Origin of the sequence: Paraburkholderia denitrificans (assembly GCF_042655705.1) — a bacterium.
Taxonomy (GTDB): domain Bacteria; phylum Pseudomonadota; class Gammaproteobacteria; order Burkholderiales; family Burkholderiaceae; genus Paraburkholderia; species Paraburkholderia denitrificans.
The window spans coordinates 1-44,028 of the sequence record NZ_JBHSMP010000027.1 but is presented as its reverse complement, the minus strand read 5'-3'; the positions used below and the strand labels follow the sequence as shown (position 1 = coordinate 44,028).

Genomic DNA, 44,028 nt, shown 5'->3' with positions numbered 1-44,028 from the left:
ACCGGCCCCTCCCTGACCTCCTGCGTCGGACCGGAGCCCCCTACCGCGCGAGCGGTTTCGTTCGTCGACCCGTAGCGGCCGGTCGGCACTCTACAAAGCAGCCATTCGGACGCGGGTCTGGTGACCACCTCGGTGAGAAAGCGTCATACGCGCATGCGGAAACCCTCTCAGGGTGTTGCATCACAAGTTACTGCCTCGAAAAGCGTGTTGTCACGGGTGACTAAAAACACGCCGGGTGTGCCTGACCCGAGCACGTGCAGAGGCTCCAACTTGGCGACCTGCCTCCAGAATTCATCCGTGTACGTGTCATCGACGTTGAGCGGACTAAACCCTAGCCGATTCACGAAATTTGCATGGGGCTCAAATTTTATAAACCTATCGTACACGTACCACTCGTCAAACCCTGGCATCGGAAGCTGAGATACCACCTTGACTAACGGACTGACCGCGAGTGTGCCGATCTTTGACCATCCCGCCGTGAATTCCTCATCGGTCGGCGTATATGGGCCGCTGTCACAACTTGCAATTGCAACATATCGCCCTAGCACTAATTCCGGACAGCGTAGAACTAAGTCCTCGATAGCCCCGTCAGTCCCGTCGCTCCATTCGACTATCCGATAGCCGGCACGTTCGCCTGTTCGCGTTACTCTCTCCCCGCTCTCGTCCGTCAGATTATCGATCATCTTTTCTAGAAATGCCCGCACATGTGCTTCCGCTTCTTCGCGCGTACCCTCGAAGTTCAACCTAATAGCGCCATTTCCGAATTGACAATCAGTTGCCTCCTGCACTACTTCGTAGCCGAATATGAATGTTCCGTCGTCGCGCTGGTATACGTGAAACCCAACGTCGTACGCTAAGCCGTGCGCATTTTGTCGCACATACCGAAACGTCTGATCATATCCGGCCCGGAATTTCATCTGGTTGCCTCCATTCGACAGCAATTGAGACTTACGATCTGGATTTCTGTGCGGTTCCTGCAGACGAGTCAGGAAGCGACGAGGGGCTTAGGCCAGTCACCGTTTCAAGACGCAGGCATCGAACGCCTTTGGTAGCTCACTCAGGGGGATGGCATTTGTATTGGGTGTCAACGGCGCCTGAACGTCAATACCTCCAACGCGAGTTTCGACGTCGACCTCTCCAAGGGCTTGATCGAGGAAGAGGTAAGCGATGGCGCGAAATGTCTTGCGCTCCACAGCGGAATAACCTGCTATGAATACCGTGAGGTCCGCCTTCTCGCCATCAGGATAAATGTCTACAGAAACAGAATTCGCCTTTACCGTGATGCCGTTATATTGAATGTCGGCTGGTTCTCTGCGAGGGCGGAACTTGATCACTTTCCACCTTGGCAATTCGGGGGCCGAGGAAGCAAGGCTTTCGACCTTCGGAAAGGCTGCGCGAATTCCATCGGCGCTAATGACGAACTCACGCTGGCGGTTCTGCTTTGGCCCGAACTCGAATGTGAGGCTGGAATCCACTTTGTGCATTTCAGCGGTCAACCGATCGAAGGTTACTTCCTGGTCGCGCTCAAAATCATAGAGACTCGCTTCGTTCGTTTGAAACCATTTCCAGAAATCGGTTTCAGGCGAGGCATGCGCGCGACCAGCAAGGAAGGCGAATATTGCTGAGACCACGATAAGGAGTGAGCGCACGGAAATCATGAAGGACGGAACCAAGTATTGGGGAGCATTTTTCCTGCATCACTCCGACGCCCGCTCCCTCGTTTGGCATTCATCGTCGCGTTGCGGCTAATTTCTGTGCTTGCACGGAGGAAGTTTTTTCAGTGGCCGCTCCTATAGTACGCCGCACTGAAGGATTGCTTTCTGTGCGAAACCCCACCACCTGCCATACATTGGGACGATGCGGGGCGAGAATACTGTAAACGTCTGCCTGCGGCCGACCGGTGTCTCCGATTGGCCTCTCAACCGAAGGTGTCGCTCCCCGATTGTCGACCGTCTTGGCATAGAACTCGAATGACCCAAAGTGGCCGATATCTCGCATTAGAGCGCGCATGTCCGCACGTTCGCTGAAGTCCTTGTCGAACGTCCGCGCTTCGCTTCCCAGGCAAACACCCACCGCCCGCCTGGGGGTATCTCAGGCGATGACCTTCTACGCTGCGGCAGCCTGCTCGCGCATGCGACGGGCTTCGTCGCGCAGGAACTGCTGGTAATCATCCAGATCGCCGTCGAAGGGCTCTACGCCGCCCTTGGTGACCAGCCAGAACTCGTCACATACGGCGCGCAGCAGGGCCCGGTCGTGACTGACCAGCATCACCGTGCCTTCGAATTCGTTGAGCGCCATGGCCAGCGCTTCACGTGTGGCCAGGTCGAGGTGGTTGGTCGGCTCGTCGAGCAGCAGCAGGTTGGGGCGCTGCCACACGATCATGCACAACACGAGCCGCGCCTTTTCGCCGCCGCTCATCGTGCTAACCGCCTGATGGACCATGTCGCCACTGAAGTTGAAACTGCCAAGGAACGTGCGAAGCGACTGTTCGGTACCGCTCTGGCCAGGCGCGCGCATGTGCGGCGGCGTGTCCCTGGCAAGGCGGATCATGTGTTCCATCGGCGTGTCGAGCGGACGCAGCACGTCGAGTTCCTGCTGGGCGAAGTAGCCGATGTTCAGGCCCTTGCCTTCGCTGATTTCGCCAGCAATCGGCGCCAGCGCATGCGCCACCGTCTTCACCAGCGTGGACTTACCCTGACCGTTGGCACCGAGTATGCCGATGCGCTGCCCGGCCAGCACGGAACGGTTGATGCCCCGCACGATGACCGTGGGCGGCGTGCCCGGCAGTGCGCCGGCCGGCGCGGGGTAGCCGAAGCTCGCGTCCAGCATCGACAACAGCGGGTTCGGGACGTTGAGGGGCTCCCTGAACTCGAAGTTGAACTCTGCATCCGCAAGCACTGGTGCGATCTTCTCCATGCGTTCGAGCGCCTTGACCCGGCTCTGCGCCTGTTTGGCCTTCGAGGCCTTGGCCTTGAAACGGTCGATGAATTTCTGCAGGTGGGCGATCTTGTCCGCTTGCCTCGCCATCGCAGCCTGCTGCAACACGAGCTGCTCAGCGCGCATGTCTTCGAACTTGCTGTAGTTGCCGCCATAACGTACGAGCTTGGCGTTGTCGACGTGCACCGTCACCTGCGTCACCGCGTCGAGGAATTCGCGATCGTGGCTGATCACGACCAGGGTTCCTTGATAGCGCTTGAGCCAGGTTTCCAGCCAGACCAGCGCGTCGAGGTCGAGGTGATTGGTCGGCTCGTCGAGCAGCAGCAGGTCGGATGGGCACATCAGCGCGCGCGCCAGCTGCAGTCGCATGCGCCAGCCGCCGGAGAAACTGTTGACCGGCTGGTCAAGCTGCGCGGCCGTAAAACCAAGTCCCAGGATCAGCGCCTGGGCACGTGCGGGGGCATCGTGTGCACCGGCGTCGTGCAGGGCCATGTAGGCGTGCGCCATGCGCATGCCGTCGTCGCTGGCCTCGGCGGCGGCGACTTCGGCCTGCGCGGCGAGCAGCACGGTGTCACCCTCGACTACGAAGTCGGTCGCGCCCTGCTCGGTCTCCGGCATCTCCTGAGCGACCTGGCCCATCTTCCATGCAGGGGGAATCGAGAATTCGCCGCTATCTTCGTGCAGCTTGCCGTTGAGAAGGCCGAAGAAGGACGACTTGCCGGCGCCATTGCGGCCGACAAGACCAATCTTTTCGCCGGGGGTGAAGGTGACGGACGCGCGGTCGAGCACGACATTGACGCCGCGGCGCAGCGTGACATTACGGACAGAAATCATAAGGAGCTACTTCGGAGAGGTTTGGCATGATAGCCGACCGGAAGCACAGGGCTGTCTCTTTTCTGAGCCGCTTGCGCTTTGCGGCGCCCACCGGCCACAAAGCAAGGCAGGCCCTGGCGCACCGGGTGTACCGGCTGCGGGGCCAGCGAACATAGCAGTGAATGACGGCTCCTGCCCGCTGCCGCCCCACCAGAACACGGCGCTCTCCTTCCGGGCGACCAATGCGGCTTCGACATTCAGCGGGAGACTATCGGAAAACCCGTCCCCAAACCGCCCTGATTCTTCGAGCGCGGTCTTCAAAGAGATATGAGGCGGCCAGAGCGAGCAGACCCGAAACGATACCCGTCGCGACGTGCTCGACAAAGGGAATGCGGTAGTGGCTCGCATGCGAATAAGCGTCGCCTAACGTTGTCAGACAGCCGACGACCAGCGCATTGCCATATCGATGCGTGTAGAGTTTCGCCGCCGGCGTGAACGTCAGAAGTACCGCCAGGATTCCGGTGAGCAGCCCTGTCCGGAATGCAATCGTCCAGTGTGCAAGACTCATCACGTTGCCCCAGCTCCCCGGCATGCAGGTCATGCACGCGCTGGCAGGCTGCCAGAAACGCTGAGCAAACAGCCTGACCCGGCGTTTCCACTCGCTTGACATGATGTATCCCCATCGATGCGTCACGTACGACGCCGCTCTCAGTTTCGCTGGGACGGCCTCCATGCTCTTTCTCTTGGCCAGTTTGAACCAGGATGTCGGCCCCGTCATGGATGCGGAGAGCGTGCGCGGCCTCAAGCTCAAAGAGTGGCGTATCCACGGTGGAATACTACTCCGCGACCGGAGCCCCGCCGTTTCGACAGGAGCCGGAGTTCGGCCCCGGCACCAGTCGGCGCGGCCCCGTTTCCGCTGGGTGCGAATGTCGTGCCGCACGTCCATTGCATCACTTGCTCCGTGCGTGGCCACTGGCAAGCGGGCTAACGGACGCTTGGGGCGATCTGCACGAAGCGCTACGAGCACTGCGAGCCGACTGTCGGACAGAGATTTCCGAAGCGGAGCACGTAAAGGTTGATGACCTGATTCGCGCCATCGCAGTCATCGTTTTTAGGCGATGACCGGCAGCTAACGGCCGACCCCGGCCCGTATTGCCCATCCTCCACAGAAATCCACGAAGACCGCCCCAAAAAAAAAGCACGCCCGCAGGCGTGCTTCTGTGACTGCAAAAACGCAGCGCGTCAGCGCACCCGCATCCCCGGTTTCGCGCCGCTGTGCGGCTCGAGAATATAGAGGCCGGGTTCGGCCTTCTCGTTGGCCGACGATGCCGCGAGCACCATCCCTTCGGACATGCCGAACTTCATCTTGCGCGGCGCGAGGTTCGCGACCATCACCGTGAACTTGCCCTTGAGGTCCTCCGGCTTGTAGGCCGAGCGGATGCCCGAGAACACGTTGCGCGTGTGCTCTTCGCCCACGTCGAGCGTCAGTTGCAGGAGCTTGTCCGAGCCTTCGACAAACGCGCAATCGACGATCAGCGCGATGCGCAGGTCGATCTTCGCGAAGTCGTCGATCGAGATGACTTCGGGCGTTTCCGGTTCGGCCTTGGTCTTGGCGCTGTCCTTGGTGGCGTCCTTCGAAGCCTTCGACTTCTGCTTGGCATCGGCAGAGGCAGCGGCGGTCGCGGCGGGTGCCTCGGCGGCCTGCAGCGAATCGCGGTTCGCGGCGAGCAATGCTTCGATCTGCTTCGGATCGACGCGCGTCATGAGGTGCTTGTACGCGTTGATCGGCTTGGCCGACGAGAGCGGCCGCGTAGCATCCGCCCACACGAGCGGCGCGATCGACAGGAAGCTTTCCACGCCCGCGGCGAGCGTCGGCAGCACCGGCTTGAGCGCGAGCGAGAGCAGACGGAACGCTTCGAGGCTCACGCTGCAGGTTTCGTGCAGCGCGGCCGAGTTGGCCGGATCCTTCGCCTGCTCCCACGGTTTCGCGGTATCGACATAGGCGTTGACGGCGTCGGCGAGTTCCATCGTGTGGCGCAGCGCGCGGCCGTAGTCGCGCGACTCGTAGTGCGCGGCGATCTGCCGGATCGCATCGCGCAGTTGCGCCACCAGCGGATGCTGCATCGCGCTGTCCAGCACGCGGCCGTCGAAACGCTTGATGAGAAAGCCCGCCGCGCGGCTCGCGATGTTGATGTACTTGCCGACGAGGTCGCTGTTCACGCGCGCGAGGAAGTCTTCGAGGTTCAGGTCGAGGTCTTCCATCGTGCCGTTGAGCTTGGCCGCGAAGTAGTAGCGTAGCCACTCGGGATTCAGGCCCGTCGTGACGTAGCTTTCGGCCGTGATGAACGTGCCGCGCGACTTCGACATCTTCGCGCCGTCCACCGTGAGAAAGCCGTGCGCGAACACGTTGGTCGGCGTGCGATGGCCCGAGAATTCGAGCATCGCCGGCCAGAACAGCGTGTGGAAGTACAGGATGTCCTTGCCGATGAAGTGATACTGCTCGGTCTTCGCGCCGGGCTTCACCCACGCATCGAAGTCGAGGCCGCGCTGCTCGCACAGGTTCCTGAAGCTCGCGTAGTAGCCGATCGGCGCGTCGAGCCACACGTAGAAGTACTTGCCCGGCGCGCCCGGAATCTCGAAGCCGAAGTACGGCGCGTCGCGCGAGATGTCCCAGTCGGCAAGCTTCGATTCGCCCGCTTCGCCCAGCCACTCGCGCATCTTGTTCGTGGCTTCGGGCTGCGCGAGGCCGCTCACCCAGCCGCGCAGGAATTGCTCGCAGCGCGGGTCGGAGAGGCGGAAGAAGTGATGTGTCGAGGTCTTGCGCACAGGCGTCGCGCCCGAGACGACCGAGTACGGATTCTTCAGATCGGTCGGCGCGTAGGTGGAGCCGCACACTTCGCAGCTGTCGCCGTACTGGTCCTTGGCGCCGCATTTCGGGCATTCGCCCTTGATGAAGCGATCCGGCAGGAACATGTTCTTGACCGGGTCGTAGGCCTGCTCGATGTCGCGCGTGTCGATCAGCCCCGCTTCCTTGAGCGCCAGATACACCGACTCGGAGAGCGCGCGATTTTCTTCGGAGTCCGTCGAGTAGTAGTTATCGAACGAAATGCCGAAGCTGTCGAAGTCGCGCTTGTGCTCCTGCCAGACGCGCGCGATCAGTTGCTGCGGCGTGAGGCCTTCCTTCTCGGCGCGCAGCATGACGGGCGTGCCGTGCGTGTCGTCGGCACCGACGTAGTAGACCTCGTGGCCATGCATTCGCAGCGCGCGAACCCAGATGTCCGTCTGGATGTACTCGACCAGGTGGCCGATGTGGATTTGCCCGTTGGCGTAGGGCAGGGCGGACGTGACGAGAATCTGGCGGCGGGCCTGCTGAGCTTGGTGTGTGCCGGCGGCACTGAGGTCGGTGGCGGGTGCTGACATAGGGAGGGAGTCCGGTGATGCGGGAGGTCGAAACTGCGATTTTAGCAGGGCTGTCGGAGTGCGCATTCCGGGCCGGGAGCGATGTGCGCAGCGTGTGGGCAACCCGCGGACAGACCGCGGACAAAATCGGCGGGCAAAAAAAACCGGGGCACGATAGCCCCGGAGCAACAACGACAAGAGGAGAATGGTGACGCGGCGGCTTCGCCAGCCACGTACCGTCAATACAGACCGCCGTTGGGCGAGAGAGTTCGAAGTTTTTTCGATTCTGTCGCCGCTGCAGCCAGGCCTGGCCTGGGCCGGTCCAGCCCGGCGGTCGTCCTGCCGTCAGCCTTGATGCTGCGCCGTCGCGCGCAGATAGATCTCCACGCGCCGGTTGGCTGCACGGCCTGCCTCGGTGTTGTTGTTCGCGATCGGCTGGGTGTCGCCGCGGCCCTCAGCCGCGAGGCGTTGCATCGGGATGCCGCGCGACGTCAGGTAATTCACGACGCTCTGCGCACGGTTGACCGACAGCGTCTGGTTGAACGCGGGCTGGCCCGTGCTGTCGGTATGGCCGACGACCTGGGCGACGACTTCCGGATTCTGCTGCAGCGTCTGCGCGACCTGGTCGAGCACGGGAGCGAACGTCGGCCTGATCGCGTAGCTGTTGGTGTCGAACGTCACGTTACTCGGGATGTTGAGCTTGAGCGAGCCGTCCGGCTGCTCGGTGATCTGCGTGCCCGTGCCCTTGGTCGCGCCGGAGAGCCGGTTGCGGATGGCCGACCAGTTGTAGCCGGTGATGCCGCCGACCAGCGCGCCGGCGCCGGCGCCGATCGCCGCACCCTTGCCGCCGCCGAAGATGGCGCCAAGCGCCGCGCCGGTGCCGGCGCCGACGCCCGTGCCGACAGCCGTGTTCGTGCCCTGCTGGGTTGCGCAGCCGGCGACGAGTGCTCCGGCGACGACGAATACGGACAGGCGAGTCATGATTCTTGTGTTCATTTTGATTCCTCTCTTGAGTGGGACAAGACTGCCGCCGACGTCCGGCGGACGGCTCGCAGGCCCCGGCTGGAGTCAGGGTCTTCGGGCGGCGCGAGTCGGCAGCTACTACAATGGCGGCTTGAAGGCCTGTATCGCGAGCTTCGCGGTTTCGAATCCGACGCCGCGAAGCGTGCCTTGCCAGCAGAAATATCGCAATCCAGCTTAACAATTTCTTTCGAATTTTGGTGCCAGCGCGGCAAGGCGGTCCACGCGCGCGGCCTGCGTTATCACGGAGTATCAATGAGCATAGATCGGGCTTTGGTCGACGCCGCGCTCGCGGCCCTCACGGATCCGAACACCGGCCACCCGTATGCGACGGGCAAGGGCGTGCGTAATGTCACCGTCGAGGGCGAGGGTGTCGGCGTGGAAATCGTGCTCGGCTATCCGGCGAAGAGCCAGGTCGACGCGATCCGCGCGCAGGTCGAGGCGGCGCTCGCCGCCGTGCCGGGCGTCAAGTCGAGCCGCGTCGCGGTGCGCACCGAGATCGCCGCGCACGCTGTTCAGCGCGGCGTGAAGCTGCTGCCGAACGTGAAGAACATCGTGGCGGTCGCCTCGGGCAAGGGCGGTGTCGGCAAGAGCACGACGGCCGTGAACCTCGCGCTCGCGCTCGCCGCCGAAGGCGCCTCGGTGGGCGTGCTCGACGCCGATATCTACGGTCCGTCGCTGCCGATGATGCTCGGCATCCACGGCCGCCCCGAGTCGCCGGACGGCCAGTCGATGAACCCGCTCGAAGGCCACGGCGTGCAGGCGAACTCGATCGGCTTCCTGATCGAGGAAGACAACCCGATGGTGTGGCGCGGCCCGATGGCCACGTCGGCCCTCGACCAGCTGCTGCGCCAGACCAACTGGCGCGATCTCGACTATCTCGTCGTCGACATGCCGCCGGGCACCGGCGACATCCAGCTCACGCTCTCGCAGCGCGTGCCCGTGACGGGCGCCGTGATCGTCACGACGCCGCAGGACATCGCGCTGCTCGATGCGAAAAAGGGCCTCAAGATGTTCGAAAAGGTCGGCATTCCGATTCTCGGCATCGTCGAGAATATGGCCGTGCACGTCTGCTCGAACTGCGGGCACGCCGAGCATGTTTTCGGCGCGGGCGGCGGCGAGCGCATGGCGCAGCAATACGGCGTCGAAGTGCTCGGCAGCCTGCCGCTCGACATCTCGATCCGCGAGCAGGCCGACTCGGGCAATCCCACCGTCGTCGCCGATCCGAACGGCCGCATTGGCGAAACGTATCGCGCCATCGCGCGGCGCGTCGCCATCCAGATCGCCGAGCGCGCACGTGACATGACGTCGAAGTTTCCGAGTATCGTCGTGCAGAACACGTAAGCCGGACGCCCTTGCTGCTTGGGGCTGAGCGCGCCTTTTCGGTGCGCGTGCGGGTATCATGTGGCCCATCGGGTCCGGTACGATGACCGCAGGGGCGGCTCCCGGTTGCCAAGAGGATTGCATGGGAAAAGGAAACGACTGGCCAGCAGGGTTGGCCGCCGGGTTCGCCTCGCGGCTTGCCTCGCGGTTTGCATCGCAGTTTGCATATGCAGTGCCGGTAGTCGCCGGCTGCGTGCTGCTGAGCGGCTGCGCCGGTTTCATGGGACAGCAGGACAAGCGCGCGACCGCGCAGCTGCTGCCCACGATGGGTAGCCAGGTGCGCGGCACGGTATCGTTCGTCGAACGTTCGGACGGCGTGCAGGTGAATTACAACCTCGCCGGTCTGCCGCGCGACAGCGATCACGCCCTGCAGGTTCACGAACGCGGCGACTGCAATGCCGCCGATGCATCGAGCGCGGGCCCCGTCTTCGCGCCCGCCGCCGACCGCCTGAAGCCCGGCGTACGCGTGGAGGGCGATCTCGGCAACATTCACGCCGATTCGAACGGCGTTGCCTCCGGCTTCATCGTCGCGCCCGACGTTTCGCTCGACGGCGTGCGCTCGGTGCTCCAGCGCGCCGTGCTGGTCCACCGCGAACCGATCGACCCCTACGCATACCCGCAACGCGGCACCGGCACGGCGCTCGCATGCGGCGTGATCCGCGCCCAGTGAGCGCGCCCTTTTGTCGCGCTGCGCCCCGCGGCGCGGCGGCAGGGCGGGCTTGCAGCCGGTTCGGCATGGTTGTGCGGATCGCCGCGCGCCCGGGGTGCAGGGGCTGAACGTGTTGCGCGGATGCACGGCTGCCACGCGTTGCCGACGCGCATTCCGGCAGGCCAATCCACATCGCGTAAAATAAGCGCCTTTCGTCTTTTAACTGGCACGCAGCGACCCAATATGGCAATCAAATCCGACAAGTGGATCCGGCGCATGGCCGCAGAGCACAAGATGATCGAGCCGTTCGTGCCCGACCAGATCCGCACGTCCGAGGACGGCCGCAAGATCGTGAGCTACGGTACGTCGAGCTACGGCTACGACATTCGCTGCGCCGACGAATTCAAGATCTTCACGAACATCAATTCGACGATCGTCGACCCGAAGAACTTCGACGAAAAGTCGTTCGTCGATTTCCGCGGCGACGTGTGCATCATCCCGCCGAATTCGTTCGCGCTCGCGCGCACGGTCGAGTATTTCCGCATCCCGCGCAACGTGTTGACCGTGTGCCTCGGCAAGTCCACGTACGCGCGCTGCGGGATCATCGTGAACGTCACGCCGTTCGAACCGGAATGGGAAGGCTACGTGACGCTCGAATTCTCAAATACGACACCTTTGCCTGCGAAAATCTACGCGAACGAGGGCGTCGCGCAGGTGCTCTTCTTCGAGAGCGACGAGATCTGCGACGTGTCTTACGCGGATCGCGGCGGCAAGTACCAGGGGCAGCACGGGGTCACGCTGCCGAAAACCTGATCCGGCCTGGACTCACCACTCATACGAGATACGGGGACCGCTGTGCAACACATGCAGCGGTCGTTTCTTTTGGAGAATCGCCCATGAAGTTTCGTTTTCCCGTCGTCATCATCGACGAAGATTTCCGCTCCGAGAACATCTCGGGTTCCGGCATCCGTGCACTCGCCGAAGCGATCGAGAAAGAGGGCGCGGAAGTCCTCGGGCTGACGAGCTATGGCGACCTGACGTCGTTCGCGCAGCAGTCGAGCCGCGCATCGTGCTTCATCCTGTCGATCGACGACGACGAATTGCTGCCGTACGTCGAGGGCGGCGACGAGGAAGCCCCCGAGCACGCGCCCGCGATCATCGCGTTGCGCGCGTTCATGGAGGCCGTGCGCCGCCGCAACGCGGACATCCCGATCTTCCTGTACGGCGAGACGCGCACCTCGCGCCATCTGCCCAACGACATCCTGCGCGAGCTGCACGGCTTCATCCACATGTTCGAGGACACGCCGGAGTTCGTTGCGCGCCACATCATCCGCGAGGCGAGGGTCTATCTCGACGCGCTCGCGCCGCCGTTCTTCAAGGAACTCGTCAAGTACGCGGACGAAGGCTCGTACTCGTGGCACTGCCCGGGCCACTCGGGCGGCGTGGCGTTCCTGAAGAACCCGCTCGGCCAGATGTTCCACCAGTTCTTCGGCGAGAACATGCTGCGCGCCGACGTCTGCAACGCCGTCGACGAACTCGGCCAGCTGCTCGACCACACGGGCCCGGTCGCGGCCTCGGAGCGCAACGCGGCGCGCATCTTCAGCGCGGACCACGTGTTCTTCGTGACCAACGGCACGTCCACCTCGAACAAGATCGTCTGGCACGCAACGGTCGCGCCGGGCGACGTCGTGCTCGTGGACCGCAACTGCCACAAGTCGATCCTGCATTCGATCACGATGACGGGCGCGATCCCCGTGTTCCTCACGCCGACGCGCAACAACTTCGGCATCATCGGTCCGATTCCGCGCGACGAATTCAAGCCGGAGAACATCCGCCGGAAGATCGAGGCGAATCCGTTCGCACGCGAGGCGCTCGCGAAGAATCCGAATCTCAAGCCGCGCATCCTCACGATCACGCAGAGCACCTACGACGGCGTGATCTACAACGTCGAGATGATCAAGGATCTGCTCGGCGACATGCTCGACACGCTGCACTTCGACGAAGCGTGGCTGCCGCACGCCGAATTCCACGACTTCTACCAGGACATGCACGCCATCGGCGCGGGCCGTCCGCGCACCGGCTCGCTCGTGTTCGCGACGCACTCCACGCACAAGCTGCTCGCGGGCATTTCGCAGGCTTCGCAGATCGTCGTGCAGGACTCGGAAAACAGCGTGTTCGACCGTCACCGCTTCAACGAAGCGTATCTGATGCATACGTCGACGAGCCCGCAGTACGCGATCATCGCGTCGTGCGACGTGGCTGCCGCGATGATGGAGCCGCCGGGCGGCCCGGCGCTCGTGGAGGAGTCGATTGCCGAGGCGCTCGACTTCCGCCGCGCGATGCGCAAGGTGGACGCCGAATACGGCGACGACTGGTTCTTCCAGGTCTGGGGCCCGGACGAGCTGGCCGAGGAGGGCATCGGCTCGCGCGAGGACTGGATGCTGCGCCCGAACGATCACTGGCATGGCTTCGGCGCGCTCGCCGAAGGCTTCAACATGCTCGACCCGATCAAGGCGACGATCGTCACGCCGGGCCTCGACGTGGACGGCGAATTCGGCGAGACCGGCATTCCGGCCGCGATCGTGACGAAGTATCTGGCCGAGCACGGCATCATCGTGGAGAAGACGGGCCTGTACTCGTTCTTCATCATGTTCACGATCGGCATCACGAAGGGCCGTTGGAATTCGATGGTCACCGAACTCCAGCAGTTCAAGGACGACTACGACAACAACCAGCCGCTGTGGCGCGTGCTGCCCGAGTTCGTCGCGCAGCATCCGGCGTACGAGCGCATCGGCCTGCGCGACCTGTGCCAGCAGATCCACAGCGTCTATCGCGCCAACGACATCGCGCGCCTCACGACCGAGATGTACCTCTCGGACATGGAGCCCGCGATGAAGCCGTCCGACGCGTTCGCGAAGCTCGCGCACCGCGAAGTGGAACGCGTGGCCATCGACGAACTCGAAGGCCGCGTCACCTCGATCCTGCTCACGCCGTATCCGCCGGGCATTCCGCTCCTGATTCCGGGCGAGCGCTTCAACAGGACGATCGTGAACTACCTGAAGTTCGCGCGCGAATTCAACGAACGATTCCCGGGATTCCACACGGACATCCACGGTCTGGTCGGCGAGATGATCAACGGGCGCATCGAGTATTTCGTCGATTGCGTGCGCGACTGATTGCGATGATGAAAGGCAAGACGATGCGCGTCGCGCGGCTGGCCGCCGGTTTGCGCGCTGCATCGCTGACGATGGCGGCGTGGCTGCTCTTCGCGGGCCACGCGCACGCCGAAGTAGGCGCCGCCGATCCGATCGATACGGCCATGCGCACGTGTCTTGCGCGCGCGGACCGCTCGTCGGCGGCGGGGCAGGTGCAGTGCATGGACGACTCGCGCACCGCGTGGCGCAGCGCCGCCGACAGCGCGTTCATGCAACTGCTCGCGAAGCTGCCGGTCGCGCGGCGCTTGCGCTGGCAACTGAGCGAAACGCGCTGGGTGGCGTGGCGCGATGCCGAGGACATCATGCTGGCCGCGGCGTTCGATACGTCGAGCGGCTCGTCCTATAAGCTCTACGAAGCGGATATGCGGCTGCAGCCGGTGCGCGACCGCGCGCTCACGCTGCGCGCCGAAGCGCGCGCGCTTGCGGACCAGCCGACGCCGCGCGCGCGCGTGTGTTCGGCGGACGCGCGCTGCGAGCACGTGAGCTACGATCTGAACCGCTATTACCGCAAGCTCTACGCGCGCATGCCCGCGCACGGACGGCCTGCCGTCGCGCGCGCGCAGGCCGCATGGCGCGCCTATAGCGACGCGACCACGCCGCTCCTCGACGAACACGCGCGGCTCGATTTGCTGGGTGCGCGGCTCGCGACGCTCAAGCGGCTCTCGGAGACCGTGGGCAATCGCTAGCTGGTGGTGAGACTGGCCGCGCCGATGCGGCGCTCAGTCGATGAGGAATTCTTCGGACGTGCGCACCGGCACGGTCGTGGGATCGCCGAGGAGGTCGTGCAACGCGACCCCGATCTGCTTCGACATCGTCGTGAGCGCGAGATCGTTGTCTTCGGTGCCGAACGGGTCTTCGATCTGCGCGGCAATCGTTTCGTGCGCCATGAACGCGTAGGCGACGAACACCGCGAAAATCGGCGTCGCCGCGCCGATGCTGTCCACGAGACCGAACGGCAGCATCGCGCAGAAGAAGTACACGGTGCGGTGGATCATCACGGTGTACGCGAACGGCAGCGGCGTCGAGGCGATGCGCTCGCAACCGCCGATCACATCCGAAAGGGCATTCAGATTGCGCTCGAAGGCGAGCACGGCCCAGCCGTCGAGGCCGCCTTCGCGCGCTTCCCGGCGCATCCATTCCGATGCGCACATCAAGAGCGTGACCGGACGAAAGCGCGAAGCCATCACGCGCTCGAACAGCGCGGGCGGCAGATGGGCCTTGAGATCGTCGTGCGGGTCGGTGTTGCGCAATTGATGGCGCAACGCGTGCGGCAGCGCGCAGAGCAGTGTGACGAGCTCGCGCGTGCGCGGGCGAGGGTCTTCGTCGTTGGCGAGCGTCAGCGCCTGGCGCGTGAGCGAGCGCGACTCGTTGAGGAGCAAACCCCAGAGCTTGCGGCCTTCCCAGTAGCGGTCGTAGCTCGCGTTGTTGCGAAAGCCGAGGAACACCGCGAGCGCGATGCCCATCAGCGAGAAGGGCACCGTGCTCAGATTGACGGTGACTTTGATGATGTGATCGTGCGAAGCCACCGCGACGATCGAGATACACAGCACGAGGAAGAGCCGTGGCAGCAGCTCGGGCAGCACGGAGCCGCGCCACGCGAGCAGCATCCTGAACCAGTTCAGGTGGGGACGGACGATCATTGGAACACGAATAACAGAGGAACAAGGCCGGCGGCGCCGGCCGGGACGCACCGGGCGCGGCACAGGCTGCCGCGCCGTGCGTCATGCGCGCAGGCCTTGGTCGACCCGTTACCTGACGCGTTACTTGACGAGCGCGGCGCGCGCCGCTGCGATGGCCGCGCGGACCTGCTCCGGCGCGGTGCCGCCCGGATGGTTGCGCGCCGCGACCGAGCCGTCGAGCGTCAGCACGGCGAACACGTCGTCGCCGAGCAGATGCGACACGGCGGGCAGCTCGCGGCGCATTTCGTCGAGCGTGAGGTCCGCGAGATCGCAGTTGCGGTCCACGCAGATGCGCACCGCGTGCGCGACTGCCTCGTGCGCGTCGCGGAACGGCAGGCCGCGCTTGACCAGGTAGTCGGCGAGGTCGGTGGCCGTCGAGAAGCCTTGCAGCGCCGCCGCGCGCATCGACTGTGCCTTCACGGCGATGCCCGCCACCATTTCGGCGAAGATACGCAGCGTGTCCGCGACCGTATCGACGGTGTCGAACAGCGGCTCCTTATCTTCCTGGTTGTCCTTGTTGTAGGCGAGCGGCTGGCCCTTCATCAGCGTGAGGAGCGCCATCAGATGGCCGTTCACGCGGCCCGTCTTGCCGCGCGCGAGTTCGGGCACATCGGGGTTCTTCTTCTGCGGCATGATCGACGAGCCGGTGCAGAAGCGGTCGGCCAGATCGATGAAGCCGACGCGCGGGCTCATCCACAGCACGAGTTCTTCCGAGAAGCGCGAGACGTGCGTCATGACGAGCGCCGCGGCAGCCGTGAATTCGATCGCGAAGTCGCGGTCCGAAACGGCGTCGAGCGAGTTCGCGCAGATGCCGTCGAAGCCGAGCGTCTTCGCCACCGCAAAGCGGTCGATCGGGTAGCTCGTGCCCGCGAGCGCCGCCGCGCCGAGCGGCAGGCGGTTCACGCGCTTGCGGCAATCGATCATGCGCTCGCTGTCGCGCGTGAACATCTCCACATAGGCGAGCAGGTGATGGCCGAACGTGACCGGCTGCGCGACCTGGAGGTGCGTGAAGCCGGGCATGATCGTGTCCGCGTGCTGTTCCGCGAGGTCGAGGAGGGCGGTGCGCAAGTCGCCGAGCAGGCCGCCGATGCGGTCGATCTCGCCGCGCAGCCACAGGCGGATGTCGGTGGCGACCTGGTCGTTGCGCGAGCGGCCCGTGTGCAGGCGCTTGCCCGCATCGCCGATCAGCGCGGTCAGGCGCGCTTCGATGTTCAGGTGGACGTCTTCGAGGTCCAGTTGCCACTCGAACTCGCCGCGCTCGATTTCGCCCTTGATCTGCGCCATGCCGCGCTGGATCGCGGCGAGGTCGTCGGCGGCGATGATCTTCTGCGCGGCCAGCATCGACGCGTGCGCGAGCGAGCCCTCGATATCGACGATCGCGAGGCGCTTGTCGAAGAAGACCGACGACGTGTAGCGCTTGACCAGCTCCGACATGGGTTCGGAGAAGCGAGCCGACCAGGCTTCGCCTTTTTTGTGCAGTTGGGACGTCATGGTGTTGAGCGATGAGCGGTGGGATGGCGAGCCCCGCGGCGTGGCCGCTTGTCGCGTGCCGGCGGCGCGCGGCGGGGAAAAACGGCAATTTTACCATCGGCGGCTGACGGACTGGCGCCGCTGGCGCTTCTGGTGACGCGGGTGACGCTGGCTGGCGGCGCTCAGAGCCGGACGAGTACCACGAGCTTCAGATCTTCCCGGTGCGCGGGCTTGAACGTGATCTGGTCGTAGGCGACGCGGCCGTGGCGCGGGTGATTGAACTCGCGCCGCCCGCCCTCGCGCTCGAACACGTCCTGCGAGGCCCAGAAGCGCGTGAACTCGTCGCTGGCGGCGATCAGCGACTCGATCAGCGCGTGCGTGGGCGCGTCGTTCAGGTGCCGGATCGAATCGGCGCGGAATTCGGCGGCGAGCCGCCGGGCGCGCGTGGCCCAGTCGGCGATCAGTTCGCGCGCGAGCGGCTCGGTGAACGTGAAGCGCAGCAGGTTGCGGTCGTGCTCGCCGTCGAGCCAGCCCGTGAAGAGGTCCGCCGCGTGGGCGTTCCAGGCGAGCGCCGTCCACTGGCGGTCGAGCACGTAGGCGGGCGCGTTCACGAGTTGAACGGTCTGCAGGAGCGTCGCGGGCGCGTCGGCGGCGTTGGCCGGATCGGGCTCGGCGGGGTCGCGCTGCGCGGCGAGTTCGAACAGATACGCGCGTTCGGCGCGCGAGAGCTGCAGCGCAACGGCGATGCGCGCGAGCGCGTCCGCCGATGCCGACACGGGCCTGCCTTGCTCGATCCACGTGTACCAGGTGGGGCTCACACCGCACAGCTGGGCGACTTCCTCGCGGCGCAGGCCCGGCGTGCGGCGGCGCGGGCCGGGCGGCAGCCCCACGGCCTGCGGCGACAGGCGTTCGCGATGGGCGCGGATGAACTCGCCGAGCGCTTGCGCGGGCGTGGCGTCGAGGGTTCGGCTGCTGGTGGCTTCGGGGGCGTCGAGACTCATGATGCGGGACGGGTGGTGGCGATACCAGAATATCCGCTTAACTTGTACTGGTACAAACGGGCCTCTATTGTAGCGTCTGACGTGATGAAAGGCCCGCCGCGTCGGACGCCCGGCGAAATGCCGCCGTGCGTCCCTGCGCTTGCTGACGCGCGATGGCGCCCCACAATACAGCCGCAAGCCATGAGGAACATTCGATGAAGCATCACGACCAGGTCGCCGACGCGTTCGGCACGAGCGCCGCCGCTTATCTCACGAGCCAGGTCCACGCGACCGGGGCCGATCTGGAGAATCTCGCCGCCACGTTTGCGACGACCAGTGGCCACGCGACGGTGCTGGACATGGGCTGCGGCGCGGGCCATGCGAGCTTCGCCGTGGCGCCGCACGTGCGCGAGGTGGTGGCCTACGACATCGCGCAGCCGATGCTCGACACGGTCGCCGCCGCCGCCCGCGAGCGCGGGCTCGCCACGATCCGCACGCAGCAGGGCGCCGCGGAAACGCTGCCGTTTCCCGACGGCTCGTTCGACTGGGCAATCAGCCGCATGAGCGCGCATCACTGGCGCGACGTTCCGCGCGCGCTGGCGGAGGTGCATCGTGTGCTCAAGCCGGGCGGGCGGCTGAAGTTCATCGATATCGCGGGCATCGACGACCCGCTTTACGACACGCATATCCAGGCGATCGAGGTGCTGCGCGACGCATCGCATATCCGCGACTATCGCGCCGACGAGTGGATCGCCATGCTCGAACGCGCGGGTTTTACTGCCAGCGTGACGCAGCGCTGGCGTATCGCGCTGGAATTCGATTCATGGGTCGCGCGCATGCGCACGCCGCCCGAGCGCGTCGCCGCGATCCGCTCGATGTGGGACCGGGCGCCCGATGAGGTGCGTCACTATTTCGATGTGCGCGACGATGGCTCTTTCAAACTCGACGCGGTAATGATCGAGGCGACGCGGCGGGACTGAAGCATCGCTGCGCTCGATACGAACAAAAACGGCGTCGTGCCCGCGAGAGGCACGACGCCGTTTTTCATGACGCAGAGCGCCGCGTGTGGAAGGCTCAGCCCGTATTGCGCAGGCCCGCCGCGATCCCGTTGATGGTCAGGTGAATGCCGCGGCGCACGCGCGGGCTCGGGTCGCCCGCGCGATAGCGCTTGATCAGTTCCACCTGGAGGTGATTGAGCGGATCGAGATACGGGAAGCGGTTCTTGATCGAACGTGCGAGCAGCGGGTTATCGGCGAGACGACCGCTTGCCCCCGTGATCTCGTTGAGCACGCGCGTCGTGCGTTCCCATTCCGCGACGATGCGCTCGAACACATGCTTGCGCAGCTTCTTGTCGGTCACGAGCTGCGCGTAGCGCGACGCCACCGCGAGGTCCGTCTTCGCGAGCGTCATGTCCATGTTCGACAGCAGGTTCGAGAAGAACGGCCAGTCCTTGTACATCTTCTTGAACATCGCGAGCCGGCGCGTGCGCTCGGCCTGGCTGCCCGCAGCGTCGAGATACGACGTCACGGCGCTGCCGAAGCCGTACCAGCCCGTGAGCAGCAGGCGGCACTGGCCCCACGAGAAGCCCCAGGGAATCGCGCGCAGGTCGTCGATCTTGCGGTTCGCCGGGTCCTGGAGCTTGCGCGACGCGGGCCGGCTGCCGATGTTCAGCTCGGCGATTTCGGTGATCGGCGTGGATGAGAAGAAGTAGTCGGTGAAGCCGGGCGTCTCGTACACGAGCGAGCGGTACGCGGCCATCGCCGCATCCGAGAGCGTCTGCATGATCTCTTCGAACGCCGGCAGTTGCTCCGGTGCGTTGCCCGCCGTGTTGCCCGCTGTATTGCCCATCGGCAGCAGCGTTGCTTCGAGCGTCGCGGCAATCACGGTTTCCAGATTGCGGCGGCCGATCTCCGGGTTGCCGAACTTGCTCGCGATGACTTCGCCCTGCTCGGTCAGGCGGATCTGGCCTTCGACCGTGCCCGGCGGCTGCGAGAGGATCGCGTTGTAGGTCGGGCCACCGCCGCGGCCTACCGTGCCCCCGCGGCCATGGAACAGGCGCAGCCGGATGCCGCGCTCGCGATGCAGCGCGACGAGCGCGAGTTCGGCGCGATACAGCTCCCAGTTCGACGTGAGGAAGCCGCCGTCCTTGTTGCTGTCCGAGTAGCCGAGCATGATTTCCTGCTCCTTGCCCTGGTGCTCGACGATGCTGTCGATGCCCGGCAGCGCAAGCAGATCGCGCATGATGTTCGGGGCGTGGCGCAAGTCGGGGATCGTCTCGAAGAGCGGAATCACCATGAGCGCGGCGCGCGCGGGGTCGTCCGCGTGGCCGAGGCGCCCGCTCAGGAGGCCCGTTTCCTTCTGCAGCAGCATCACTTCGAGCAGGTCGGAGACGGTTTCGGTGTGCGAGATGATGTAGTTGCGCACCGCGCGCGCACCGAATTTCTCGCGCGTCACGCGCGTCATCTCCAGCACGCCGAGTTCGCTTTTCACGCGGTCCGAATAGTCGAGATACGGCGAGCGCAGCGTGCGCGGGTCGGCAAGCTGCCTGAGCAGCACGGTCTGCTTGTCCTCTTCGGACAGCCCGGCATAGTCGGTTTCGAGGCCCGCACGCGCGAGCAGTTCGGCGATCACGGCTTCGTGGACGTCCGAGCTTTGGCGCAGGTCGATCGACGCGAGATGGAAGCCGAACACTTCGACGGCGCGCAGCAGCGGCGCGAGGCGCGGCGTGGCGAGCGAAGCGCCGTGATGCTCGGCGAGAGAGTCCATGAGGATGCGCAGGTCGCGCGAGAACTCGGCTGCGTCGGCGTAGGGCTGCGCGCGCACGGGTGCTGCGCCGCGGCCCGCGCTGCGCACCGCAACCACGCCTTCGCCCAGCCGCACACGCGCGCTCGCGGCAAGCCGCGTATAGACGCCGATCAGCGCGCGGCGATACGGCTCGTCGACGCGATGCGGCGACTGGTCGGGCGAGGCATCTGCCAGCGCCTTGAGTTCGGCGCTCGCGCCCGCGAGCAGGTTCGACACGGAAAGCTCCGCGCCGAGCCGGTGCACTTCATCGAGGTAGTGCTGCAGGATCACGTGCGCCTGGCGCTCGCTCGCTTCTTCGAGCGTGGCGGCCGTGACGTTCGGATTGCCGTCGCGGTCGCCGCCGATCCAGCTGCCCATCTGGAAGAACGCGGGCAGGCGCGCGCTCACGCCGTGCTCCTTCAGCGAGGTTTCGATCTCGCCGTACAGCGCGGGGATCTCGGTGAGGAAGGTCGTGTGGTAGTACGAGAGCGCGTTTTCGATCTCGTCGCCGACGGTCAGGCGCGACGCGCGCAGCATGCGCGTCTGCCAGAGCGACGTCACGCGCGCGCGCAGCAGCGATTCATTCAACGCGCGTTCGCGATGCGTGAGCTGCTGGTCGCGCTCGGCGAGCAGGCGCGCGATGTCGTGCTGCGAATCGAGCGTGCTTTTGCGCTGTACTTCCGTGGGGTGCGCGGTGAGCACGGGCACGATCAGCGCGTCGTTGAAGAATTGCTGGAGCACCGGCGTCGCGGCGGCGCCCGCCTCGGCGAGGCGTTCGAGCGAATGCGAGATGGTGCCTGGTTGCGGCGCCGAACCCGCGAGATCGTGGATGCGGTGACGGCGGTTGCGATGGCGGTCCTCGGCGATGTTGGCCAGATGCGAGAAGTAGCTGAACGCGCGCACGACGCTCACGGTCTGCTCGGGCGAGAGCGCGCGCAGCTGCTTGTCGAGCGTGAGCGCTGCGGCGTTGTCGTCTTCGCGGCGAAAGCGCACGGCGGTCTGGCGGATCGTCTCGACGACGTCGTACACCGCGTCGCCTTCCTGCTCGCGCACGACTTCGCCCAGCAGGCGCCCGAGGAAGCGGATGTCCTCGAAGAGCGGCTGGTCCTTGTCGTCGCGGGTGCGGCCATTGCGCGCGGGCTGCGGCGTTTTGGCGTTGGCTGCAGGGGGGATCTTCGTTTCCGGAACGGCGGATTTCGATTTCGCAGTGGCCGCTTTGCCGGCTTTTTTCGTGGTGGACGCGATGGCCGCATTCGCCGCCGCCGTTGCCGCTGCGGTTGCCGCTTTCATGGCTTTGGATTTTTTGTCGGCATGCTTCTTCGAGGTGGTGTCGGCCGTCGAAGAATCGTTCTGCGATGCGTTATTGCGGCGCTCTGCGCGCGCCGATCCGGAAGACTTCACGATGATTTCCTTGATGCTTGCAGGGGGTGAGTCGGTTAATCGGGGGAGACTGCCAACTGCGCGAGCCCCGGCCTGAGCCGGGTTCGGTACTGCGGGTGCAACCTGGAGCGGGCGGGGGTGTTACCCGGCGCAACTGCGGCGAACAGCGTCGATGCGGCGCGATGGATGCCAAGAGCGGATTCAGCGGAAAGAGTGGAAATAGCGGCACAAAGCGCGGCAAAAAGCAGGCGGCTTGTGCGCCGTCGTCGGAAATCCCCGTGGGGACTGCCCTGAGCGGGGCGCGTGCTAACATTGCCTGTTATCCGAATCTGTTCTTCGAACCCGTCATTCGACTCCTTGGCCATGAACTCCGAGATGTTATCCACGCCCACGCCCCGTACGCTTGTGATCGTTTCACGGGAGAGCCGCCTTGCGATGTGGCAGGCCGAGCATGTGCAAGCTACGCTGCGCAAATTATATCCATCCTGTGACGTGAAAATCGTCGGAATGACGACGCGCGGCGATCAAATTCTCGACCGCACGCTCTCGAAGGTCGGTGGCAAGGGGTTGTTCGTGAAGGAACTCGAGCAGGCGCTCGCCGAAGGACAAGCCGATCTCGCAGTCCATTCGCTCAAGGATGTGCCGATGGAGCTGCCCGAAGGCTTCACGCTCGCGGCCATCACGGAGCGCGAGGACCCGCGCGACGCGTTCGTCTCGAACGACTTCGATTCGCTCGCGGCGCTGCCCGCGGGCAGCATCGTCGGCACGTCGAGCCTGCGCCGCGAAACGATGATCCGCGCGCGCTATCCGCATCTGGAAATCCGGCCGCTGCGCGGCAACCTCGATACGCGTCTCGCCAAGCTCGACCGCGGCGACTACGCGGCGATCATTCTCGCGGCGGCGGGCCTCAAGCGCCTGGGCCTCGGCGCACGCATCCGCTCGCTGATCGAAACTGAGGACAGCCTGCCGTCGGCTGGCCAGGGCGCGCTCGGCATCGAGATCCGGGCCGACCGCGCCGACGTTGCGGCGTGGCTCGCGCCGCTGCACGACGACGCAACCGCGAAGGCCGTCGAGGCCGAACGCATGGTGTCGCGCGCACTCGGCGGCAGCTGCTCGGTGCCGCTCGCGGCCTACGCGCACTGGCGCGACGGCGCGCTGCAATTGCGCGGCACGATCGCCACGCTCGATGCAAGCCGCGTACTGGCTGCCGAGGGCGCATCGCCCGCCGCAAGCGTTGAAGAAGCCATCAAGCTTGGCCGCGAAGTGGCCGATTCGCTGATCGCGCAGGGTGCGCTCGATATCGTGCGCACGCTGTCCGAAGCGGCGCAGGCCGAAGGCGCGCCGAACACGCCGCCGGGCACTGAGCGCAATACCTCAGGCAATACGCCAGGCAATACCCCGGGCAACGAGGCGGGCGGTACCCCGTCCGGCATGTGATGACCGGCGCCGCGGATCAAAACGCGGCCCGACCGGGCCAGTCCGACGAGTGGGGCGGCCCGGCGGAGCGTGCGCCGGCTTCCACTCCTTTTACTGCTGTCATTACCCGACCGTCAGGTCAGTCCGAGGCGCTCGTTGCGCGCCTCGCCGCGTGCGGCATCCGCACGCTCGATTTCCCGCTGATTTCCATCGAACCCGTGCGCGACCCTGCACCGCTCGTCGCGGCGCTTGGCGCGCTCGACCGCTATGCGCTCGTCGTGTTCGTCTCGCCGAATGCCGTCGATCGCGCGTTCGCCGCTTACGCCCCGATTTCCTCGATCTGGCCGTACGCGCTGCCGGTGGCCGTGGTCGGCCCGGCGAGCGTCGCGGCGCTGGCGCGGTACGGCGTCGCCGCGCCCGCGTATCGCGTGGTCAGCCCGGCGGGCGGCGCCGATGAAGAGGCCGCGCGGTTCGATTCCGAAGCGCTCTACACCGCACTCGAAGCGCATTTCGGCGCCGATGGGTTCGCGGGCAAGCGCGTCCTGATCGTGCGCGGCGACGGCGGCCGCGAATGGCTTGCCGACCGTCTGCGCGAAGCGGGCGCCGAAGTCGAACACGTGGCCGCTTACCGGCGCGTCGTGCCCGAACCGCCGATGGCCGCCTGGACCCAGGTTCACGCGTTGCTCGCGGGCGCGCCGCACGCCTGGCTCGTGACGAGTTCCGAGGGCGTGCGCAACCTCGCCGAACTGGCGCGCGAGCACCTGACAGCAGGCGAAATCGCCGAACTGCACCACTCGCCGCTCGTCACGCCGCACCCGCGGATTGCCGAGACGGCGCGGGGAATGGGTTTTGATAGGATTACGCTGTCCGGCGCGGGCGACGAGCGCATCGTCGAGGCGCTGGAGCGACTCGCTTCTTCCGTTGTTCAACCGGTTCAGAACAATCCGGCCCCCGGGTCGACACAATCACGCATGACTGATTCGAACAATTCCGGCAACGTAGCGCAGCCTGGCGTCCCATCCGCGGGCGCGACATCCGGTACTTCACCTGTACGCCCGGCCTGGGCCGCCGCGCCTTCGGCGCAGACTTCCGGGAAGCGCGGCGCAGGCTCCGCCTTGCTGTGGCTCGTCGTGGCGCTGGTCGCGGGCGGAGCGGGCGCGGGCGGCTTCGTGCTCAACCGCAAGCTCGATCGAGTCGATCACCAGCTGGTGCAGCACCAGCTGGCTGCCGATCAGCAGATGGCCGCGCTGCGCGCGCGCGCCGATCAGGCTGCTGCGGGCGCGCAGCAGATCGACCGGCAGATCGCGCAGCTCGAAGGCAAGATCGCCGACGCGCAGACCGCGCAGCAGGCGCTCACGCAACAGTACGCGGACCTCGCGAAGAATCACGACGAATGGACGCTCGCCGAGGTCGGCCAGATGCTCTCGAGCGCGAGCGAACAGCTTCAGCTGACCGGCAACACGCAGCTTGCGCTGTTTGCGCTGCGCAGCGCCGATACACGCCTCGCCGCCACGGCCAGCCCGCAGGCGCTGGTCGTGCGCAAGGCCATCGCGCACGACATCGAAAAGCTCCAGGCCGCACCGTCCACCGATCTCACGGGTCTCGCGATCAAGCTCGACACGGCGCTCGGCGAGGTCGACTCGCTGCCGCTCGCGGGCGAGGAGATCGTCGCGCGGACGAAGCCGCAGGCCGGCGCGCACGCCGACATCGAGAAGATCGCCGCCGAGAACCACGAACCGCGCTGGAAAGCGTGGCTCAATACCTTCTTCGCGGGCATCGGCCACCAGATCACGAGCCTCGTGCAGGTGCGCCGCGTCGATAACGCCGACGCCATGCTCATCGCGCCCGAGGAAGGCTACTTCGTGCGCGAGAACCTGAAGATGCGCCTCGTTTCGGCGCGTCTGTCGCTGCTCTCGCGCAACCAGGACGCGCTCAAGTCCGACCTCGCCGCCGCCGACGCCGCGCTCGCGCGCTACTTCGACAGCGCGTCGAAGGACACGCGTGCCGTGCGCGATCTGGTGCAGCAGGTGAAGGATGGCTCGAAGGCGGTCGTGCTGCCGAACCTCGACGCGAGCCTGCAGGCGATCCAGCAATACAAGAGCCGGGGGTAAGACATGGGCATCCGTGGACTCCTGTGGCTGGCCGTCCTGTTCGCCGTCGCCGCTACGCTCGCGACGCTCGGCCGCTTCGACGCCGGTCAGGTGCTGTTCGTCTACCCGCCGTATCGCGTCGACGTTTCGCTCAACCTCTTCGTCGTCGGCGTCGTGGTGGCGTTCGTGCTGCTCTACGCGATCCTGCGCTTCGTGCGCAACATCGTGACGATGCCGCGCCGCGTCGCCGCCTACCGCGCGCGCATGCGTACGCAGCGGGCGCATTCGGCGCTGCGCGACGCGGTCAGCAATCTGTACGCGGGGCGCTTCTCGCGTGCGGAAAAGGCCGCGCGCGACGCGCTCGCCGACAAGCGCAACACGGGCGTCGCGGGCCTTATCGCCGCGAATGCCGCGCACCGGCTGCATGAGTACGCGCGCCGCGACGAGTGGCTCAAGCAGGTCGAGGATCCTGAACTTCAGGAAGCGCGCCTGCTGGCGACGGCCGACATGCGCGCCGATGGCCGCGACGCCGATGGCGCGCTCGCCGCGCTCACCGAGATGCGCTCGCAGGGCGGCCGCCGGATTCACGCGCAGCAGATCGCGCTGCGCGCGCAGCAACAGCTGAAGAACTGGGGCGAGGTGCTCAAGCTCGTGAAGACGCTGGAAAAGCGCGAGGCGCTGCATCCGGCTGTCGCGGTGCGCCTGCGCCAGCTTGCGGCGGAAAACCTGCTGCGCGACCGCCGTCACAACGCGGATGCGCTGCTCGAATTGTGGCAATCGCTTTCGCCCATCGAGCGTCACTCGCCGCGTCTCGCCGATTGCGCCGCCGAACTGCTGATTGCGCTCGATCGCCAGAACGACGCGCGCAAGATCGTCGAAGAAGCGCTCGCGCAGAACTGGGACGCGCGTCTGTTGCGCCGCTATCCGGATACGGCGGGCAGCGATGCGCTGCCGCTCATCCAGAAAGCCGAGGCATGGCGCAAGGAGCGGCCCGAGGACGGCGACCTGCTGTTCGCGCTTGGCCGCCTGTGCCTGAAGCAGCAGCTTTGGGGCAAGGCGCAGTCGTTCCTCGAAGCGGCGCTCAAGTCCGCCCAGGGAAGCGATAACGAGCCGCTCAAGATCCGCTCGCATCGCGCGCTCGCGCGCCTGCACGAGGAGCTTGGCGACCGCGAGAAGGCTGCGGGCCATTATCGCGAGAGCGCGCTGTCGATGAACGTCGTGTGAGCGGGCAACTGCCGGCGTCAACATGAAATGCGGCCGCTTTATGCGGCCGTATTTCATGGCGCTGCGAATGCGTGCGTACGGGTGCGCGTAAAGGCGCGCGCAGCGGTTCACGGCTTCGCAGGCGACGCGTGTCCTGCCTGTACCGTCAGATCCACGGTCCGGCGTATCCGATTGGCTATAATGTCGCCATCCCTTAACGTCCGGTTTCCGCGCCGGCGCGCTTCGTCCGCGAGGCGCGCGCGAGGCAGGTTGTGCGCGGAGTCGCCGGTTTTTCATCTGAACTGAGAGCGCACATGAGCTTCGCAAACGTCCCCGCAGGCAAAGATCTACCGCAAGACTTCAACGTGATCATCGAGATCCCCGCGCAGAGCGACCCGGTGAAGTACGAAGCCGACAAGGAACTCGGCCTGCTGGTCGTCGACCGTTTTGTCGGCACGGGCATGCGTTATCCGGTGAACTACGGCTTCATCCCGCAGACGCTCTCCGGCGACGGCGATCCGGTCGACGTGCTCGTGATCACGCCGTTCCCGCTGCTGGCCGGTGCCGTGGTGCGTTCGCGCGCGGTCGGCATGCTGCAGATGACCGACGAGTCGGGCGTCGACGCCAAGCTGATCGCAGTGCCGCACGACAAGGTCTGCCCGATGACGGCCGGCATCAAGTCGATCGACGACGTGCCGCAATACCTGAAGGACCAGATCAAGCACTTCTTCGAGCAATACAAGTCGCTCGAAAAGGGCAAGTGGGTCAAGGTGGACGGCTGGGCCGGCATCGAAGCCGCGCACAAGGAAATCACCGAAGGCGTCGCGAACTTCAAGAAGTAAGCTGCTCGTTGAAGTACTGGAAGGATTGGATGCATCGGCAGCATCGCGTCGCGCGGTGCTGCAAGTAGAGCCGCATGAGCCGCACTGGCCATGCGGCTTTTCTCATGGTGCGGGCGTGGAATCCGGCCCGGCGGCTTCGGTGGCTTCGTCCGCTTCGTCTGCTTCGGCGGGCGCTACGACCGGCAGCACCGATTCGAGCGTGCGCGCCCCGGCTGCGAGCGCGCGTTTCTCACGCGCGGTCAACTGCTTGACCCGGTACTCGGCGCGCAAAGCGTGCGCGCGGTCGGCAAGTTCGAACGACGCGAGCACCTGCACCGGCTTGTGCGAGCGCGTATAGCGCGCACCCGTGCCGTTCGCGTGCTGTGCAAAGCGCGCGGCGACATCGACGGCAATGCCGGTATAAACGCTGCCATCGGCGCATTCGAGCAGGTAGAGAAACCACGGCATGGCGCGTTCGTTATCGCAGGGACGAGTTAGGGGCGAGTTAGGGACGAAACGGATTATGCTCGTTCAGCTCGTCGACGTAAGCATGAATGTGGTGTTTTTCGCTGTCGAGAAAGTGGGCGACGGCATCGGCGAACGCCGGGTGCGCGAGCCAGTGCGTCGAGCGCGTCGCGCTCGGCATGAAGCCGCGCGCCATCTTGTGCTCGCCCTGCGCGCCGCCTTCGAACACGGCGAGCTTTTCCTCGATGCAGAATTCGAGCGGCTGGTAGTACGCCGTTTCGAAATGCAGGCACGGCACGTGCTCGAGCGCGCCCCAGTAACGGCCATAGAGCGTGCCGCCGCCGTGCTCGCCGCGCTGATACACGACGAGCGAACTCGCAATCGGCTTGCCTTCGTATTCGGCGATCACGAGCAGCAGGTTCTCCGGCATCGACGCGCCGATCATGCGGAAGAAGTCGAGGTTCAGATAGGGCGTCGAAAAATGCTCGCGGTAGGTCTGCCGGTAGCAGCGGCTGAAAAAGCGCCACTCGGCATCGCTGATGTCTTCGCCGCGCACGCGCCTGGTCGTCACGCCTGCGTCGCGCACCTTGCGCCGCTCCGCGCGGATGTTCTTGCGCTTCTTTTGTTCGAGCGTAGACAGGAAATCGTCGAAATCGCGGTAACCGTCGTTAAGCCAGTGAAACTGCACGCCGTCGCGCTGCATCATGCCGAGCGCGGTCATCGCATCCGCTTCCTCGACGGTCGGAAAAAGCACGTGCAGCGACGACACATCCGCCTGCTCGGCGAAGGCCAGCAGCGTTGCGGCGAGGTGGCGGCGCGCGGTCGTGTCCGCCGCGATCAGGCGCGTGCCCTGCACGGGCGTGAACGGCACGGCGCACAGCAGCTTCGGGTAGTAATCGAGGCCGTTGCGTTTATACGCGTCGGCCCAGGCCCAGTCGAACACGTATTCGCCGTACGAGTGGCTTTTCAGGTAGACGGGCGCGGCGGCTGCGAGCTGGCCCGTGCGCGTGTCGGTCAGCGTGACGAACTGCGGCGCCCAGCCTGCCTCGGACGTCGCGCAGCGCGTGGCGTGCAGCGCCGAGAGGAATTCGTGGCGCAAAAAGGGCGTGGGTTGCGCCTGCTGCGCGAGCAGCGCATTCCAGGCGGCGCTATCCACCTCGGCCGGTGAGCCGAGAATGCCCGTGCGATAATCGAAACGTTCCTTATTCAACTTGCGTGCCAGTCCGATAAGGCATGCGCCGGCTTTCGAGCGCCGACCGAAATTGCGGCAAACGGTCATGGTAAAGCAAACGCCCAGAACGGGTGGGGACCGCACCGCACCGCATCGCGTCGTGCACCGGTTCGCTATCGACGCAGGCCCTAGGATTATCAAAATGAAAGAGCGCTTCTTCAACCTCTATACGCATGGCTTTGCACGCGTGGCCGTGGGCGTGCCGCGCTGCCGCGTGGCGGACCCTGCGTTCAACGCCAGCGCGACGCTTGCGCTCGCGCGCGAGGCCGCGGGCCGCGGCGCCGCGCTCGTCGCGTTTCCCGAACTGGGCCTTGCGGCCTATACCTGCGACGACCTGTTTCGCCAGAAGGCGCTGCTCGATGCGTGCGAGCATGCGCTGCAGTCCATCATCGAGGCGTCGACGTCGCTGCCGCTCGCAATGATCGTCGGCCTGCCGGTGCGCGTCGGCCAGTCGCTCTTCAATTGCGCTGCCGTGGTCGCGGGCGGACGCATCGCGGGCCTCGTACCGAAGAGCTATCTGCCGAACTACGGCGAGTTCTACGAGCCGCGCCAGTTCAGCGCCGCCGATTGCGCGCGCACCGATACCGCGCGCCTGTGCGGCGAGGAAGTGCCGTTCGGCGCTTCGCTGCTGTTCGATCTGCCGCAGGTCGAAGGCTTGCGCTTTCATGTGGAAATCTGCGAGGACGTGTGGGTGCCGATTCCGCCGTCGTCGTTCGCGGCGCTCGCGGGTGCGTCGGTGCTCGTCAATCTTTCGGCGTCGAACGTCGTGGTCGGCAAGGCCGGTTACCGCCATCAGCTCGTTTCGCAGCAGTCGGCGCGCTGTCTCGCCGCGTATCTCTACACCTCGGCGGGCAAGGGCGAATCGACGACCGACATGGCATGGGATGGCCAGGCGCTCGTCTACGAAAACGGCGAGTTGCTCGCGCAGTCGGAGCGCTTTCACGACGACTCGCAGCTCATCTTCGCCGATGTCGATATCGAGCGCCTCGCGCAGGAGCGGATCCGCCAGACCACCTTCGGCGATTCGATTCGCCGCCATCGCGACGAGATCGCGAAGTTGCGCGTGATCCGCTGCGAGATGCCGCATGCGGGCGCCTGGAGTGTGCCGGTGCTGCCGCTCGAACGCCGGGTCGAACGCTTCCCGTACGTTCCCGCCGATCCGAAGCGCCGCGACGAACGCTGCAACGAGGTCTACAACATCCAGGTGCAGGCGCTCGAACAGCGCCTGTCGCAGAGCGGCATCAAGAAGGTGGTGATCGGCGTGTCCGGCGGGCTCGACTCCACGCACGCGCTGCTCGTGTGCGCGAAGGCGATGGACCGGCTCGGGCTGCCGCGCACGAATATTCTTGCGTACACGATGCCCGGCTTCGCGACGAGCGAGCGCACGCTGCGCCAGGCGCGTCAGCTGATGGAGCTGGTGGGCTGCACGGCGTCCGAAATCGACATCCGCCCGAGCTGCATGCAGATGCTCGAAGACCTCGGCCATCCGTATTCCGAAGGCAAGGCCGCCTACGACATCACCTTCGAGAACGTTCAGGCCGGCGAGCGCACGAATCATCTGTTCCGTCTTGCCAACTTCAATCGCGCCATCGTGATCGGCACGGGCGATCTCTCGGAACTCGCGCTCGGCTGGTGCACCTATGGCGTCGGCGATCACATGTCGCACTACAACGTGAACGCGAGCGTGCCGAAGACGCTCATCACGCACCTCGTGTACTGGGTGGCGCAGACGGGGCAGATCGGCGCAAGCGGTTCGGCGGTGCTCGAAGCGATTCTCGACACCGATATCAGCCCCGAACTGATTCCCGGCAAGGAGAACGGCGCGCCCGAGCAGAAGACCGAAAGCGTGATCGGGCCGTACGAGCTGCAGGATTTCAACCTTTACTACACGCTGCGCTTCGGTTTTGCGCCGTCGAAGGTCGCGTTTCTCGCGGAGCATGCGTGGGGCGAGCGCGAGCGCGGTGCATGGCCGGAGCATGCACGAGGCGAGCGCAATCAATACGATCTCGCCGCGATCAAGCGTAATCTGGGCATCTTCCTCGACCGTTTTTTCCGCCAGAGCCAGTTCAAGCGCACGTGCGTGCCGAACGCGCCGAAGGTCGGCTCGGGCGGCTCGCTTTCGCCGCGCGGCGACTGGCGCGCACCGAGCGATGCCGAATCGGCCGTGTGGCTCGCGGATCTCGCGCAGGTGCCGAATTTGGCGCCCGTGCGGGTTGCCGCGTCATGAGCGTGCGCCGCGCAGCGTAGAATTCCCGTAACGAACCCGGTTATTCCGCACCCGGTTTTCATACAGACTCCAACCCGATTCCAATCCGCGATTCCAATCCGATAAGAGACGAGGTCCGCCATGAAACGCATTACTGCCGTCATCAAACCGTTCAAGCTCGACGAAGTGCGCGAGGCGCTCGCCGAAGTGGGCCTCACGGGCCTGACCGTCACCGAGGTCAAGGGCTTCGGCCGCCAGAAGGGACACACCGAGCTGTATCGCGGCGCGGAATACGTGGTCGATTTTCTGCCGAAGGTGAAGATCGAAGTGGTGGTGGCGAACAGCCAGGCCGACCAGGTGATCGACGCGATCATCGGCGCGGCGCGCACCGGCAAGATCGGCGACGGCAAGATTTTCGTGACCGACGTCGAGCGCGTGATCCGCATCCGCACGGGCGAAGAGAACGAAGCGGCTGTCTGACGCGGCCGCTTTTGCCGTAATTTCGCCGCACAAAAAAGCACACGGGCCGCGAACGATGAGTTTCGCGGCCCGTGTCGAGAATAAAAAAACGGTGCGGATGTTCTTGCGGACACCGCACCGATACGCGCCTCTCGCAGCAGCGTGAAAACTTCGATGTAGCTGTTCTGTCTACACCCGCCGGTTAGAACGCGTGCTGGATACCTGCGTACACGCCGGTCTGGCTCGCGCCCGGCAACGGGTTGCCCGTTGCAGCCGACGTGCCGAAGTTGTTGGCGTTCAGACCGAAGTTGGCCGTCGAACTGTTGCGCACCGTTGCCGCCTGGATGTCGAGCAGCGTGCGCTTCGAAATGTTGTACGAGCCGCCGATCGTGTACATCGTGGCGTTGCCGCCGCCGTTGTTCGCGTTGACGTGATAGACCGCCGCGATCAGGGCTGCAGCCGGCGTGGCTTGCCACGTTACGCCGCCCCATTCGTGGTTGGCCGTGGTCGGCTGGCCCGGCAGCTGCCCGGTCATGCCCGACGAACGGATGGCTTCGAAGCCGCCCTGAATCTTGAACGCGCCGAGGAACACGTTGACCATCGCCATGTAGTCGCGCGAGTACGAGAAGATGCCGTTGACGGTGCCGAGATTGTTCGTGTTGATCCCGTCGTATGGGCCGCCGAGCGTACCGTTGGTCGGGTTGCGGATTTCGTCGTACAGGCCGCGGACCTGGAACAGCGAGCTCGTGTACGTCAGCTGAATACCGGCTTCGCGGCCGTTGTTGAAGCTCGTCGAGTTGGAGAACGCGTACTGGCCGTACACGTCGAAGCCGTACCAGTTCGGCGACTGATACGAAATGTTGTTGCTCGACTGCGGCCAGTTACGGCCGCGGACCAGCGAGGCCGACGACCAGTTCGACTGGCCGAACGGGTCGAAGTCCCAAATGCCGTTGGAGATGAACAGCATCCGGCCCAACAGCAGGGTACCGAACTGGTCATTGGCCATGCCGATGGTCGCCCAGCGATTAAAGAGCCCGTTGTCGCCGGGGCCGGTGCCGTTTGCCGTGCTGAAGCTGCCTTCCAGGTGGAACAGAACCTTGTTGCCGCCACCGATGTCTTCAACGCCCTTCATGCCCCAGAGGCTGGTGCCCCAGTAGCCGCTTTCGAGCAGGACCTGGCTCGTACCGCGCGTTGCCTGGCCATTCGGGCCCGAGCCGCTGCCGATGCCGTTCATATAGGCCACACCTGCATCGAGGCGGCCATAGAGCGTCACGCTGCTCTGGGCATGCGCGACTACGCCAGCCGACATCAGAGCTGCGGCAAGCAAAGCTTTCTTCATGTTCTCCTCCATACCCTGTCAAAAAGAAAGTCAACCTAAGTACTGCGAAAGACGTCCGCGCGTGTGAATTCACTGCGAACAGAAACCGTCGCGTGCGAGAGGACTACCTCGGGGATCGGCGCGAGGGCCTTAAAGCAAGACGGACAACCCGGCTGTGTTGTCTCGCAGATCCCGTTGTTGACTGGCATCCCTCATTTATTTTGAAGTGAAACTACTTTTAATCAACTTAGTTTTGCTACTTTGGTTACTAATCTATCAAAAAAAGGTCGGCGATGGCGAATGAAATCGCTTGAGGGTTGGCCTGTGTCGTCAAATTGCAATATGACGCCCGGAGGCAATAACAGCCTGCTTTTAAAAAAGTGGCTTGACGCCTTATCCGACAAGGAACACATGGCTGTGCCGAAACGGCGTCAAGAATTGTCACTATTGACGGCGCAACGCCTTGGGGGTAGGCGGGAAGGTTTATTGCGGCGCGGGGAGTGGGGTTCCAGAGGGGTTCTGGAGGCGTTCCCGAGGGTTTCCCGAGTCGCTCCGGAATTGCGCAGCAATAAAAAAGAAAAGGCGCAGAAAGCGCCTTGTAAAACTACTTTTACTACATTGCCGCACTATCGGTCATAAGCGGGGTCATAAGCCGGATCATGAGCGTTCATGTTGCGGCGATGCAGGGCATGATGTCTTCTAATCCGCCTATTTGAGGCTGCCCGAAATGAACTGCCGCAGCCGCTCGCTCTTCGGATTGGCGAAGACCTCGGAGGGCTGGCCTTCTTCCTCGACGCGGCCCTGATGCAGAAACATCACATGATTCGAAACGTTGCGCGCGAAACCCATTTCGTGCGTCACGACGATCATCGTGCGGCCTTCCTCGGCGAGCTTTTGCATTACTTTGAGCACTTCGCCGACGAGTTCGGGGTCGAGCGCCGAAGTCGGCTCGTCGAACAGCATGACGTCCGGCTGCATCGCGAGCGCGCGCGCAATCGCCACGCGCTGCTGCTGGCCACCCGAGAGGTGCGACGGATATTGCTTTTCCACACGCGGCAACAGCCCGACCTTTTCGAGGTATTCGCGCGCGCGGTCCTCAGCCTCGCGTCGCGGCAGGCCCAGCACGTGCACGGGCGCCTCGATCACGTTCTCCAGCACGTTCATGTGCGACCACAGATTGAAGTGCTGGAACACCATCGCGAGCTTCGTGCGCACGCGCTGGAGCTGCTTCGTGTCGGCCACTTGCAGCGCGCCGGTGCGCGCGTCGGCGCGCGTGAGCACTTCTTCGCCGTCGACGACGATGCGCCCGGCGTTGGGCTGTTCGAGAAAGTTGATGCAACGCAGCATCGTGCTCTTGCCGGAGCCGGACGAGCCGATCACGCTGATTACGTCGCCGGCATTCGCCGTAAGCGAAACGCCCTTGAGCACTTCATGGTCGCCGTACCGCTTGTGCAGGTCATCGATGCAAAGCTTTTGTTTCTGGGAATTCATCAGGGTCCTCGGTGCGGGCTCACTTGCCTTGCGGTCGCAGATACGCGAGCCAGCGGCGCTCGGCGCGGCGGAACAGCCACACCAGCGTGAATGAAATAGTCAGGTACAGCATGGCGGCGATGCCGAATGCCGTGAACGTCTGGTAGGTCGCCGAATTGACGTCGCGTGCGATCTTGAGAATGTCCGGCACGGTGGCCGTGAACGCGACGGTCGTCGCGTGCAGCATCAGGATCACTTCGTTGCTGTAATAGGGCAGGGCCCGGCGCAGCGCCGAAGGCAGGATCACGCGGCGATAGAGCGTGAACGACGACATGCCGTACGCGCGCGCGGCTTCGATTTCGCCGTAGGGCGTCGACTTGATCGCGCCCGCGAAGATTTCGGTCGTGTACGCGCAGGTGTTGAGCGTGAACGCAAGCAGCGTGCAGTTCATGCCGCTGCGAAAGAACGCGCTCGTGAGTTCGTGGTTGCGCACGATTTCGAGGCTGTAGAGGCCGGTGTAGCACAACAGCAGCTGCACGTAGAGCGGCGTGCCGCGGAAGATATACGTGAAGAGCCACACGAGGCCCGCGAGCCACTTCTTCTTCGAGACGCGCGCGACCGCGAACGGCACCGAAAGGCAGAAACCGATGCCGATCGACACGACGAGCAGCCAGAGCGTGATGGCGACCCCGGTGAAGTGATAGCCGTCGGAGAAAAGGTAGTTGCGCCAGTATTGCTGGATCAGCTGGGTCAAGTCTTGCATTGTCGTTGGCCTTGTCTTGCGGATCCGCTTAGAGGTCTGCCTTGCGCACGCCGGTGGAGTAGCGCTTTTCGAGGTACATCAGCACGAAGTTCGAGATCGTCGTGATGACGAGATAGATCGCGCCTGCGAGCAGCGTGAAAAAGAAGAACCGCAGCGTGCCCTTGCCGGCGTCCTGGCTCGCCTTGACGACGTCGGCGAGACCGATGATCGACACGAGCGCCGTCGACTTCACGAGCACCTGCCAGTTGTTGCCGATGCCGGGCAGAGCGAAGCGCATCATCTGCGGGAACATGACGCGGCGAAATACCTGCCAGTTCGTCATGCCGTACGCGTGGGCCGCTTCGAGCTGGCCGCGCGGCACCGCGAGGAACGCGCCGCGGAAGGTTTCCGTGAAGTACGCGCCGTAGATGAAGCCGAGCACGATCACGCCGGCGAGAAAGGGATCGATGTCGATCTGGTCCCAGCCGAGCAGGTCGGTGAGATCGTTCAGCCAGATCTGCAGGCTATAGAAGAGCAGCAGCATCAGCACGAGGTCGGGGACGCCGCGGATCAGCGTGGTGTAGACCGTGCCCGCGCCGTTGACGGCGCGGTTCTTCGAGAGTTTCGCTGCCGCGCCGAGCAGTCCGAGCACGAACGACAGCACGAGCGACAGCACGGAGAGCTGGACGGTCTGCCAGGTGCCGGCGAGGATCAGCGGGCCGTAGCCTTGAAGAAACATAGATGGGTCCTTGACGAGGCGCGTTGTGCGCACCGCGAAAGGCGCGGCTCGACGAGCCGCGGTTCAAATCCGTTCATGAACGTCCAGCCTGGTGGCCGGGTTGCGCGGGGCATCCGCTGCAACCGGGGCGTGCTTCTCGCATCGACCGGGGTCGCCGGCGTTGGCTTGCGAAGGTTTGTACAGGGCTGGGCATCCGACTGCGGGTGAAACTGCGCGTGGTCCGCGGGTCTCACTGTATATAACGAAGCGCGGGCTCGGTACATAGGGTCCGTCCCCGGGGTTCGCGGCTCGTGTGTGTCTCGTCTCGTTGCTACTTGCCTTTATAGATATCGAAATCGAAGTATTGCTTCGCGATCCGGTCGAACGTGCCGTCCTTGTGGATCGCGGCCAGTGCGGCATTGAATTTTGCCTTCAGCTCGGGGTCCTGCTTGCTCAGGCCGATTGCGGTGCCGTCGCCGATCGTCTTCGGATCCTCGACCGCCGGGCCCGCCCATGCGAAGCTCTTGCCGCGCGCCGTCTTCAGGAAGCCGAAGTCGGCCTGGACCTCGTCTTGCAGCGTCGCGTCGAGCCGACCCGACATCAGATCCTGATAGACCTGATCCTGGTTCTGGTACGACACGACATTGATGCCTTTGGGCGCCCAGTAAGCCTTCGCGTAGGCCTCCTGGGTCGAGCCCTGCTCGACGCCGACATTCTTGCCCTTGAGCGAGGCCGCCGTGGGCAGGAGCGGCGAGCCCGTCTTCGCGATCATGCGTGCGGGCGCGTCGAACATCTTGTCGGAGTAGTCGATCTGCTGGCGGCGCTGGTCCGTCACGCTGAGCGACGACACGATCGCATCGAACTTGCGTGCCTTCAGCGCGCCGATGATGCCGTCGAGGTCGCTCTGGACCCAGACGCACTTGACGTTCATGCGTGCGCACAACGCCTTCGTCAGATCGACGTCGAAGCCGACGATCTCGCCGTTGGGCGCTTTCGACTCGAATGGCGGATAGCTCGCATCGACGCCGATGCGCACGGTATGCCACTCTTTGGCGGCGGCGCTGCCCGCAAGGAGGGCGAGCGCGACGCACACTGCGAACTTCTTCATCTTTCTCCTGGTACGGCGGCGCTCACGCGCCCCGGCCTCTGTGTCGTTCAGGCGCCATCGCGGGCAAAAAATGCGGGCCTGATGCCTGCTTTGTGCCTCGCCGGGGTCTGCCTGGTGTGTGCCTGATGTGTGCCTGGCGTCTCTGCATCCGGCCAGCTACGCGGTTTGCGCTCTCGAGACCCGGCCGGTGGGCGGGGCGGGAGCAATGGCAAGACGCGCTGGCCGAAAAGCGCGATATTTTACCCGAAGGCGGAGGCTGCGCCAGACTGTCGAGGGCGATTGTGGCGGGAGGTAAACGTCGCAGCCCTTTGATGTTTCTGGTGAAACGCTGCGGTGCGCGCTTGCGCATTGTGAGATGGAGATACCGCCATTATCTTCAGGTCTTGCAACGAATCAAGGGAGAATCCGATGCTCGCCATCCGCCACGCCGACGAACGCGGCCATGCCAACCACGGCTGGCTCGACACGTTCCACAGCTTTTCTTTCGCGGACTACCACGATCCGGAGCACGTCCACTACGGCGCGCTGCGGGTGCTCAACGACGACCGCGTCGCGGCCGGGCAGGGCTTCGGCGCGCACGGCCACCGCGACATGGAGATCGTGACCTACGTGCTGGACGGCGCGCTCGCGCACCGCGACAGCATGGGCAACGGCTCGACCATCCGGCCGGGCGACGTGCAGCGCATGAGCGCAGGCACGGGCGTGATGCACAGCGAATTCAACGGCTCGAAAGAGGACGAAGTGCATCTGCTGCAGATCTGGCTGCTGCCGCTGGAACGCGGCGGAGCGCCGGGCTACGAGGAAAAGCGCTTCTCCGATGCGGACAAGCGCGGGCAGCTGCGCGTGATTGCGTCGCCGGATGGGCGCGACGGCTCGGTGACGGTGCGCTCCGATGCGTCGATCCATGCGGCGCTGCTCGACGGCGACGAGCGCGCGCAGTACGCGGTTCCGGCCGGGCGGCGTGTGTACGTGCACGTTGCGCGCGGCGCGCTGGAGGTGAACGGCGAGCGGCTTGGCGCGGGCGACGCGGCGATGATCGAGGCCGAGGACAGCGTCACGCTTGCGAACGGCGACAAGGCCGAAGTGTTGCTGTTCGATCTCGCCTGATCGCATCGCCGTGCATCGGGCTCGTGAGGCCGGTGCATGGATAGATAACTGCCTAAAAAGCAAAAGCGCCGCGGTGCGAACCGCGGCGCTTTGATTTTGGGCGGGCAGGCGGGGGAGATCGACGTCTCCCCGGGCCTTACCTGCCGCTGACTGCTTACTGCGCAGCGGCGGGCGCCGACGCCGCGCCGCGATGCTGCTGCCAGTGCTCGCGCATCTTCTCGTGGCGCTGCTCCATCTTCGCGAAGTGCTCCTTGAACGCCGTGCTGACGGTGGTCTTTTGCTGGTCGTTCAGGCCGTTATAGAACGTGAGCCAGGCCTGGGCGGTCTGTTCGTGCAGCTGCGCGCGCTCTTGCTCGATCTTCTGATGCGCCGCGTGCAGCGCGTTCATGTCGAGGATCGGCTGCTTCATCATCGAATCGAGCTGCTGCTTCATCTCTTCGTGACTCTTGCGTGCCTGCTCGCGGCCCTGCTTCATCGTGTCGAGCGCCGCCTGCCATTGCTTTTCCTGGTCGGCGTTCAGGTTCAGCTTGTCGTGCAGCTTCTTGACGCCCATCATGAAATCGCCGTGCATCTGGTGCATGCCCGGACCGCCCTGCGGCGGCATCTGGGCGTGGACGGCGCCCGTAGCGAGGGCGAACGACGCAGCGGCAATGGCGAGAATGCGCGTAGTCTTCTTGTACATGGTGAGGCTCCTGACAATTCCGTGATGGGTGTTATCCGGTGAGGCCCGACCGCTCATCAAAGTGCCTGTTGCCGCATCCGGTGTCCCTAGCCTATCGGGCGCTACCGGGTTGCGTGTTACGCCGCGGGCCGTTGTCGTTACGTCAGATTACTGGCAGCTTTCGCGGTAACACCTCGTAACCCAAACTGCCGCACGGTAAGGAAACGGCTCGCGCACGCGCGTTAAACTTCGTTTCATGGCTACTCAAATACTTGTTGTCGACGACGACGTCGAACTACGCGACCTGCTGCGCGATTATCTGGCGCGCCAGGGCATGGAAGTGTCGGTGCTGCACGACGCGGGCTCGCTCGAGCGGCGCCTCGAGCGCGAGCGGCCCGATCTGATCGTGCTCGACCTGATGATGCCCGGCGTGGACGGTCTCTCCGCGCTGCGCAAGCTGCGCGCGTCCGGCGACGATATTCCCGTCATCATGCTCACCGCGCGCGCGGACGACGTGGACCGCATCGTCGGCCTCGAACTCGGCGCCGACGATTACCTCGGCAAGCCCTTCAACCCGCGCGAGCTGCTCGCCCGCGTGCAGGCCGTGCTGCGCCGCCGCCGCACGCCGCCGTCGGCCGCCGCGCCGGAGCAGCGCGAGCCGTTCTCGTTCGGGCGCTTCACGCTCGATTTCCAGTCACGCACGCTGCACCAGGAAGACAAGCCGCTGCTGCTGTCGGGCAGCGAATTCGCGCTCCTGAAGATCTTCGTCAATCATCCGATGCGCACGCTCACGCGCGAGCGCCTGCTCGAACTGCTGCACGGCCCCGAGTACGACGGCACCGACCGCGGCATCGACGTGCAGGTGTGGCGTCTGCGCCGCATCCTCGAAAGCGACCCGTCCACGCCGCGCTTCATTCAGACCGTACGCGGGCGCGGTTACGTGTTCGTGCCGGACGGCGAGCAGGGCAACCATGCGCCGGCCGGTTGATTCCCTGTTCGGGCGGCTTGCGCTGCTCTTCATCGGCGTTCTGCTGCTGTCCCACGTTGCGTGGTTCGCGCTCGTACGTCTCGAGCGCACCCAGACTCAAACGCGCTATGCCGTCGAAGAAGTGGCCTTCCTCGTCGATGCGGTGCGCGAGCACGTCGCGCGCGCGCCCGACCAGCCGCTGCCGTCGCGCGTGCAGCTCGTCGATCCGGCGAGCGCCGACGTGCCGCCCAGCAGCGAGAGGGCGCCGGCGGCGCTGCGCCGCTTCGTCGACGACGTGCGCGACCGGATGCCGCCCGGCACTGACGTGCGCCCCGGCCCGCCCGGCTTTCCGCCCACGATCTGGGTGCGCGGCCCGCACGACGAGCGCTGGATTGTCGTGCCGGCGCACGCCTTGCGCATCATGCGGCCTATCCAGCGGTTGATTCCGTGGTTCGTCATCATCTTTTCGGCGGCGGTGTTCGCGGCGCTCGTGGCGGCCTGGATGCTGCAAAAGCCGTTGCGCTCGCTCGCCCAGGCCGTGGGGAGCTTCGGCCGAGGGGAACCGGTGCCGCCGGTACGCGAGAGCGGGCCGCGCGAACTGCGCCTGCTCACGCGCGGTTTCAATCAGATGGTGAAGGAAGTGGCGCGCACCGAGCACGACCGCGCGGTCATGCTGGCCGGTGTCGCGCACGATCTGAAGACGCCGCTTGCGCGGCTGCGTCTGCGTGCGGAAATGATGGATGAGGCGCGGGCACGCGATGGTGTGGTGCGCGATGTGGAGTCGATGGCGCATATCGTCGACCAGTTTCTCGTGTTCGCGCACGACGGCGCGGACCGCAGCGAACCCGTCGAGGTGGACGAAACGTGCGAGCGTATCGCGCGCAACTATCGCGCGATGGGCGCGATGGGCGCGACGGGCGATGCGGCGTCCGTTCAGACAAAGCTCGCAGCCGGCGGCGATTTCAGGCTGCCCGCCGCGACGCTGGAGCGCGTGATCTCGAACCTGCTCGACAATGCCCGCGCGTATGGCGCACCGCCCGTGGTGATCGAGACGGCGCGCGGTGCGGACGGTTACGTGCTGACCGTGCGCGATCACGGTCAGGGCATCGCGGCGCAGGATCTGACCCAGGCGAGCCGTCCGTTCGTGCGGCTCGATCCGGCGCGCGGCGGCAACGGCCACAGCGGTCTCGGCCTAGCGATCGTCGAGCGGCTGGTGCGCCGCGCGGGCGGCGAGTTGCAGATCGGGAACGGCGACGACGGCGGTCTCGCCGTGCGCATGACCTTTTCGTTCGATATCGTGCAGCGCACCGTTGCCGAAGCGGCCAGCGCGTGGTGACGGCTCGCGCTCGCGCCGAAAGCCGGGCTTGAAGTCGCTTTAAAGTCGCGCCTAAACGGCGAAAAGCGTGTCGAGCGCCGCGGCGGCTTCGCTGTCGACCGTGTTGTACGTAACGCTGCCGGCCTCGAAGATGTAGTGCGTCGTATACCGGCCAATGCGCGCCAGAATTTCCTCCTGAATCAGCTCGGGCGCGACGTCGAGCTTCAGGTACCAGGCGGTCGAGGACAGGCGCGTCTGAAACGCGCCGTATTCGACCATCAACTGGTCGAACGCGTGAGCATCGTGATCGCGGCAGATAATGACCAGATTCCCCTTCATGCATCCCTCCGGTGTGAGTGAAACGTTACGGTGTTGCTGATGGAGCGCGCCGCGAGATGTGGCACCAATCGTGGCGCCAATTGCCGCACCAACGGCGGCGGCAATGTCGGGTGGATGATACCGCGCATGCCCGGCATGTCCAGGGTGGCTTGCCGCGCGCGCGTGTCCGGTCCCGGCGGCTACAACGCTTCGGTTTCCGTGCGCGGCGGCAGGGCGCCGTCGGCAGGCATTACTTCGCAGCGGTCGCGCCCGGCCGCCTTCGCCACATAAAGCGCAAGATCGGCGCGGCTCAGCAGCCGCTCGGGCAGATCCTGCGACGCAGCCAGTTCCGTGATGCCGATGCTGACGCTTAGATTCGCATCCGGGGGAAGCTCGCCGCGCGCGCCGCTCTTGACCTTCTGCCGCAGGCGCTCGACCACCTCGCGCCCCGTCGAAAGCGAGGTCGCGGGCAGCAGGATGCCGAATTCCTCGCCGCCGAGGCGTCCCACTTCGTCCTCGGCGCGCAGCCCGCTGCGGCAGGTTTCGACGAAATGCCTGAGCGCGTGGTCGCCGGCCGCGTGGCCGAAGCGGTCGTTGATCTGCTTGAAGTAGTCGAGATCGGCGATCGCCATGCACAGCGTCGTGCCGCTCGCGTAGGCGCGGTCGATTTCGCGGCGCAGCAGATCGAGGAAGTAGCGGCGCGAGAGCGCGCCGGTCAGCGCGTCGTGGCGCGCCTCGGCGGCGAGCTGCGCGTTGGCCGACTGCAACTGCTCGGCGAGGTCGCGGCTTGCGCGGTGCAGACGCCGCTCGCGTACCCACGACACCGAGATCACGGCGGCCAGTGCGGCCGAGCCCGCGAGCATCAGGAAGATCAGAAGCCGGTCGCGCCGCTGGTTCGCGAGCAGTTCGGGCCACGCCTGAAGCGGATCGACGAGATGAGCCGACAGCCCGGAATTGAGCCCGCCGCGCGTTTCATACAGCGCGGGCACGTGCAGGCCGGGCAATTCGATCATCTGGGCGGCGTCCTTGGGCGGCATCCAGGGCGCGCTCGCGAGCGCGCGTTGCGCAGCGGAACGCAGCCCGATTTCCGAACGGCGTTTGTTCACCGCCGTGCCGATGCCGGTGCTGGCGTTCGCGTGCGCGACGGGCGAGCCTGGCGAACCCGGCATTGCGTGCCCTTCGAGCGCGCTGTCGTGCGCCATGATGATGACGCCGTTGCCGTCGGTGACGAAGGTGCCCGGATGCGTCACCCAGTGCCGCAGACGCGCGATGCCGACTTTCGCCACCACGGCGCCGACCAGCAGACCGTCGTTGTAAGCGGGCGCGGCGACGACGATGCCGGGCTCGCCGCCCGGGACATCCTCGCCGTAGGTTTCGGAGAACGCGCCGAGCAGCGTGTTGTTCAGATACGTGCGCCCGCGCATGTTCGTGCCGACGTAGGTTGCCTTGTCGGACGCGTTGCTCGATGCGACGCAGACGCCGTTGTCGTTGACGAGCCAGATGGCGTCGAGGCCCGAGAAACCCTGGGCGTCGTGCAGGAAGCGGTCTGCCGTCAAGAGTGCGGGCGTGCGCAGCAGTTCGTTGCGGCGCTCCGGTTGCGTCAGCTGGGGTGTTACGGCGTATTTCTCCGCATCGCTGAGCGCCCGCTGGGCGATGCCCGTTTCGGCCATGGTTGCGGGAATCGCCCGCAACATCGCGAGATCGCTCGCGATGACCTCCGCCATGTTGTCGACGACCGAGCGGGTCATCTGGCGCTGTACGTGCATCGCCGTGTCGAGTTCCCGGCGAACGATGCGGTCGGCGAGCAGGCCCGCGGCGAGCCAGCAGCCGAGTGCGACCGCGACGACCCCGACGGCTATGGCGGTCTGACGCAAGAATCTCCTGTTCATCGGCCTTCGAAATCGTGGGTGGGCGTGGGCGGCGGCGAGCGGCTAGACCGGTAAGCGGTGCGGCGGTCGCCCGTCTCGCTGGCGGACTGGATCTGACGCCGAGCAGGGATTTTACCTCTCGATAACGTCTTGCGAGCATTGGTGTTTTGCTGTGTTGGGCGCTACCGGATGGCGCACCCGCATGCCGCGCCGCGGCTGACGGGTTATGGAGGCGAGGTTGTGCCTGTCATACAGGTTGTAGTAGTGTCGTGCCGATTAGCCCCAGGCAAGCCAAAGGTAGCTGCCCGCCCGGACATGCACCCGCTCGGAGAAGTATCCGGGCGGCCTCCAGGCAGTATTCAGGTAGCACGGGCGACACTAGCGCCGCCCGCGTGTGATCAACGCCAACGAGTCATTGCACCCATGCGCCTTGCCTTTATCACTGCGTCCCGCCCGGGACGCGCGCCCGGATTCGATGCCGCCCGCGCGGCGGCCTGCACGGAGGGCGCCTGAATGGAGTTCGGCTTCAACCTGAACCGCACGGCCAACGCTTCGGCGTGGCGGGTGCTGCCCAATCGCTGGGACTTCGTCGCGTTCCCGCTGATCATCTGCCTGATCGCGATGGCGGCAATCGGCTTTCACGAGACGATGGCGCCAATGTCCGCGCTCAAGACCCAGGCCATCTCGCTCGATCCGTCGATGTTGCCCGAGTACGCCATGCGCACCACGCTGCGCATGCTCGCGGCGATGGTCGCCTCGCTCGCGTTCACACTCGTGTACGGCACGCTCGCGGCCAAGAGCCGGCGCGCGGGCCAGGTGCTCGTGCCGATCCTCGA

At 65.2% G+C, this 44,028-nt stretch carries 35 protein-coding genes and 1 pseudogene; 16 read left to right on the top strand and 20 right to left on the bottom strand.

The window, feature by feature from the left end; translation table 11 throughout:
- Window positions 1-167 precede the first annotated feature (167 nt).
- The 6 genes from ACFPTO_RS19685 to ACFPTO_RS19660 all read right to left on the bottom strand — a co-directional run bounded on the left by ACFPTO_RS19685 (window position 168) and on the right by ACFPTO_RS19660 (window position 8,145).
- Window positions 168-917: a hypothetical protein gene (locus ACFPTO_RS19685; RefSeq protein WP_377713936.1), complete on the bottom strand. Its 750-nt coding sequence runs from the start codon at window positions 915-917 to the stop codon at window positions 168-170.
- 96 nt (window positions 918-1,013) lie between these two features.
- Window positions 1,014-1,658: a hypothetical protein gene (locus ACFPTO_RS19680; RefSeq protein ID WP_377713934.1), complete on the bottom strand. Its 645-nt coding sequence runs from the start codon at window positions 1,656-1,658 to the stop codon at window positions 1,014-1,016.
- Between the two features lie 448 nt (window positions 1,659-2,106).
- A complete protein-coding gene (locus ACFPTO_RS19675) occupies window positions 2,107-3,771 on the bottom strand; it encodes an ABC-F family ATP-binding cassette domain-containing protein (RefSeq protein ID WP_377713932.1) in 1,665 nt (554 codons plus the stop codon).
- Between the two features lie 247 nt (window positions 3,772-4,018).
- The gene (locus tag ACFPTO_RS19670; RefSeq protein WP_377713930.1) at window positions 4,019-4,420 is read right to left on the bottom strand and encodes a hypothetical protein; all 402 of its coding nucleotides are present in this window, start codon (window positions 4,418-4,420) and stop codon (window positions 4,019-4,021) included.
- A 572-nt stretch (window positions 4,421-4,992) separates the two neighbouring features.
- Window positions 4,993-7,170 (bottom strand): methionine--tRNA ligase, encoded by a 2,178-nt coding sequence (gene metG, locus ACFPTO_RS19665; protein ID WP_377713928.1) that lies wholly within the window; start codon window positions 7,168-7,170, stop codon window positions 4,993-4,995.
- A 324-nt stretch (window positions 7,171-7,494) separates the two neighbouring features.
- The gene (locus tag ACFPTO_RS19660; RefSeq protein WP_293036909.1) at window positions 7,495-8,145 is read right to left on the bottom strand and encodes a YiaD family glycine zipper/OmpA-like lipoprotein; all 651 of its coding nucleotides are present in this window, start codon (window positions 8,143-8,145) and stop codon (window positions 7,495-7,497) included.
- Between the two features lie 279 nt (window positions 8,146-8,424).
- Here ACFPTO_RS19660 and apbC point away from each other — a divergent pair, with 279 nt between their 5' ends.
- The 5 genes from apbC to ACFPTO_RS19635 all read left to right on the top strand — a co-directional run bounded on the left by apbC (window position 8,425) and on the right by ACFPTO_RS19635 (window position 14,102).
- The gene (gene apbC / locus ACFPTO_RS19655) at window positions 8,425-9,513 is read left to right on the top strand and encodes an iron-sulfur cluster carrier protein ApbC (protein ID WP_377713926.1); all 1,089 of its coding nucleotides are present in this window, start codon (window positions 8,425-8,427) and stop codon (window positions 9,511-9,513) included.
- Window positions 9,514-9,634: 121 nt separating this feature from the next.
- Window positions 9,635-10,222 (top strand): superoxide dismutase family protein, encoded by a 588-nt coding sequence (locus tag ACFPTO_RS19650; RefSeq protein ID WP_377713924.1) that lies wholly within the window; start codon window positions 9,635-9,637, stop codon window positions 10,220-10,222.
- A 222-nt stretch (window positions 10,223-10,444) separates the two neighbouring features.
- Entirely contained in the window at window positions 10,445-11,014 is a 570-nt protein-coding gene (gene dcd, locus ACFPTO_RS19645) for a dCTP deaminase (RefSeq protein WP_293034664.1), read from the top strand.
- A gap of 83 nt (window positions 11,015-11,097) precedes the next feature.
- Window positions 11,098-13,377, top strand: a complete 2,280-nt coding sequence (locus ACFPTO_RS19640) for an Orn/Lys/Arg family decarboxylase (protein WP_377713922.1) — start codon at window positions 11,098-11,100, stop codon at window positions 13,375-13,377.
- Between the two features lie 5 nt (window positions 13,378-13,382).
- Window positions 13,383-14,102 (top strand): lysozyme inhibitor LprI family protein, encoded by a 720-nt coding sequence (locus ACFPTO_RS19635; RefSeq protein WP_377713920.1) that lies wholly within the window; start codon window positions 13,383-13,385, stop codon window positions 14,100-14,102.
- Window positions 14,103-14,135: 33 nt separating this feature from the next.
- Here the strand turns inward: ACFPTO_RS19635 and ACFPTO_RS19630 are convergent, their stop codons facing one another.
- The 3 genes from ACFPTO_RS19630 to ACFPTO_RS19620 form a co-directional block, all read right to left on the bottom strand.
- Window positions 14,136-15,056 (bottom strand): bestrophin family protein, encoded by a 921-nt coding sequence (locus ACFPTO_RS19630; RefSeq protein ID WP_377713918.1) that lies wholly within the window; start codon window positions 15,054-15,056, stop codon window positions 14,136-14,138.
- A gap of 120 nt (window positions 15,057-15,176) precedes the next feature.
- Complete coding sequence (gene argH, locus ACFPTO_RS19625; RefSeq protein WP_377713916.1) at window positions 15,177-16,586, bottom strand: argininosuccinate lyase; 1,410 nt, start codon at window positions 16,584-16,586, stop codon at window positions 15,177-15,179.
- Window positions 16,587-16,747: 161 nt separating this feature from the next.
- Window positions 16,748-17,566 carry a helix-turn-helix transcriptional regulator gene (locus ACFPTO_RS19620; protein WP_377713914.1) on the bottom strand — a complete coding sequence of 273 codons (819 nt, stop codon included), beginning with the start codon at window positions 17,564-17,566 and terminating at the stop codon, window positions 16,748-16,750.
- A 194-nt stretch (window positions 17,567-17,760) separates the two neighbouring features.
- Between ACFPTO_RS19620 and ACFPTO_RS19615 the strand changes: the two genes are divergently transcribed.
- Complete coding sequence (locus ACFPTO_RS19615; protein WP_377713912.1) at window positions 17,761-18,525, top strand: class I SAM-dependent methyltransferase; 765 nt, start codon at window positions 17,761-17,763, stop codon at window positions 18,523-18,525.
- 94 nt (window positions 18,526-18,619) lie between these two features.
- Here the strand turns inward: ACFPTO_RS19615 and ppc are convergent, their stop codons facing one another.
- Complete coding sequence (gene ppc, locus ACFPTO_RS19610; RefSeq protein WP_377713910.1) at window positions 18,620-21,730, bottom strand: phosphoenolpyruvate carboxylase; 3,111 nt, start codon at window positions 21,728-21,730, stop codon at window positions 18,620-18,622.
- 342 nt (window positions 21,731-22,072) lie between these two features.
- On the opposite strand from ppc, the gene hemC reads away from it, so the two are divergent.
- From hemC to ppa, 4 genes are all read left to right on the top strand, one after another.
- Window positions 22,073-23,146 carry a hydroxymethylbilane synthase gene (gene hemC / locus ACFPTO_RS19605; protein WP_377713908.1) on the top strand — a complete coding sequence of 358 codons (1,074 nt, stop codon included), beginning with the start codon at window positions 22,073-22,075 and terminating at the stop codon, window positions 23,144-23,146.
- The gene (gene hemDX / locus ACFPTO_RS19600; RefSeq protein ID WP_377713906.1) at window positions 23,146-25,236 is read left to right on the top strand and encodes a fused uroporphyrinogen-III synthase HemD/membrane protein HemX; all 2,091 of its coding nucleotides are present in this window, start codon (window positions 23,146-23,148) and stop codon (window positions 25,234-25,236) included. Before hemC ends, hemDX begins: the two co-directional genes overlap by 1 nt.
- A 3-nt stretch (window positions 25,237-25,239) precedes the next feature.
- Entirely contained in the window at window positions 25,240-26,439 is a 1,200-nt protein-coding gene (locus ACFPTO_RS19595; protein WP_377713904.1) for a heme biosynthesis protein HemY, read from the top strand.
- 293 nt (window positions 26,440-26,732) lie between these two features.
- A complete protein-coding gene (ppa, locus tag ACFPTO_RS19590) occupies window positions 26,733-27,260 on the top strand; it encodes an inorganic diphosphatase (protein WP_377713903.1) in 528 nt (175 codons plus the stop codon).
- A gap of 102 nt (window positions 27,261-27,362) precedes the next feature.
- On the opposite strand, the gene ACFPTO_RS19585 is transcribed toward ppa, so the two are convergent.
- Complete coding sequence (locus ACFPTO_RS19585; RefSeq protein ID WP_377713901.1) at window positions 27,363-27,707, bottom strand: GIY-YIG nuclease family protein; 345 nt, start codon at window positions 27,705-27,707, stop codon at window positions 27,363-27,365.
- Window positions 27,708-27,744: 37 nt separating this feature from the next.
- The gene (locus tag ACFPTO_RS19580) at window positions 27,745-28,914 is read right to left on the bottom strand and encodes a GNAT family N-acetyltransferase (protein ID WP_296657999.1); all 1,170 of its coding nucleotides are present in this window, start codon (window positions 28,912-28,914) and stop codon (window positions 27,745-27,747) included.
- A gap of 163 nt (window positions 28,915-29,077) precedes the next feature.
- Between ACFPTO_RS19580 and ACFPTO_RS19575 the strand changes: the two genes are divergently transcribed.
- The gene (locus ACFPTO_RS19575; RefSeq protein ID WP_377713899.1) at window positions 29,078-31,162 is read left to right on the top strand and encodes an NAD(+) synthase; all 2,085 of its coding nucleotides are present in this window, start codon (window positions 29,078-29,080) and stop codon (window positions 31,160-31,162) included.
- A 120-nt stretch (window positions 31,163-31,282) separates the two neighbouring features.
- A complete protein-coding gene (locus ACFPTO_RS19570) occupies window positions 31,283-31,621 on the top strand; it encodes a P-II family nitrogen regulator (protein WP_293041664.1) in 339 nt (112 codons plus the stop codon).
- A 181-nt stretch (window positions 31,622-31,802) separates the two neighbouring features.
- On the opposite strand, the gene ACFPTO_RS19565 is transcribed toward ACFPTO_RS19570, so the two are convergent.
- The 5 genes from ACFPTO_RS19565 to ACFPTO_RS19545 all read right to left on the bottom strand — a co-directional run bounded on the left by ACFPTO_RS19565 (window position 31,803) and on the right by ACFPTO_RS19545 (window position 36,956).
- Window positions 31,803-32,939, bottom strand: coding sequence for a porin (locus ACFPTO_RS19565; RefSeq protein ID WP_377713897.1), 1,137 nt, complete (start codon window positions 32,937-32,939; stop codon window positions 31,803-31,805).
- A 687-nt stretch (window positions 32,940-33,626) separates the two neighbouring features.
- Complete coding sequence (locus ACFPTO_RS19560; RefSeq protein WP_377713895.1) at window positions 33,627-34,409, bottom strand: ABC transporter ATP-binding protein; 783 nt, start codon at window positions 34,407-34,409, stop codon at window positions 33,627-33,629.
- A gap of 19 nt (window positions 34,410-34,428) precedes the next feature.
- Entirely contained in the window at window positions 34,429-35,151 is a 723-nt protein-coding gene (locus ACFPTO_RS19555) for an ABC transporter permease (protein WP_377713894.1), read from the bottom strand.
- A gap of 28 nt (window positions 35,152-35,179) precedes the next feature.
- Window positions 35,180-35,869, bottom strand: a complete 690-nt coding sequence (locus ACFPTO_RS19550; protein WP_377713892.1) for an ABC transporter permease — start codon at window positions 35,867-35,869, stop codon at window positions 35,180-35,182.
- A 310-nt stretch (window positions 35,870-36,179) separates the two neighbouring features.
- Window positions 36,180-36,956, bottom strand: coding sequence for an ABC transporter substrate-binding protein (locus ACFPTO_RS19545; RefSeq protein ID WP_377713890.1), 777 nt, complete (start codon window positions 36,954-36,956; stop codon window positions 36,180-36,182).
- Between the two features lie 408 nt (window positions 36,957-37,364).
- Between ACFPTO_RS19545 and ACFPTO_RS19540 the strand changes: the two genes are divergently transcribed.
- Window positions 37,365-38,063: a pirin family protein gene (locus ACFPTO_RS19540; protein ID WP_377713888.1), complete on the top strand. Its 699-nt coding sequence runs from the start codon at window positions 37,365-37,367 to the stop codon at window positions 38,061-38,063.
- A gap of 154 nt (window positions 38,064-38,217) precedes the next feature.
- Here ACFPTO_RS19540 and ACFPTO_RS19535 read toward each other — a convergent pair whose 3' ends face one another.
- The gene (locus tag ACFPTO_RS19535; RefSeq protein ID WP_377713886.1) at window positions 38,218-38,745 is read right to left on the bottom strand and encodes a periplasmic heavy metal sensor; all 528 of its coding nucleotides are present in this window, start codon (window positions 38,743-38,745) and stop codon (window positions 38,218-38,220) included.
- Window positions 38,746-38,980: 235 nt separating this feature from the next.
- On the opposite strand from ACFPTO_RS19535, the gene ACFPTO_RS19530 reads away from it, so the two are divergent.
- Together ACFPTO_RS19530 and ACFPTO_RS19525 are read left to right on the top strand one after the other, a co-directional pair.
- Window positions 38,981-39,712 carry a response regulator gene (locus tag ACFPTO_RS19530; RefSeq protein WP_293041681.1) on the top strand — a complete coding sequence of 244 codons (732 nt, stop codon included), beginning with the start codon at window positions 38,981-38,983 and terminating at the stop codon, window positions 39,710-39,712.
- A complete protein-coding gene (locus tag ACFPTO_RS19525; RefSeq protein ID WP_377713884.1) occupies window positions 39,696-41,027 on the top strand; it encodes an ATP-binding protein in 1,332 nt (443 codons plus the stop codon). The genes ACFPTO_RS19530 and ACFPTO_RS19525 overlap by 17 nt, the downstream gene beginning before the upstream one ends.
- 51 nt (window positions 41,028-41,078) lie before the next feature.
- Here ACFPTO_RS19525 and ACFPTO_RS19520 read toward each other — a convergent pair whose 3' ends face one another.
- The gene (locus ACFPTO_RS19520; protein ID WP_377713882.1) at window positions 41,079-41,345 is read right to left on the bottom strand and encodes a double-stranded DNA-specific endonuclease; all 267 of its coding nucleotides are present in this window, start codon (window positions 41,343-41,345) and stop codon (window positions 41,079-41,081) included.
- 179 nt (window positions 41,346-41,524) lie between these two features.
- Window positions 41,525-43,213: a GGDEF domain-containing protein gene (locus tag ACFPTO_RS19515; protein WP_377713880.1), complete on the bottom strand. Its 1,689-nt coding sequence runs from the start codon at window positions 43,211-43,213 to the stop codon at window positions 41,525-41,527.
- 492 nt (window positions 43,214-43,705) lie between these two features.
- Here ACFPTO_RS19515 and ACFPTO_RS19510 point away from each other — a divergent pair.
- Window positions 43,706-44,028: pseudogene (locus ACFPTO_RS19510) on the top strand (sulfonate ABC transporter permease); the annotation flags it as partial.

Coding starts and splice junctions, on each gene's coding strand:
- ACFPTO_RS19650 (WP_377713924.1), top strand. CDS start 9,635: ATGGGAAAAGGAAACGACTGGCCAGCAGGGTTGGCCGCCGGGTTCGCC.
- ACFPTO_RS19595 (WP_377713904.1), top strand. CDS start 25,240: ATGGGCATCCGTGGACTCCTGTGGCTGGCCGTCCTGTTCGCCGTCGCC.
- ACFPTO_RS19560 (WP_377713895.1), bottom strand. CDS start 34,409: ATGAATTCCCAGAAACAAAAGCTTTGCATCGATGACCTGCACAAGCGG.
- ACFPTO_RS19565 (WP_377713897.1), bottom strand. CDS start 32,939: ATGAAGAAAGCTTTGCTTGCCGCAGCTCTGATGTCGGCTGGCGTAGTC.
- ACFPTO_RS19585 (WP_377713901.1), bottom strand. CDS start 27,707: ATGCCGTGGTTTCTCTACCTGCTCGAATGCGCCGATGGCAGCGTTTAT.
- apbC (WP_377713926.1), top strand. CDS start 8,425: ATGAGCATAGATCGGGCTTTGGTCGACGCCGCGCTCGCGGCCCTCACG.
- ACFPTO_RS19530 (WP_293041681.1), top strand. CDS start 38,981: ATGGCTACTCAAATACTTGTTGTCGACGACGACGTCGAACTACGCGAC.
- ACFPTO_RS19545 (WP_377713890.1), bottom strand. CDS start 36,956: ATGAAGAAGTTCGCAGTGTGCGTCGCGCTCGCCCTCCTTGCGGGCAGC.
- ACFPTO_RS19540 (WP_377713888.1), top strand. CDS start 37,365: ATGCTCGCCATCCGCCACGCCGACGAACGCGGCCATGCCAACCACGGC.
- dcd (WP_293034664.1), top strand. CDS start 10,445: ATGGCAATCAAATCCGACAAGTGGATCCGGCGCATGGCCGCAGAGCAC.
- ACFPTO_RS19520 (WP_377713882.1), bottom strand. CDS start 41,345: ATGAAGGGGAATCTGGTCATTATCTGCCGCGATCACGATGCTCACGCG.
- hemDX (WP_377713906.1), top strand. CDS start 23,146: ATGACCGGCGCCGCGGATCAAAACGCGGCCCGACCGGGCCAGTCCGAC.
- ACFPTO_RS19660 (WP_293036909.1), bottom strand. CDS start 8,145: ATGAACACAAGAATCATGACTCGCCTGTCCGTATTCGTCGTCGCCGGA.
- ACFPTO_RS19640 (WP_377713922.1), top strand. CDS start 11,098: ATGAAGTTTCGTTTTCCCGTCGTCATCATCGACGAAGATTTCCGCTCC.
- hemC (WP_377713908.1), top strand. CDS start 22,073: ATGAACTCCGAGATGTTATCCACGCCCACGCCCCGTACGCTTGTGATC.
- ACFPTO_RS19675 (WP_377713932.1), bottom strand. CDS start 3,771: ATGATTTCTGTCCGTAATGTCACGCTGCGCCGCGGCGTCAATGTCGTG.
- ACFPTO_RS19680 (WP_377713934.1), bottom strand. CDS start 1,658: ATGATTTCCGTGCGCTCACTCCTTATCGTGGTCTCAGCAATATTCGCC.
- argH (WP_377713916.1), bottom strand. CDS start 16,586: ATGACGTCCCAACTGCACAAAAAAGGCGAAGCCTGGTCGGCTCGCTTC.
- ACFPTO_RS19615 (WP_377713912.1), top strand. CDS start 17,761: ATGAAGCATCACGACCAGGTCGCCGACGCGTTCGGCACGAGCGCCGCC.
- ACFPTO_RS19635 (WP_377713920.1), top strand. CDS start 13,383: ATGATGAAAGGCAAGACGATGCGCGTCGCGCGGCTGGCCGCCGGTTTG.
- metG (WP_377713928.1), bottom strand. CDS start 7,170: ATGTCAGCACCCGCCACCGACCTCAGTGCCGCCGGCACACACCAAGCT.
- ACFPTO_RS19555 (WP_377713894.1), bottom strand. CDS start 35,151: ATGCAAGACTTGACCCAGCTGATCCAGCAATACTGGCGCAACTACCTT.
- ACFPTO_RS19550 (WP_377713892.1), bottom strand. CDS start 35,869: ATGTTTCTTCAAGGCTACGGCCCGCTGATCCTCGCCGGCACCTGGCAG.
- ACFPTO_RS19670 (WP_377713930.1), bottom strand. CDS start 4,420: ATGTCAAGCGAGTGGAAACGCCGGGTCAGGCTGTTTGCTCAGCGTTTC.
- ACFPTO_RS19525 (WP_377713884.1), top strand. CDS start 39,696: ATGCGCCGGCCGGTTGATTCCCTGTTCGGGCGGCTTGCGCTGCTCTTC.
- ACFPTO_RS19570 (WP_293041664.1), top strand. CDS start 31,283: ATGAAACGCATTACTGCCGTCATCAAACCGTTCAAGCTCGACGAAGTG.
- ACFPTO_RS19620 (WP_377713914.1), bottom strand. CDS start 17,566: ATGAGTCTCGACGCCCCCGAAGCCACCAGCAGCCGAACCCTCGACGCC.
- ACFPTO_RS19515 (WP_377713880.1), bottom strand. CDS start 43,213: ATGAACAGGAGATTCTTGCGTCAGACCGCCATAGCCGTCGGGGTCGTC.
- ACFPTO_RS19685 (WP_377713936.1), bottom strand. CDS start 917: ATGAAATTCCGGGCCGGATATGATCAGACGTTTCGGTATGTGCGACAA.
- ACFPTO_RS19575 (WP_377713899.1), top strand. CDS start 29,078: ATGAAAGAGCGCTTCTTCAACCTCTATACGCATGGCTTTGCACGCGTG.
- ppa (WP_377713903.1), top strand. CDS start 26,733: ATGAGCTTCGCAAACGTCCCCGCAGGCAAAGATCTACCGCAAGACTTC.
- ACFPTO_RS19630 (WP_377713918.1), bottom strand. CDS start 15,056: ATGATCGTCCGTCCCCACCTGAACTGGTTCAGGATGCTGCTCGCGTGG.
- ACFPTO_RS19535 (WP_377713886.1), bottom strand. CDS start 38,745: ATGTACAAGAAGACTACGCGCATTCTCGCCATTGCCGCTGCGTCGTTC.